Here is a 54531-nt window from a genome sequence, read left to right as displayed (position 1 = left end):
GTACAGCACCGTGTTCGACCCGATGGAGCGGGAGGTCATCGGCGACCTCACGGCCACTGTGTCGGAGGCGCTCATCGCGCGGGCCCAGTCCGCGCCGAAGGACGAGTTCGCGGAGATGCTTGGGGTGGCTACCGGCCACACCGAGGCTCCGGAGGACCCGCGTCTGGCCCGCTTGCTGCCGGATTTCGAGCGTGAGGGCGACGAGGAGTTCGACGGGGACAACGGGCTGTTACGCAGCCTGCACGAAAACGACATCATCAAGTCCAAGCTGATCAACCTCCAGGTGGTCAACGCAGCGCTCGGCCCCACCGGCGGGGTGGAGGTGACCATCGAGGAGGACGAGGCCCACCAGTTCATCGCAGCCCTCAACGACATGCGCCTGTACGCCTCCGCGGACGATTCTGGCAGCGAGGCCGCGCGCGAGGACCGCCAGCGCCTGATTGACTGGTTGGCGTTCTGCCAGGACTCTCTGCTCGAAGCGTTGATGGGCTAGCTGGTTCGCCCGCAGCCTGACGACGACCTTCGGTAGGTCACCGCGGACTCCACGACTCAGCACTGCAGACTCCACAACAAACCCTGAGCAAGGAACCCAGAGTATGCCCTGTTTCGGACCGTGCTCTGGGTCCCTTGCTCAGGGTTTGGCGCAAAGAGAGGCGCAGCACCGCTGCGCCGCAGCCCGGCCCGGATGCGGCGAACCCGCTAGACTCCAACCACGATGAGCAACCACAATCACACCCCGCAGGGCTGGGGCTACGGCGAGACTGGGCAGCCGGGTTACGGCAAGCCGTTCCAGCGACCGTTCTCGCACCCGGAGCGGCAGCAGCCGGCGTTTAGCGAGCCCGCGCGGCCGCACAACCCGTACGCGACCCCGCAGCAGCAGGGCCAGTACGGCCAGCCCCAATACAACCAAACCCCCGGAACCCAGCGCGTGCCGAAACGAAAGGCGCAGCGCCAAACGGGCTTGCGTTTTGCCGGCGGCTTCCTCGCAGTGATCTGGGTGGTGTTCCTGCTCGAGTTGATCTTTCCGTGGTTGCAGGCGTTTGGCATCCACCCGCTGGACGTGTCCTCGCTGCCGTTTATCTTCACCTCGCCGCTGTTGCACGCGAACCTGGAGCACATAATCTCCAACTCGATCCCCGGCGCAATTTTCGCGTTCCTGGTGGGCTACTCCGGCAAGCGCGTGTTTTGGGAGGTGACCGCGTTCGTGGTCATCATCGGCGGCCTGGGCACCTGGCTTTTGGGTGGCGTGGGCACGAACCACATCGGCGCGTCCGGGCTGGTCTACGGCTGGCTGGCCTACCTGATCATCCGCGGCTTTTTCAACCGCTCGCTCAGCCAGATCATTACCGGCGTGATCCTCGGATTCTTCTACTCCGGACTGATTTTCGGCCTGCTGCCGGGCACGGAGGGCGTGAGCTGGCAGGCCCACCTGTTCGGCGCACTCGGCGGCCTTGTGGCTGGCATGGTGATCACGTCCGACGACCCGCCGGAGCTGGTGGCGAAGAAGCAGGCCAAAGCGCTTGAGAAGCAGGCGCGCCGCCAGGGATAGGATGGCCGGCGTGGAAACTAACGCTGGCAACAACGCACCAATCGGGCTGTTCGACTCCGGCGTGGGCGGGCTGACCGTCGCGCGTGCGGTGATGGACCAGCTGCCAGGGGAGTCCCTGATCTACATCGGCGACACCGCCAACGGCCCCTACGGCCCGCAGCCGATCGCAAACGTGCGCGCCCACTCGCAGCGCATCGCCGACGAGCTGGTGGAACGCGGCTGCAAGATGCTGGTGATCGCCTGCAACACCGCCACCGCCGCGTTCTTGCACGACGCGCGCGAGCGCTACGACATCCCCGTCATCGAGGTGATCCAGCCGGCGGTGCGCCGCGCGATCGCCACCACGCGAAACAACAAAATCGGCGTGATCGGCACCCAGGGCACCATCAACTCGGGGGCGTACCAAGACCTCTTTTCCATCCACCCGGGCCTGGAGGTCACCGCGAACGCGTGCCCAAAGTTCGTGCCGTTTGTGGAGCAAGGCAAGACCTCGGGCAAGGAGGTGCTGGAGGTCGCCAGCGGCTACGTGGCGCCGCTGCGCGAGGCCGGGGTGGACACGCTCGTGCTCGGCTGCACCCATTACCCGCTGCTTTCCGGCGTGATCCAGTTGGCCATCGGCGACGATGTCACCCTCGTCTCCTCCGCCGAGGAAACCTCCAAAGACGTGCTTCGGGTGCTCACCGAAAACGAGATGCTGCACGATGCGGCAACCCCGCCGACCTACGTCTTCGAATCCACCGGCGACCCCGACACCTTCGACGCGCTGGCCCGCCGCTTCCTCGCCCCGCCGGTGCGCGCAGTGGGACGCGAATAGGAAAATTTAAGGTTTTCAATAGGACTTTCGGGCGTATTCGTGGCAGAGTGTTTCCATGCAGTTGACCATCCTCGGGTGTTCCGGAAGCCTTGCAGCACCCGGTAACCCAGCCTCCTCCTACGTCATCTCCGTGCCGGGTGAAACCGACGTTGTGATGGATTTCGGTGCCGGGGCGCTGGCCGCGATGCAGGAGCGTTTCGACCCTGCCGCAGCCCACGTGATCTTCAGCCACCTCCACGCCGACCACTGCGCCGACTTCCCGTCGCTCCTGGTCTGGCGCCGTTACCACCCCACGGCCCCCGCGTCCGAGCGGCACCGCCTCATCGGACCGTCGTATGCGCCTGAGCACTTCGGCCGCATGAGCGCGGACGGCCCGGGGGAGCTGGACGATATTTCCGACACGTTCGAGTTCACCGCTTGGCGCGCCGGGCGGCCGGAGCACTTGAGCGGGTTGGCCATCACCCCGTTCGACGTGGTTCACCCGGCGGCGGAATCGCACGCGCTGCGCATCGAGGACGCGGACGGAAAAGTGATCAGCTTCTCCGGGGATTCCGGTTTTACGCCTACGCTTATCGACGCCGCACGCGACGCCGACCTCTTCCTCTGCGAAGCCGCGTGGGGTGCCACCTCCGAGGGCAAGGCCGAGGGCATGCACCTGTCCGGGCAGGAGGCCGGCCGCATCGCCCGCGAGGCAGGAGTGCAAACCCTGGTGCTGGTGCACATCCAGCCGTGGACGGACCCGGAGGAGGTCGTCCAGGCGGCCCGCGCAGAGTTCGACGGCGAGGTCGTCCTCGGCACGGCCGGTGCCACCTTCGAGCTGTAGGGCGGGCGTTGCAGGTTGCGTTACTCTTGGGCGCATGACTGATTTTTCGCGCCTTGACGGCCGCGCCTTCGACCAACTGCGCCCCGTGCGCATCACCCGCGGCTTCACCTCCAACCCGGCGGGCAGCGTGCTCGTTGAGTTCGGCAACACCCGCGTCATGTGCACCGCCTCCGTGGAGGAGGGAGTGCCCCGCTTTAAGAAGGATTCCGGCGAAGGCTGGCTCACCGCCGAGTACGCCATGCTGCCGTCTGCCACGCACGAGCGCATGCCGCGCGAATCCATGAAGGGCAAGGTCAAGGGCCGCACCCACGAGATCTCCCGCCTGGTGGGCCGCTCGCTGCGCGCTGCTGTGGACTTGAGCCAACTCGGCGAGAACACCATTCAGCTCGACTGCGACGTGCTGCAGGCCGACGGCGGCACTCGCACAGCGTCGATTACCGGTGCGTACGTCGCGCTCGCTGATGCGATCGCCGTGCTGAAGGAGCGCGGCGTGGTCCCCGGTGAGCCGCTGCTCAAACCCATTGCCGCCGTCTCCGCCGGCATCATCGACGGGCATGTGTGCCTGGACCTGCCCTACGAGGAGGACTCCCGCGCGGAGGTGGACCTCAACGTGGTCATGCAGGAAGGCGGCAATTTCGTGGAGATCCAGGGCACCGGCGAGCACGGCCTGTTCGGCCGCGAGCAGCTCGGCGAGATGCTGGATGTGGCCGCCAAGGGCTGCGAGGAGCTCATCGCGACGCAGAAGGCGGCGCTGGGATGGTAAAGGTACTCGTCGCCTCCCGGAACCAAGGCAAGGTCCGCGAGCTCGAGCAGGTGCTGCGCGAGCTCAACATTGAAGGGGTGGAGCTTGTCTCGCTTCACGACGCTTCGCCATACCCCGACCCTGTCGAAGACGGCCTGACCTTCGAGCAGAACGCGTTGCTGAAAGCCCGTGCGGGTGCCAAGGCCACCGGTTTGCCCTGCGTGGCCGACGATTCTGGCCTGACCGTCAAGGCGCTCAACGGCATGCCCGGCATCTTGTCTGCCCGCTGGTCCGGCAACCACGGCGACGACCAAGCGAACAATGAGCTCCTGCTGGCACAGATGGCGGACATCAACGAGCGTGCCGCAGCGTTCGTCTCCTGCTGTGCGCTGGTTACCTCGGCGGGGGAGGAGCACACCGCCGAGGGCCGCTGGGAAGGCGAGCTGTTGCGCGAGCCGCGCGGCGAAAACGGCTTCGGCTACGATCCGCTGTTCCAACCTGCCGATGCGCCCGGCCGTTCTTCGGCCGAGCTCTCCGCTGACGAGAAAAACGAACGTTCCCACCGCGGCAAGGCGCTGCGCGCCCTGGTGCCGCACCTCGCCGCGCTGCGGTGACGCAATTGGATACAGTGGGCTTATGAAGAAAACGATTGCATTGGTAGGAACTGTTCTCGCCTCCGGCGCACTGCTGACGGGCTGCGGCCAGAAGGGCGACTTCGACGGCACCTGGTCCGGCGACATCACCGCCACCCAGGAGGGCAAGGGTGGCGGGCAGGCCACGGTCAACATTGACGGCAAGGACTGCGACTGGCAGATGACCGAAACCGATGGCGAGACCAACGAGGCGAACTGCCTGCGCGACGACAAGGAGTTCAAGCTGGAAGATCCGCTGACCCACCAGGATCTGAAGTACAACGCCGAGCGCAGCGGCGACACTCTCACCCTGACCCCAGACAACGGGCCGGCTGAGAAAGTCGGCGTGATGGTGTTGAACAAGACGGGCGAGAAGTAGCGCTGCAAAGCAAAAGGCCCGGCAGGACGGACCTGCCGGGCCTTTTCGTGTTCCTTAGGACAGCTGGAACGTCTCCTTGACTTCCTTGCGGCGCTTCGCCTCGACGATAAAGGACATAAACGGCACAACACCCGACAGTGCCGTCGAAATCCACGTGCCAGCGGACCAGCGCGCCTTAGACCCCAAGTTGAGCGAAGTCATGAGGAATGCGACGAACGCGAACCCGTGCACACGCGCAACCCAGGACAGGTAATCGACGTTCATGTCGAAGCCGTACTGCATGATCATGCGAAGACAGAGCAGCAAAAACAGCACGCCGGTGACCCACGCGGCGATGGAGAACCATTGCAGCGCTTGCTTTACGCGACGCTGGCGCTCGGGGTGGATCTTCGGCGCCTGATTGGGCTGGGCCTGCGGGGTGGGCTGCGTCATGCTAATTCACTTTTCCTTTTCAATACCTTCAGTGTTCGTGCTTCGGCGCTGTGCCACGAGCTCGTTGAACTCGTCCACGCCCATCTCCGGGCGGGAGGGCAAAAAGTCCGCGTCGATTTCCGTGGGCTCCTTGGGCTTGCCGTATTTGACCAGGTCCGCCTCGTAGAGGTCATCCATGGTCAGACCCGCGTTCTCCGCGTCGATCTTGTCGTTTTCCATGCGCATACCCGCGCGGTAGGCGTAGACGAAAAATGCGGCGAAGCACGGCCACTGCAGCGCGTAGCCCAGGTTTTGGAACGTGCCCGAGCCGGACTGGTAGCGGTGCCACTGCCACCGCGCGAGCAAAAGGCACGTCACCGCGGCGGCAACGAGCAGCACGATGTGCCACCAGCGCACGCGGACGCGTTCACGTTGAGGCACCGCCTCGGTGTGCTCAACTGCCTTGTTTTCCTCGCTCACAGCAGGTCAGTTTACCTGCCGGGCCGGAAAGACCAAACGAAAGTTGGATATCGCCCGGGCCTGCCCGCTGTACTCAGGTGCGTTTGTCGGTAGTGAGACCCCGCAGTGTACTATCCAACGAATGACGCGCCCGTGGCGGAATTGGCAGACGCGCTGGATTTAGGTTCCAGTGCCTTATGGCGTGAGAGTTCAAGTCTCTCCGGGCGCACCACTTCTTTTTTGGGGGTCAGGACGAAAAGTCCTAGATATCCCAGTCGCGCAGAATGCGGCTCACGTGGCCGGTGGCTTTGACGTTGTACTGCGCCTCGTCGACGGTGCCCTTGCCCGCGTCGTCCACACTGACCAGGAAGGTGGATCGGATCACGCCCTGGACCACCTTGCCGTAGTTCTTCTTTTCGCCGAAGGCGCCGTATGCGGTGAGGGTGTCCTTTGGTTCGTCGGAAAGCAGCTCAACGCCCAAGTCATGGTCCGATCGGAACTTGGCCAGCTTGTCCACTGGGTCCGGGCTGATGCCCAACACGGTCACGGAAGCATCGCGGAACTGCTCCATGTTGTCCGTGAAGTCGCATGCTTCTGTGGTGCAACCGGGGGTGTTGGCTTTGGGGTAGAAGTACACAATGACCCTCTTGCCAGCAAAGTCGGTGAGGGAGACGTCTTCACCGCGGTCGTTTTTCAGCGTGAAAGCGGGGGCGATATCGCCCTTTTCCAATCTAATCGGCTCAGTCATGGTTCCCCGTTTTACACTACTGTGGAGACGAAAAGACGTGAGTCTGAAAAAGTCAACGTAGACGTAGGAGTTTCCCAAGTGGCACGAGACATTCACGATATCGAGCGCGACCTCGAGCGCACCCGCGGCCAGCTTGCCAGCACCCTGGACGAGCTTGCAGACCGCACGAGCCCGAAGACTCTCGCGGGCAACGCAAAGAGCGAGGCAGCGAACTGGTTGAAGGACGAGACGGTGCAGAAAGTAATCGGTGGCATTGTTGTCGGTGTTGCCGCCCTGATCGGTATCAAGGCCTACAACGGCCGTAAGCGCAAGAGCGAGCTCAAGGAGCTGCAGAAGCTGCTGGCGAACCGTTAAGACAGCGCATCTGGAATACCCCAGATACTGCCGCACCGCCCGACTTCACGCTGCAAGTCGGGCGGTTTTCGTATCCGCGGGTCTTGGAAGCGAGAATGTCAGCTGGCGGGGACTTTTCTTCGAATCGCCCTCGCCAGTCGCGGATCCGGGGTACTCTCGAAATAAGACCGAAAGGGAGTACCAATGGTTCAGGATTAAGCCGAGCACGAACTTGAACAGATGCGAGGCAGCAAGAAGCCGCTGTGGGTCGCCCTGGCGGTCATCGCCGCGGTTGTGCTCGTGCTCACCGTCGCGGGGCCGTCGATACGCGCCGCAATGACATCGCACGAGGAAACCGCAACGTCCGCGGAAGGCGACTACAACGACACCGACGTGCACTTCCTCGGGATGATGGTGCCCCACCACCAGCAGGCGATAGACATGTCGGACGTGCTGCTCAATTCCGACGTCGACGACGCGCAGGTGCGCGACCTCGCCCAGCGCATCAAGGACGGGCAGGAGCGGGAAAACGGGCAGATGAACGCGTGGGCCAACGAGTGGGGGATCCAAGACGACATGGAGTTCCATTCGCGGCACATCGCCAACGGCATGTTCCAGCCGGAAGAGCTCGCGCGGTACGAAGCGCTCACTGGCGACGAGCTACGCACCGCCTTTTTGGAAATGATGCACTTCCACCACGTCCACGTGATCAAAATGACCCAAGGTGAGGTGGACCGTGGCGCCTACGCGCCGCTGCAGGAGATAGCGCAGGAGATGATCGACGTCCAAACCGCCGAAATGGGGGAGATGGAAGAGCTGTTGGGCTATACGCCGAACTAGACCAGCTCGGCGCCGGCGTCGACCATCTCCTGGAGGGCGTCGGCGCCGCGCTTGTCGTCTACCGGCGAGCACATGCTGCGCAACACCCGGACAGCGAAGCCTTCCTTGAGCGCGTCCAGGACGGTGGCGCGCACGCAGTGGTCCGTTGCGATGCCGCACACGTCCAAGTGCGTGATCTCCTGCCCGCGCAGCCAATCCGCCAACGACTGCTCTTCGCCGTTGACACCCTCGAAGCCGGAGTACGCCGCGGAGTAGTGGCCCTTCTTGAAAAACTGGTCGATCAGGCCCGTATCCACCGGGCCGCGGATCTGCGAGCCGTAGGAATCCGCCAGGCAATGCACGGGCCAAGAATCCACGAAGTCCGGCGCATCCGAGAAGTGCGCACCCGGATCGATGTGCCAATCCTGGGTGGCCACGATGCGCTCGTACTCTCGGGGGCGGCTGTCCGGGGTGGAGATGAGCTCTGCAATCTTCGACGCCACCTCGTCGCCGCGCGCAGTGGCCAACGCGCCGCCAGGGCAGAAGTCGTTTTGCACGTCCACGATGAGTAACGCAGTATTCATACTGCTCAGCATACTCTCAGGAGAACCGTACCGAGCGTTGTGTCGAAATTTATTGTGACTTTTTGCCGCGCAAATAAAGTGGCCCGGTCCGCGGTGTATTATCACCGTCGAACCGGGCCGTTTTGTGCGCCATCAGGGAATCGAACCCCGAACCCACTGATTAAGAGTCAGTTGCTCTGCCAATTGAGCTAATGGCGCTTATTTTGTTTTCTCCGTTGCTCTCGGCAACGAAAAGAAACTGTAGCACCGTCATTGCTGAGCGTGAAATCGGCAGGTCAGGTGGGGGAAACCGTCGCTAAGCAAAGTGCTTCAACACACGGGGTGAGAATAGTGGACTTTCAGTGGTGAGGGGATAAAGTATTGGGGATTCGTAAACAACATCTTGTGAGGGGTAAGCAGTGGGTCACCGTCGAGTGGTGCGCGGTCTTGCGCTGATAGTTGCTGCGGCATCGCTGTCTTCCTGCACCATCGGCGACGCCGGGCGCCTGACGCCGCAAGCGCAAACCACAGACGCGGAGACCTCCACCGAGAAGCCGAAGCCGAAGCCACCTCAGGTCAACGTGGCAAACGGGGAGACCGGTGTAGAGCCCACTGAGCCGATCCGCGTCACCGCGGCCGCTGGCTTGTCCACCGTGAAAATGACCAACGAGGACGGCAAAGAGGTCGAGGCCAAGTTCAACGACGACAAGTCCGAATGGGCCACCACCGAACCGCTCGGCTACGGGCGCAAATACACCGTGGAAGCGCGCGACGCCGAAGGGCAGAAGGTGGTCACCTCGTTTACCACCCTGACACCGGATGCGACGGTAAACGCCTACGTTGGGCCGCTCGACGGCGCGGTCGTCGGCGTGGCCCAGGCGGTGACCATCCGCTTCGACACTGCCATCAAGGACACCAAGGCGGTGGAGGATCTCATCGACGTGCAGACCTCCAACGGCACCGACGGCGCTTTCTTCTGGCTCGATCCCTACGAGGTGCGCTGGCGCCCCAAGGACTACTGGGAGCCCGGCACCGAGGTGAATGTGAAGATCGACATTTACGGCCAGAAGATGGGCAAGGGACTCTACGGCGCGCAGGACAGTGAGACCAGCTTCACGATCGGCGACAAGGTTGAAACCGTCATCGACAACGCCGACAAGATGCTGCGCGTGTACTCCAACGACGAGTTGGTCAAGGAGTTCCCCATTTCTATGGGCACCGACAACGTCCACGACACCCCGAACGGCACCTACGTCGTCGGCGACGAGCACGAAAAGCTGACCATGGATTCGCGCACGTACGGCCTTGCCTTGGATGCCGGCGGCTACGTCACGCCCGTGGATTACGCCACGCAGCTGTCGTACTCCGGTATCTACGTCCACTCCGCCCCGTGGGCGATCGGCGCGATGGGTAGCTACAACCAATCCCACGGCTGCATCAACGCGTCCTACGACAACGCCCAGTGGTTCCAGAATTTTGTCAAGCGCGGCGACCCAGTGGTGGTGAAAAACACCGCCGGGGGCACGCTTACGCCTTACGACGGCCTCGGGTACTGGAACCTCGATTGGGAGCAGCGCTCCGGCGGCTCGGAGGATCCGCTCTACCCGTAGGGTCGCTCGCCCGAGCGTGCCCCGCGCCGGCTAGCGCGTGGAGAAGGGGTAGTCGGTGTAGCCCTTCTCCCCGCCGGTGTAGAAGGTCGACTCGTCCGGTGCGGTCACCGGTAGCCCCTCTTTCCAGCGGCGCACCAAGTCCGGGTTCGAGATAGCCAGCCGGCCCACCACGGCGGCGTCTCCGTGCTCCACCAGGCGCTCGGCCGCTTCACGGTCGGTCGGCTCGGCGAACCCGGAGTTGAGGAAGACGCGGGTGCGACCGTTCTCGCGGGCGCGGCTGATCAGATCGATCATCAGCTCACCCGCGGGCTCTGCGTGCATTAACGAGACGTAGGCGAGCCCGAGGTCCGCCGTGGCGTCAAGCAGCCCGCCGTAGGTGGCCAGCACGTCTGCATCATCTGTTTCCTCGATGCCCTGAATGTTGTTCTGCGGCGACAGGCGGATAGCCACCCGGTCCGCCCCGATTTCATCCGACACTGCGCGCAGGATCTCCTCGACGAGCCGGAACCGCTTCTCCGGGGATCCGCCGTAGGCGTCTTCACGCAAGTTCGAGTTCGGGGAGAGGAACTGGTGCAACAGGTAGCCGTTGGCGCCGTGGATCTCTACGCCGTCCATGCCGGCGTCGATGGCGTTTCGGGCGGCCTGGCGGAACTCGTCGATAATGCCCGGCAGCTCATCCGTGTCCAGGGCACGCGGGACAGGGCAGTCTTTGCGCGACTCGAAGTCCCGGACCGCAGTGCCGGAAGTCACCGCGGACGGCGCGACCGGCTCCGTGCCCTCCTGCAGGCTGGCGTGGGACAGGCGCCCACCCATCATCACCTGCATGAAGAGGTGCCCGTCGGCCTCGTGGACGGCGTCGGCGACGCGGCGCCACCCGGCAATCTGCTCGGCGGTGTCGGTACCGGGCTGCCCCGGAAAAGTCCGTCGGGTCACTGCGGGGAAGACGCCTTCGGTGACGATCAGGCCCAGCGAGGCCCGCTGCGAGTAGTAGGTCTCGTGCAGTGAGATGGGCACTCCGTCGCGGCCCGCGCGTGAGCGCGTCAGCGGAGCCATGATGATGCGGTTTGGCAGGGTCATCCGACCCACATCGAGGGAATCGAAAAGCGAAGTCATGCGCTCCATAACGCGCACATGTCAACAACTATTCCACGCTCGCGGGAGCAGCGGAGGAACACCGAGACAGAAAAAATCACCCCGCAACCTGTTCGTGCAGGCTACGGGGTATCTTCGGGGTGGCTGACGGTGTCTGAAGTCACGACATATTTGACGGGGTGTGCCTGCGGAAGGCGTTGTGATCCTTGACAGGTCAGTCGCGTCATAGTTGACACTTAGGGTTACCTCAGTCGTGTCGGTGACGTTTGACTGGTGAGTCGGGACATGTTTGACACTATGAACAGTCCTAACCGCAACATCGCCATCGTCAGAGCCGTCAGAGGCCAAGGCGGCACACCCACCAACGTCGCCAAACGATTCGGCATCTCGCGCCAACGCGTCCACCAAATCCTCAACGCCTACGACGCCGGCGGCGCCGAGGCAATCGCACCGAAATCACGCGCCCCGCACACCCACCCGCACGCCGTCCCGGAAGCACTACGCAACGACATCATCAGCATCCGCAAACAACTCACCCGACACGGACTCGACGCCGGGCCCGAAACCATTGCCTACCACCTCGAACAGGCCGGCAAACGCGCCCCCTCAACCTCAACGATCCGCCGCATCCTCACCAACGAGGGCTTGATCACCCCGCAGCCGCAAAAGAAGCCGAAAAGCTCCTACATCCGCTTCGAAGCCGCGATGCCCAACGAATGCTGGCAAGCCGACATCACCCACCTCTTCCTCGCTGATAACACGCGGGTAGAAGTCCTCGACTTCCTCGACGACCACTCGCGATACCTGTTGTCAATCACCGCGGCCGCCGCATTTACAGGCCCCGCCGTCGCCGCCGAACTCACCCGCCTGATCGGCGCATACGGCCCGCCAGCATCCACGCTGACGGACAACGGACTGGTGTTCACCGCCCGCCTAGCCGGGCGCAAAGGCGGGCGAAACGCATTCGAAAAAGTGCTCGTCGCACACAAAATCCAACAGAAAAACGGCCGGCCAGGCCACCCCCAAACCCAAGGAAAAATTGAGCGATTCCACCAAACCATCAAAAAATGGATCACCGCCCGACCCCCAGCACAAACCATCGATGAGCTGCAACAACTCCTCAACGAGTTTCGCCAATACTACAACTGCACCCGACCCCACCGCGCCCTAGGCAGACGCACCCCGCAGCAGGCATACACCACCGGAGTCAAAGCCACACCCAACGACAACCCCAAAGAAGAATGGCGCACCCGAAACGACACAGTCGACAAAAACGGCAAAGTCTCCGTGCGCTACGCCGGCAAACTCTTCCACCTCGGCATCGGACGCGCCTACAAACACAAGAAAATCCTCATGGTCATCACCGACAACCACATCATCACATCACTGGTCGAAACCGGAGAAGTCATCACAGAGCACTACATCGACACCGCCTGCGACTACCAAAAGGCCTACTGGAAACACGGCGACCCACCACTGCACCCCAAATGAACAAAACCGGCACCCCAGAACAAAAACAACTGGGATGCCGGTCCGTCCAGCATGTCGCGACTCATGCGTCAAGCATGACGCGACTCATGACATCGGGGTGGCTGACGGGACTCGAACCCGCGACACCCAGGATCACAACCTGGTGCTCTACCAGCTGAACTACAGCCACCATCGCTGTTTTTGCAGCGGGATATACCTTAGCCCCTCACCGTGCTTTCACAAAAACGGCTGGTAGGCGTCGGTTGCGCCGTGGGCGGCGTCACCTGCCGCCTGCGCATCCGGGCCGGGGGAGGGGACGAACACGGCGCGGCGGTAGTAATCCAGCTCGCGGATGGACTCCACAATGTCGGCCAAAGCGCGGTGCGCCATCCCTTTTTGCGGCTGGTTGTAGTACGCCTGCGGGAACCAGCGGCGCGACAGCTCCTTGACCGTGGAGACGTCGATCATGCGGTAGTGCAGCGCTGCGTCGAGGCGCGGCATCTGCGCGCGGATGAACGTGCGGTCGGTGGCGATGGAGTTGCCGGCCAGCGGGGCGGGGTGTGCGGGGTCGCAGTGCTTTTCGACGAGCTCGAGCACCGCATCCTCCGCCTGCTCGATACTGACGGCGGACGCCTTGATGTCGTCCAACAGACCGTTTTCGGAGTGCATCTGGGTGACAAAGTCGTCCATCTCCGCGAGCTCAGCGTCGGTGGCGTGCACGACCAGGTCCACGCCCTCGTCGATGATGTTCAGCTCCGCGTCCGTGACCAGCGCTGCAACCTCAACGATGACGTGGCGGGCGGGATCGAGCCCCGTCATCTCCAGGTCGACCCAGACGATGCGGTTGTCTTTGGCGGCGATGTCCATCTATTCCTCTCCCATCTGGGCGTAGAACTTGCCCATAATCGGCGGCAACACGCCGCGCGGCGCGTAGTTGGAGACCACATCCATGGCCTTCGAAAGCGGACCCGGCACGATGCGGCGGCGGTTCTTGCGCATGGCGGCGATGGTGTCGGCGGCGCAGGACTCGTAGGTGGTCCACAAAAAGTCCGGCACGACCTTGTCCACGATGGACTGCTCTTCTTCCGGGATGTAGGCCTCGCGCACTGGCCCCGGGGCGAGCAGCGTGACGTGCACGCCGGAGTCCTTCAGCTCGTAGTGCAGTGCCTCGGTGAACATGTTCACGCCGGCTTTGGTGAACACGTAGGTGGCGTTGTTCGGGATCGGCAGGTTGCCGGCCGCGGAGCCGACGTTGCACAGGGCACCTTCACCGCGCGGGACCATCTGGTCCAGCACGGCCTTGGTAATGCGGAACACCGCGGTGGCGTTCAGGTTGAACTGGTTCGTCTCGTAGTCCCAGTCCTGGCGCATGAACGGGCCGAAGCTGGCGATGCCGGCGGAGTTGACGCAGATGTGGATCGTGCGCTGCGCAATGTGCTGAAGCAGCGCGTCGACGTCGCGCTGCTTGGACAGATCCCCGGCGAAGATTTCCACATCGATGCCGTGGGTGTGCGAGAGCTCGTCGCCAAGCTTTTGCAGCACCTCCTCACGGCGAGCGACGATGATCAAATTGTGGCCTTCGGCCGCGAGCTGGCGGGCGACAGCCTCGCCGATGCCTTGGCTTGCGCCGGTGATCAGCGCGAAACGGTCGGGTGCGGGGGAGGGAAAACTCATGGGCACGAATCTACCCGCCCGCAATCTCGCGCAGCGCCGCCGTGTGGTTTTCGAAGGCCCGCGCCCCGTCTGCCGTGAGCGTGACCCACACCGTGTCCTTCGCTCGGCTCGAGCCGTACTCGCGAAAGCGCGTGACGTAGCCGTGCTCCTCCAAGGTGGCCAGCTGCTTCGACAGCGCCGAATCCGACAGGTCCACCTTGTCTTTCAGGGAGCTGAAGCGCATTTCGTGCCGGGACGTTTGTTTCTCCACGGCTCCCGCGCTGTAGAGCGTCGCACAAATCTTCAGCCGCGCCAGAGGGTGAATGACAGGGTCGATGCCGCTCATCGGCGCTTCTCCTCGTAGTACATGACGGCCGTGATGACTACGGTGGAGATGGTGCCGGCGATGATCGCGCCGACTGCACTGCCCTCCGGGATGAACCAGGTCAGCGGCAGGAGGAGTGCGGGCGCCAGGGCTGCGAACCAGTTCACTTTTGGCTCCTCCTGGATGGGCTGCTTCATGCTCGGGCGCACGTCGCGGTTGTGCTGCCACGCAACGAGGCCGATGGAGACGAGGAAAGATGCCGCGAACAGCGCCCACACATACGTCCAGTCCATGATTGTCCCGGCGATGGTGATGCCGAAGCTGGCCCCGAGGATTACGTAAACCCACAATGGGGTCGGTTTGCGTTGTGTGGCGTGTTCGATGCCGTCCACCTGCTCGAGGGCGGCGCGGGCCTCTTCTTTCGAGATGTTTTCCATGTGGGAAAGTATGACACTTTCCGGTGTGGAAAGCAACGGATGCGCACGATCTGACATTTGGGACGGCCGTCCAGTTTCAAACCTGCTGGTAGGGGGGATATTGTTGTCGGCTTATGTCAGATCGTGCGCGCAGGGCGGCCTAGATCTCGTGCATCTCCTGGTGCTTGGTCTCCGGCGCGGACAGGATGGCCACCAACGAGATGACGGTGACGACGACGAGGTAGATGCCCACCGCCTGCGGCCCGTGATTTGCGTTCAGTGCGGTGGCGATGAACGGGGCGATCGCCGCACCCAGGATGGAAGAGACGTTGTAGGCGATTCCGGAGCCGGTGTAGCGCACGTTGGAGGGGAACAGCTCCGGCAAGATCGCGGACATCGGCCCAAAGATGAAGCCCATCAACACCATGCCGATGAACAGGAAGATGCCGAGCGAGACCATGGTGAACGTCTCGGGGTTGAGCAGCCACTTGAAGCTCAGTCCGTAGGCGATGATGGCCACGGAGGTCAGCCCCAGCGTCGACCGGCGGCCGTAGGTGTCGGCCAGGTGCGCGGAGACGGGGATGCCCAGCATGAATCCGAAGATGCACACCAGCTGCAGCTTCAAAAAGGTCGGGTATGCGATGCCCAGGCCCACGCCCTCTTCGGCGGAGCCGATGCCGTAGGAGAGGAACCACGTGGTCACGATGTAGAACAGTGTGTAGCAGCCGACCATGATGAACGTGCCCTGGATCAGCGGTTTCCAGGCGGTCTTGAACACCTCGGCCAGCGGGGAGGCGGCCTTCTGGGCGGTTTGCTCAACCTGCTGGAACACCGGGGTTTCTTCCACCTGCAGGCGCACCCACAGTCCGATGATCACCATGACGATGGACAGCAAGAACGGGATGCGCCAGCCCCAGCGCATGAACGCTCCCTCGAAGTCGCCGGAGGTGTGACCCAGCACCGTGACCAGGATGAGGAACAGCCCGTTGGTCAGCAAGAAGCCGAAGGGCGCGCCGAGCTGCGGCCACATGCCGGCCCACGCGCGGCGGCCCTTCGCCGCGGTTTCGGTGGACAGCAGGGCGGCACCAGACCACTCGCCGCCCAGGCCCAGGCCCTGGCAGAAGCGCATCAGGGCCAGCAGTGCCGGTGCCCAGATGCCGGCCTGGGCGTAGGTGGGCAGCAGGCCGATGACGAAGGTGGCGATGCCCATGGTCAGCAGGGCGCCCACCAGGGTGGCCTTGCGGCCGATTTTTGTCGCCGAAGTGGCCGAACAGCACTGAGCCGAGCGGGCGGGCGATAAACGCTAGGCCGAACGTGGCGAACGACGACAGCAGCGAAACCGTGCTGGACTCGGATTTGGGGAAGAAAAGGAACGGAAACACTGCCACCGCCGCGGTGGCGTAGGCGTAGAAGTCGTAGAACTCGATGGTCATGCCGATGGTGGACGCGACGCGGACGCGACGGCGTTCCTCGGGGGTGGTCTCCCGGGGCGTGGCCGCCGGTGAGGCAGTGGGGTGGTGTTTGACACTTGTGGTCATAGCCCGTCCTTTCATTCCGTCGTATGGGGACAGTGTCCCGCGTTATGGGCCGAGCGTATCGCATAGTGGGATACGAGTCTCATAAAACATTCACGGAAACGGCGCGGCGGCGTGCAACCGGCCGCCCCCGAAAGCACCCGCCAAACAAAAACCGGCCCTCCGCGAAATATCGGAGAGCCGGTGGTGAACAGGCAAAAATGAGCGCCCCCAGCAGTGTCTGGTTCGGTGACATCGTTCCGCATGTCTCATGAGATCGTTCCGGTTTGTCCTGCGGGGATGTCTCACCACATCGTTCCGGTGGGCAAGCAATGCGCCGGAAGTGCCCCACGACGGCAAAAAGCCATGTCGTGAGACATCGTTCCGCTCCTCGTACGCACCGGCTCTGAGCGGCGACGGAACGCTCGTCGATAAGCAAAGGCTCCTGCCTGTGCTTCCCTGAAGCCACAATGCAGCTCCACAACGGGCTCATGCCGCATCAACCCACCTTGGAGGTAATCCCAAAGCGTCTGGGGCACACGACGGTCCGCCAAATCCAGCAGGAATCAAGCACCCACAAACCCTCAAAACACCACCAGACACCCCACCCCGGGGCACGCCAGAAACAAAAAATCTCGAGACACCGTAGGAACGATGTCTCGAGACTTCACAGAGCGCCCCCAGCAGTGTCTGAAGTCACGACATATTTGACGGGGTGTGCCTGCGGAAGGCGTTGTGATCCTTGACAGGTCAGTCGCGTCATAGTTGACACTTAGGGTTACCTCAGTCGTGTCGGTGACGTTTGACTGGTGAGTCGGGACATGTTTGACACTATGAACAGTCCTAACCGCAACATCGCCATCGTCAGAGCCGTCAGAGGCCAAGGCGGCACACCCACCAACGTCGCCAAACGATTCGGCATCTCGCGCCAACGCGTCCACCAAATCCTCAACGCCTACGACGCCGGCGGCGCCGAGGCAATCGCACCGAAATCACGCGCCCCGCACACCCACCCGCACGCCGTCCCGGAAGCACTACGCAACGACATCATCAGCATCCGCAAACAACTCACCCGACACGGACTCGACGCCGGGCCCGAAACCATTGCCTACCACCTCGAACAGGCCGGCAAACGCGCCCCCTCAACCTCAACGATCCGCCGCATCCTCACCAACGAGGGCTTGATCACCCCGCAGCCGCAAAAGAAGCCGAAAAGCTCCTACATCCGCTTCGAAGCCGCGATGCCCAACGAATGCTGGCAAGCCGACATCACCCACCTCTTCCTCGCTGATAACACGCGGGTAGAAGTCCTCGACTTCCTCGACGACCACTCGCGATACCTGTTGTCAATCACCGCGGCCGCCGCATTTACAGGCCCCGCCGTCGCCGCCGAACTCACCCGCCTGATCGGCGCATACGGCCCGCCAGCATCCACGCTGACGGACAACGGACTGGTGTTCACCGCCCGCCTAGCCGGGCGCAAAGGCGGGCGAAACGCATTCGAAAAAGTGCTCGTCGCACACAAAATCCAACAGAAAAACGGCCGGCCAGGCCACCCCCAAACCCAAGGAAAAATTGAGCGATTCCACCAAACCATCAAAAAATGGATCACCGCCCGACCCCCAGCACAAACCATCGATGAGCTGCAACAACTCCTCAACGAGTTTCGCCAATACTACAACTGCACCCGACCCCACCGCGCCCTAGGCAGACGCACCCCGCAGCAGGCATACACCACCGGAGTCAAAGCCACACCCAACGACAACCCCAAAGAAGAATGGCGCACCCGAAACGACACAGTCGACAAAAACGGCAAAGTCTCCGTGCGCTACGCCGGCAAACTCTTCCACCTCGGCATCGGACGCGCCTACAAACACAAGAAAATCCTCATGGTCATCACCGACAACCACATCATCACATCACTGGTCGAAACCGGAGAAGTCATCACAGAGCACTACATCGACACCGCCTGCGACTACCAAAAGGCCTACTGGAAACACGGCGACCCACCACTGCACCCCAAATGAACAAAACCGGCACCCCAGAACAAAAACAACTGGGATGCCGGTCCGTCCAGCATGTCGCGACTCATGCGTCAAGCATGACGCGACTCATGACAAGAGCGCCCCCAGCAGGATTCGAACCCGCGACCAGCCGGGTAGAAACCGGATGCTCTAATCCACTGAGCTATGGAGGCAGTGTCAGCGATTGTAGTTATGGCCTCGCGCAGCGCGAAAGTAGGGTAAGCGGCATGACTGCACCTGCGCGCACACGCACCGTCACCTCTGCTTGGCCGTTGTATCTGGCCGCGCTCGCCGTCGCCGCGGTAGTTGCCGGCGCGGTGGGGTTGTCGTTTTCGGGCGGGTCGTTGGCGGAGCTGGGCATCCCTGACCCGGGCCCGGCCACGACGTTTGGGCTGCCGGCGTTGCGGGGTGTGGCGTGGCTGCTCATGGCGTTGGCCACCGGCTCGTTTCTGCTTTCCGCCTTTCTTGTTCCGCCGCGACAGAACGGAGAGGACCTCAACGGCGCGCACTTGACGGTGGACGGGCACATCGCCTCGCGCACCGGCGCCCATGCGAGTGCGGGCATCGCGCTGATCGGGTTGGTCATGATTCCGCTGGTGCTTTCCGACGTCTCCGGCCAGCCCCTCAAAACCGTCCTGTTCGAGGCGGCGGCGTGGTCGCAGGCGCTGGACCAAGTGGCGGACGCGCGCGTGTGGCTGATTGTCGCGCTGTTCGCCGCTGTCGTCGCCGCGTTCGGCTACGCGGTGTCGAGCTGGTGGTCGCAGGTGTGGCTGTTTTTGGGCTCGGTGGTGGTGATTATGCCGATCGCCCTGACCGGCCACTCCGCCACCGGCGGCGCGCATGACTTCGGCACCAACTCGCTGATTTGGCACCTCGTGGCCATGCTGCTTTGGGTTGGCGGGCTGATGGCGCTTGTCGCACATGCTTTACGACGAGGCCCCGCCCTCCCCGCCGCCACCCGCCGCTACTCCCGCATTGCGCTGTTTGCCATCCTGGCCATGGCGGTCTCCGGCGTGGTCAACGCGCTGGTGCGCGTGCGCCTGGAGGATCTCACGCAGTACAGCTACGGCTGGGTGCTGATCATCAAAACGGTCGGGATCATCGTGCTTGGCGCGATCGGCTTTATTCACCGCGAGCGCACCATCCCGCAGCTGGAACGACAGCCGAAGGCGTTTACCCGCCTGGCCGCGGGCGAGGTGCTCATCATGGCGGCGATTTCCGGCCTGGCGGTCACGCTCGGCCGCACGCCGCCCCCGCCGCCGCTGGATCCGAACCTGACCCGCATGCAGATCCAGATGGGCTACAACCTCACCGAGCCGCTGACCTGGACCAACTGGCTCACCACCTGGCGTCCCGAACTGCTCTTTAGTGCCATCGCGATCCTCCTGGCCGCTTATTACCTGCACCTTCTCCGCCGGGTGGACGGCTGGCCGGTCACGCGCACTCTGTGGTGGCTCGCGGGCTGCGCAACGCTCGTCGTCACGCTGAGCTCAGGCATGGGTATGCACATGCCTGCCTCCTATTCGGCGCACATGACGGTGCACATGATCCTGTCCATGGGCGTGCCGGTGTTTCTCGTGCTCGGCGCGCCGCTGACGTTGGTGCGCGAGGCGTACCCGGCCGGCGAGTTCAACCCGCGGTTGTGGGCGGAAAGCTTCCAGCGCTCGAAGTTCCTGCGCGCGGTGACGTTCTCGCCGGTGTCCACCATCCAGTTCTTGGTGTTCTTCTACGCCATGTACGTCATCGAGCCGTTCTACGAGCTCATGATTTCGGAGCACGCCGGCCACGTGATCATGAACGCCGTGTTCTTGGTCTCCGGCTACCTCTATTTCTGGGAGCTCATCGGCCCGGATGAGATCGAGGGCCGCCCGGGCGCAAAGGTGCGCCTGCTGTGGCTGTGGGTGTCCATGCCGTTCCACCTGTTCATGGGCGTCTACCTCATGCAGCTCGGCTCAGTGATGGGCGAGGAGTTCTACCGCTCTCTGGAGCTGCCGTGGGATCCGGACCTGCTGGCGGTGCAGAAGGACGGCGGCGGCATCGCGTGGGCGTCCGGTTCGTTCCCGCTGGTGATCGTGTTCGGCGAGCTGTTCATGCGGTGGTGGCGCGAGGATAAGGCCGAAACTGCCGCGTCTGACCGCCGCGCGGAGGAGACGGACGACGAGGAATGGCGCCGCTACAACGAGATGCTGGCGAAATTTAATTCGAACTAGCTGCGGATTGTGAATTTCTCAGGTTAAGTTATCCACAATTTCGCGGACCCCTTTTTTCGGTGTGGGCTTCGTGCGACTCTGCTTTGCGCAGGGGGCAATTGCTTAGCGACGTCAGCTTCGCCACCCCCGCACCACCACACCAACCGCACACTGTGCCGCCCGCACAGAGAAAGGGGACCAGCTCCCATGACCAACACCGACTTCACCCTCTGCGGCAACCTCACCGCGGAGCCGTTTTTCAAGCGCTTCAACTCCGGTGCCACGCTGCTGCGCTTGCGTGTCGCCTCCTCCGACGCCCGCAAGACAACCAACGACAAAGGCGAGGAGGTGTGGGTGGACTACAACCAGCTCTACGTCGACGTGGAGTGCTGGGGCCAGATGGCGGTCAACGCTGGCGCGTCGCTGCGCAAAGGCTTCCCCGTCGTCGTGGTGGGCAAGCTGGTCAGCGAGTTCTGGGAGGAAAAGGACGAGGACGGCAAGGAGGCGAACGTGCGCTCGCGGCTGAAGATGAACGCCAAGCACATCGCCTTCGACCTGGCGCGTTTCCAGGTCAACTCCGTGCGCGCGACCGTCTCCGGCAATGCGATTGAGGGCCACGAAAGGCCCTCCGCCATGGATGCCGAAGCGCTGGACAAGAAGATCAACGGCGAAAACGCCAACCCGAACCCCGGCCGCGACCAGCAGGGCCCGTCGCCGCACGGCAGCTGGGGCGCCGCGGACCCGTCGCAGGAGCGCCGCGTCAGCGCCGAGGACATGCACCGCGCCGATGCAGCCGCCGCAACGGACGAGGCCCCGGAGGAGGATAAGGAGTTAACCGGCGCTCCGTTCTAAACAGCCGCCCGCCGCGGAGGTGCCCTGCCGCTTTGAGCGTGTGCTCGGAGTCGGTTGGGCACCGAGCGCGTGATGTACCCTAAGTGCGGTATTTACCTCCGTACTGACCAAAAAGGGGAATCGTAGTGGCTGAGTTCATCTACACGATGAAAAATGTCCGCCGAGCCATCGGCGAGAAGGTCATCCTGGACAACGTCACCATGGCGTTTTACCCGGGCGCGAAGATCGGCGTCGTGGGCCCGAACGGTGCCGGTAAGTCGTCGCTGTTGAAGATCATGGCCGGCATCGACCAGCCGAACAACGGCGAGGCGTTCCTCCAGCCGGGCGCGACCGTGGGCATCCTTTTGCAGGAGCCGCCGCTGAACGAGGAGAAGACCGTGCGCGGCAACGTCGAGGAAGGCCTCGGCGAGCTGTTTGAGAAGAAGCAGCGCTTCGAGCAGATCGCCGAGGAAATGGCGACCAACTACTCCGACGAGCTGATGGAGGAGATGGGCAAGCTCCAAGAAGAGCTCGACGCTGCCGACGCGTGGGAGATCGACTCCAAGATCGAGCAGGCCATGGAGGCGCTGCGCTGCCCGCCGTCGGATGCGCCGGTGACCAACCTGTCCGGTGGCGAGCGCCGTCGAGTAGCACTGGCGAAACTGCTGCTGTCCGAGCCGGACCTGCTGCTGCTGGACGAGCCGACCAACCACCTCGACGCCGAGAGCGTGCTCTGGCTGGAGAAGCACCTGCAGACCTACCCGGGCGCCGTGCTGGCGATTACTCACGACCGCTACTTCCTAGACAACGTCGCCGAGTGGATCTGCGAGGTCGACCGCGGCAAGCTTTACCCCTACGAGGGCAACTACTCCACCTACCTGGAAAAGAAGGCCGAGCGCCTCGAGGTTGCCGGCAAGAAGGACCAGAAGCTGCAGAAGCGCCTGAAGAAGGAGCTGGACTGGGTCCGCTCCTCCCCGAAGGCCCGCCAGGCCAAGAACAAGGCCCGTCTGGAGCGCTACGAGGAAATGGCGGCAGAGGCCGAGCAGTACCGCAAGCTCGACTTCGAAGAGATCCAGATCCCGACCCCGCCGCGTTTGGGCAACAAGGTCGTGGAGGTCGAGGACCTGGACAAGGGCTTCGACGGCCGCGTGCTCATCAACGACCTGTCGTTCACCCTGCCGCGCAACGGCATTGTCGGCGTGATCGGCCCCAACGGTGTGGGTAAGTCCACGCTGTTCAAGACCATCGTGGGCCTGGAGGAGCCGGACGACGGCACCGTGGAGGTCGGCGAGACCGTGAAGATCTCATACGTGGACCAGAACCGCGAGAACATCGACCCGGAGCAGACCGTGTGGGAGGTCGTCTCCGACGGCCTAGACTACATCCACGTCGGCCAAAACGAGATGCCGTCGCGCGCGTACCTGTCCGCGTTCGGCTTCAAGGGCCCGGACCAGCAAAAGCCGTCGAAGGTGCTCTCCGGCGGCGAGCGCAACCGTCTGAACCTGGCGTTGACGCTGAAGCAGGGCGGCAACCTGATCCTGCTGGACGAGCCCACCAACGACCTGGACGTGGAGACCCTCGGCTCGTTGGAAAACGCGCTGCAGGCCTTCCCGGGCTGCGCCGTGGTTATTTCGCACGACCGCTGGTTCCTGGACCGCACCTGCACCCACATCCTGGCCTGGGAGGGCAACGTGGAAGAGGGCAAGTGGTTCTGGTTCGAGGGCAACTTCGGCGACTACGAGGCCAACAAGGTCGAGCGCCTGGGCGAGGAGGCGGCGAAGCCGTCTCGCGTCACCCACCGCAAGCTCACCCGCTAGGAGCACAACATGGCTGACACCAGCAACGTCCACGTCCACACCATCCCGGTGCGTTGGGGAGACTTCGACCGCTACGGGCACGTGACCAACTCCGCCTACATCGAGTTGGCGCAGGAGGCGCGCCTGGCGTTCGCCCAGGAGTTCTTCTTCTCCCAGGGCCACGAGTTCGTGGTGTTCGTGCGCCGGCTCGAGGTGGATTACGTCCGCCCGATCCTGCCCAACACCACCCACGTGACGGTGGAAACCCAGGTGGCCAAGGTGGGCAACACCTCGTTTACCACCCGCCAGGAAATTAAGGATGCCCAGGGTAACGTCTGCTGCGTGGTGGAGTGCGTGCAGGTCACGGTGGATACCGCCACTACCTCGCCGCGCGAGATCACGCAGAAGGAGATCGGCATCCTCTCCAAGACTGCCGGGGCCTAAGTGGTTGCCGTTGACATCGAGCGGGGCGCGCGCGGGCTGATCGCTTTGCTCACGCGCGCGCTCGCGCTGGACGCGCAGGCAATCGCGCGGTTCCAAGAGGTGGGGCAGGGCCAGCTCGACATCTTCGTCACGACGCCCTTCGACGCCATTGCTTCTCGACGCACCTTCGGCACCACCACCCACCCCGGCGCCGCCGTCTCCGCCCAGGCGCTCCTGGACGCGCTGCGCGACGGCCGCACCGAGGTGGGCCCCGCCCGCGACGCCGCCTGGCCCGGCGCGCTGCCGCCCGCGGGCGGGTTCATCGCCCGCGAAGAGGTGCCCATCGGCGTGGCGCGCCGCCTGGCGGACGAGGGGCGCAACCTGGCCCGGCAGTTCTCCGGCCCGGCCGGCCCACCGCGGTCCCTGCTGGACGGGGTGGTACTCACCGCCGACGCGGACAGTGCGCAGCCGGTGGAGATCCCCATGCGGATGATCTTCGCCTGCACCGCACTCGGCCTCATCCCGGGCTTCGAAGCCCCGGCTGAAATCCCCCGCCACCTGCGCGTGGCCACCTCGGGTAGCTGGGTGCGCCTGGACGCGCCGTTCGGCTCCGTCTACCGCAGCACCCGCCCCAACCTGCTGTTTTAGCTGTACTGCCCGGGGACGTTGATCAATCGGACGACCAGCGGGGGCGTCCTGTTCGGGCTGCGGTACGGCCTCTACGAGCGATCGGCCAGCCCCGGTCGACAACAAGTTTGGCGACTTTTTGGCGGTGACACCGAGTCAGAGCAGCGTTGGCATGATGCCTCATTTTCGCGGGCGCATCCCCGTACGGATCAATTGGAGCACAACGGCCGCGCATGCGACGGATGCGGCGGTCAGGCCGAGTCCTTGTGGGCTGACCGAGTGCGCCACGAGCAGCGAACCGAGCGTCGCGCCGAGAGCAGAGCCGAGGTAGTTGGCCGATGCGTTCGCTGCAACCGCGGTGGCTCCGTCAGTCGGGTTGGCGCTGAGCAGGACATGCTGCTGCGGTGCCAGTGAGGCCCACCCGCACAGGCCCCACACGAACAAGCTCCCCAAGAGCACGACCGGGGCGCGACCGAGAGCCACACCGGCCAGGGCACACGCCAAACCGGTGAGAAGCATGAGGCTCAGCCGCAGGGGGTTGCCCTTGTCAACCAGGCGCCCGATGCCCAGGGCGCCGATAGCCCCGCCCAGTCCCCAAACCCAGATCGCGATCGTCTGGTGGTCGGCCAGGCTGGAGTGGCCAAGAATGACGGTGAGGTAGGTGTAGAGGCCAAGCGAGGCGATACCGGTGAGCAGCGTTACCAGGACGGTTACCAGGTTGTCGGGTCGCGTCACCGCCCGCAGTCGTTGCAGCGCCCCGGACGCAGGAATCGGGGGCAGCTCGCCGCCACGAAGCAGGACCCCTCCCAAGGATGCAGCGCTGGTGGCGACGACCAGGGCGATGGCAGCGCGCCATCCCCAGCGCCCGGCGACGGCCAGGCCCAGCGGGACACCGAACACGGTGCCTACAGCGAGACCGGAGAGCACCAGCGACAGCGCCCGTCCCCGCTGTTCGCCACCCACGAGACCGGCTGCAACGGCTGATGACAACGGCGAGTACACCCCTGCTGCAGCGCCCGCGACAGCCCTTGCCACCAGGAAGACCGCCACGCTCGGCGCGAGCATCGTTGCCAAGTTTGCCAAGGTGAACACCGCCAGCGCATTGACCAGGCTACGTCGCGAGGTGCGTCCCGCCCGCCCCGCCAGCACGGGCCCGGTGATTGCGTACGAGCCTGTGAACGCTGCCACCCCCAGCCCCACGGTTGCCTCGGTCGATCCTAAGGAGGTCGCAATCGCGGGAAGGAGGCCGGCGATCACGTAAGCATCGAGTCCGAGCGCGACGCTGCCCATCACGAAGGGCCACAGGCGGGCGATCACGACGGCTGCTCCGGCGTGGCGGCGTTGGCGACGATCGCGGCCAGAAGCCCTGGGAACAGCGTGTCGAGGTCGTCGTCCCGCAAGCGGATCAGGCAGGCGCGGCCCTCGCTGCGCGTCCAGGTCACCCCGGCCTCACGCAGCATGCGTGTGTGGTAGGTCAGCGTCGAACGCGGCAGGTCTTCAGCCAGGTCCAGACTGTCGTGCTCTCGGCCGTCAGACAAGCGGCGGACCATCTCCAACCGCGTCGGGTCACTCAAAGCGGCCAAGACCCGAGCCAAGGACAAATCCTCGACATCGGGATGGTGATAACTACGGGGTGACATGGCAACCTCCAAAGATCGTGCGGTGATGACTGCACGATAACTGTGCAGTCATCACTGCACAAACTGAGGGGGGTGACCCGTCACTCAATCAACGTGACCGGTTGGTGCATTTTGCCGGGTGCTAGTAGGCCCGCGGGCCCTGGTTGATCATCATGTAGGCCACGCGCTGCATGTGGTTCCACATTTGGGAGCGGTAGGGCGGCGCCAGTTCGGCGTCGGAAAACTGCTCCATGGAGTTACCCATGAGCTCTAGCCACCGGTCTGCCTCCGCCTCGCCGATGGGGAAGGGGAAGTGGCGCCGGCGCAGCATCGGGTTGCCGCGCTGCTCTTGGTAGGTGCGCGGCCCGCCCCAGTACTGGGTGAGGAACCACCGCAGGCGGTTTTGCGCGCCCTCCCAGTCGTCGTCCGGGTACATCGGGCCGATGAGGTCGTCTTGTTTGACTTGGGCGTAAAAGCCTTCGACGAGGCGGTGGAAGAACGCGTCGCCACCGACGGCGTCGTAAAGCGTCTGCTCCTGCTTAGGACCGATCTGCATTGCTCTCCTTCTGCTGTACCAGCACAGAATCCATCGGGGTGAGCACCACGTCCGCCTTGCGCAGCGCGGAGAGGATGCGGTGGTTCAAGTGCCGTGCCACGGCCCACTGGTGGCCCGGCATCGTTTTAACTGTGAGGCGGAACGACACGTAGTTCGGGTTGAACTCGCTGGGCCCGAGCATTTCCGGGGCGGCCATGACCACGTCGTGGATCTCCGGGTCCTTGCACGCTTCGGCCGCAGCGTGTTCGATCATGCGCGAGACCTCGTCCGGATCCGCCAACAGCGACACCGGAATCTGCAGGCGCGCCACGGAGAAGTGGTCCGAGTAGTTGCCCACCAGGTCGATGTCGCCGTTGCGGACGTACCACAGGGTGCCGTCCATGTCGCGCAGCGTGGTGATGCGCAGCGTCATCTGCTCCACCTCGCCGACGACATCGCCGACCTGGATGGTGTCGCCGACGCCGAACTGGTTTTCAATGAGGACGAACATGCCGGTGAAGAAGTCCTTCACCAACGACTGCGCGCCGAAGCTGATGGCCACGCCAACCACGCCGGCGGAGGCGATCAGCGGCGCGACGTTCACGCCGAGCTGATCCAGGATGGCCAGCGCGGCCCACACCCAGATCACAATCGCCGCCACGGAACGTCCCACGTTGCCCAGCGTTTTCATCCGTTGCTGGCGCCGCGCCTCCTGCGAGCGTGCCTGGAACGAATCCTCGGTGTCCCCGCGACTGAGCAGCGGTTTGGACTCGATGCCGTGGCGGGTCGCGCGGGAGATGACGCGCTTGAACAGCCAGCTGAGCACCAACGCGATGACCACAATGAGCAGGATCTTCAGCGGGCGTTGGACAAGCAGGTCTTGCGTGTCGGGGTTGTTCCACCAGGTGCTGACGTCGTCGACGGCTTGGTCGACCTTCTCGGTTGTCTCAGATTGCGCATTCATTGGAGAACAATCCTAGTGCATAAAAATGCGCTTGTAATGAACCGCTTGGTCTAGTCTCTGTGGGCATGACTGGATTTGCCACCGATGCGATTCATGCCGGATATGAGCCCGACAGCCTGTACGGGCCGATCAACACGCCGATTTACGCCTCCACCACGTTCGCTCAGGACGGGCTGGCCGAGCTGCGCGGCGGCTACGAGTACACCCGCGTGGGCAACCCCACCGTCACGGCGCTGGAAAACGCGGTCGCAGCGTTGGAGGGTGCCGAGTACGCCGTGGCCTACTCCTCGGGCATGGCGGCTATCGACGTCATCCTGCGCATCCTGCTCAAACCCGGTGACCACATCGTGGTGTCCAATGACGCCTACGGCGGCACCTACCGCCTGATCCAGCAGGTGTTCTCGCTCTGGGGTGTGGAAAACACCGTGGTAGACATGACCAACCCGCAAGAGGTTGCCGCCGCGGTCAAGGGCAACACCAAGGCCATCTGGGTGGAAACGCCCACCAACCCGATGCTGGACATCGCGGACATCGAGGCGATCGCCGCTGTGAAGCAGCAGGCCACACTGGTGGTGGACAACACCTTCGCCTCCCCGTACCTGCAAAAACCATTCGACCTGGGCGCGGACGTGGTCGTGCACTCCACCACGAAGTACATCGGCGGCCACTCCGACGTCGTCGGCGGCATCGTCTGCGGCGACGACGCGCGCGTGCCCGGCTTCCACGAGCAGCTGCGCTTCTTCTTCGGCTGGGTCGGCGCGAACCCGTCGCCGTTCGACACCTACCTCACCGGCCGCGGGCTGAAAACGCTGGCGGTGCGCATGGACAAACACTGCGACAACGCCGAGGCCGTCGCCCGCTACCTGGAGGCCCAGCCGCAGGTCGCGCGCGTGTGTTACCCGGGGCTGGAGTCGCACCCGGGGCACGAGACCGCCACGAAGCAGATGTCGCGTTTCGGCGGCATGGTCTCCGTGCTCTTTCAGACCACGGAGCAGGCGAAGAAGTTCTGCCTGTCCACGAAACTGTTCTGCCTGGCCGAATCTCTCGGCGGGGTGGAGAGCCTGCTCGAGCACCCCGCCACCATGACGCACGTCTCCGTCGCCGGGTCCGCCCTCGAGGTGCCCGGAGAGCTGGTGCGCATCTCCGTGGGCATCGAGGAGGAGGCCGACCTCATCGCCGACCTCGAGCAGGCGCTCGCGCAGCTTTAGTCGGCCGCGGCGTCGACCTCGCGGTTGCGCACAGCGCGGCTGATGCGGTCCTGGCCTTCGGCGACGACGCGCTTGAGGCCGGAGGGGGCGCCGCCAAGCAAAAGCTCGTTCGCCTTATCGACGGCACCTGCGGTGACATCCCAACGCGGGTACATGCCCTCGAGGGTGCGCTGGGCCATCTCGTTGGTCAGGCGGTCCCACAGCGCGGGCGCGGCGCGGAAGTACTCGTCGGTCAGCCCCTCGAGACCCTCGTAGGTGAAGGTCAGCCCGTCCATGAGGTAGCGGGCCTCGAGGTTGGTCAGGTCCTCGTTGACCAGCTTGTCCCAGGCCCAGCGCTTGTCCGTCACGGCGCGGGCGCGCAGGCGGGAGATGGTGCCCTCGGAGGTGTCGTCGCGCTCCTCGTCCGCCGCGGACAGCGGCAGGGCACCGGCGGCGATGAGGTTGGTCAGCGCGAGCCAGCGCACCTCCTGGTTGTCGGAGGTCTCAAGCAGCTCCTTGAAGTAGGCGACCGTCTCCTCCGTCGGCGTCAAGCGCGCCAGCGCACGGTCGAAGATGGCCTTCGGCTCCGCGCCGCGGAAGGCCGCGTTGAGCAGATCCATGCCCTCGCCCTGCCACGCCGGGTCGACGTACTGGCGCACCGCCTGCGTGGCCTGGGCGAGCAGGCGCTCCTGCACGCTCGGGTGCGTCTCGCGGCCTGCCTCGCGCGCCACGAGGCGGACAAACTCGCGGGCGGCGAGCTCGCCGTCGCGCACGGACTCCCACAGCGACGACCAGATCAGCGTGCGCGCCAGCGAATCCTCGATCTGGCCGATGTGCTCGAGCACGAAATCACGGTGCTTAGGCGTCAGGCGCATCTTGGCGTAGGTGAGGTCGTCGTCGTTGACGATGGCCAGGTCGTGATCGATGCCGGCGAGCTCGGGGATCTCGGTGCGCTCGCCGTCGATGTCGGTCTCGACCTGGCGGATTCTGCGGACGACGGCGGAGCCGGCCGGCCCGTCGAGTTTGTACAGACCGACGCGCACGCGGTGGGGGCGCGGGTCGTCCTGCAGCACCGCAAAGCCCTCGCCGATCTCCGGGCGCAGGGTGGACGGGCCGGTGGTGCGCAGCCACTTTTCCGCCCACTCGGAAAGGTCGCGGCCCGAGGCCTGCTCGAGCGCGCCCAGCAGGTCCGCGAAGGTGGCGTTGGAGTAGGCGTGGTTGTCGAAGTGGGTGCGCACGCCCGCGAAGAACTCCTCGTAGCCCACGTACGCCTGCAGCTGCTTGAGCACGCTGGCACCTTTTGCGTAAGTGATGCCGTCGAAGTTCTGCTCCGCGGCCTCGATGTCCGGCGCGTCCGCCGCGATCGGGTGCGTCGACGGCAGCTGGTCCTGCTGGTACGCCCACGCCTTCTCCACGGACGCAAACGTCGTCCACGCGTCGGCGTACTCGCCGATCGCCGTCTGCGCGGTGGCCGCCGACCAGGTGGCAAACGACTCATTGAGCCACAAATCGTCCCACCACTGCATGGTGACCAAGTCGCCGAACCACATGTGCGCCATCTCGTGCAGGATGGTGTCGTTGCGCCGCTCCAGGCGGTACGGGGTGGGCTCGGAAGTGAAGATGTACTCGTCGCGGTAGGTCACGCAGCCGACGTGCTCCATCGCGCCCATGTTGTACTCCGGGCAGAACACCTGGTCGTACTTGTCGCCGAACGGGTACTTGCGGCCGAAGTTGGCGTGGTAGAAGTCGAAGCCCTCCTTGGTCTGGCGGAAGATGCGCTCCGAATCCATGTGCGGGATCAGGCTGGCGCGCGCGTAGAGGCCGAGCTCGATCGTCCTGCCGTCGCCGGCGTCGTAGGTGTCGGCGACCTTCTCAAACTCGCCGGCGCAGATGGCGATGAGGTAGGTCGACAGCGGGTAGTCGATCACGGTGGTCCAGGTGGAGGTGCCGTCGCCGTTGTCCTCGCGGGTGACGGCCTCGTTGAGGATCACGGTGTAGCGCTGCGGCGCCTTCACCCGCACCGTGTAGGTCGCCTTCAGATCCGGCTGGTCGAACCCGGCGAAGACCTTCATCGCCATCGCGGGCTCGAACTGGGTGTACAGGTAATCCTTGTCGTCCACCGGGTCGGTGAACTTGTGCAGGCCCTCGCCGGTGCGGTTGTACGCGTCGTGGGAGGTGACAACCAGGGTGTGTGCGCCGTCGTCAAGCTTCAGCTCGCGGCCGGTCTCTTTCCCGTCGAGCGTGGCCTCGAACCCTGCCGCCACCAGGTCGAAGTGCGTGGTCCCCGCCTTCGAATCGAACTCCACCTTGCTCACGGTGGTGAACTCGTCGGCGCCGGTGATGTCCACCGTGATGTCGTAACGGACGTTGGAAATCAGTGACGCGCGTTGCTGCGCGTCGTCGCGTGTGAGATTTGTCTTCATTTTGTGCAGCCTACACGCGCTATCGTGGGCGCCATGACTGAACAAGTGAAATTTTGGTTCGACGTGTCCTGCCCCTTTGCGTGGCAGACCTCCCGCTGGATGAAGGAAGTGGAAAAGGTCCGCGACATCGCCGTCGAGTGGGTGCCCATGTCTTTGGCAGTGCTTAACGACGGCCGCGACATCCCGGCCGACTACGCCGCGGCGATGGAAGCCAACTGGGGTCCGGCGCGCGTCTTTGCCAAGGTCAAGGAAGAAGCACCCGACAAGGTCGGCGAGCTCTACACCGCCATGGGCGCCCTCATCCACCCCGGCGGCGAGGGCGGCAAGAAGGGCTACGGCGCCTACGACGAAATCATCGCGAAAGCACTCGTCGAAGTCGGGCTGCCGGAGCACTTCGCGGAGGTCGCCAACACCACCGACGCCGACGACTTGCTGCGCGGATTCCACGCCACCGCCATGGAGGCAGTCGGCGACGACGTGGGCACCCCGGTGGTCAAACTCGGCGACAACGCGTTTTTCGGCCCCGTGATCACCCGCGTGCCGGAAGGCGAAGAGGCCGGCAAGCTGTTCGACCACGCCGTCGGCCTCGCCGAGTTCCCGTACTTCTTCGAGCTCAAGCGCACGCGCACGGAAATGCCGCAGGTACGCTAAACAGCATGCGTATTTACCTTGGAGCAGACCACGCCGGATTCGAGCGGAAAAACCAGATCAAGGCCCACCTCGAGGCTCAGGGCCACGAGGTGACCGACTGCGGCGCGCACGAGTACGACGCTTCGGACGACTACCCGGCGTTCTGCATCGCCGCCGCGGAGGCCGTGGTGGCAGACCCGGGCTCGCTGGGCATCGTGCTCGGCGGCTCCGGCAACGGCGAGCAGATCGCCGCGAACAAGGTCAAGGGTGCTCGCTGCGCCCTGGCGTGGTCGGAAGAGACCGCGAAGCTCGCCCGCGAGCACAACAACGCTCAGCTCATCGGCATCGGCGGGCGCATGCACACCGAAGACGAGGCGCTGAAAATCGTGGACGCGTTCGTGAACCAGCCGTGGAGCGAAGAGGAGCGTCACCAGCGCCGCATCGACATCCTGGCGGAGTACGAGCGCACCGGCGTCGCCCCGCAGCTGCCGTAAAAAACGGCCTCCGGGCGCTACCAGCCTGCGAAGTAGCGCTCCAGCTGCAGCGGGCCTGTCACCGGCGTCATCCCGATGTCTGCGGGGTGGGCGGTGGCAGGCTCGAGCCCGAGTGCCGCCGCGCGGGCGGTGCGCACCACCGTGCCGTCGGGGCAGAGCACGTATTCCACAGCCAACAGCGCATCCAGGTCTTGCGGCGCCCAGCCCGCACCGACCGCGATGTTCACCCGCGCGTCGACCTCGTCGGTGCCCACGCGCGGGTCGTGCGCGAACAGTGCCGGCACCTGCGCCACCCGCACGTACGCGCCGACTTTCAGCCATTCCGCGATGACGAAGTCGCGCACGCCCTCGCCGTCGAGCTCGGGAACCTCCACCTGCATGTCGAAGGTGTCGAAGACGATCCCGTCCGGCCGCGCCAGCGGGTGGGTCACGCGCCGGGCCAGCGCGAGGGTTTCGGCGTTTTTGACGGCGGTGGCCTTTTCGGGGTCGTCGTAGCGCGCACCGAAGTCCTCCTCCGGGTGGTGCGCGACGGCCGCCGGCTCGTGGACGAGCGTCGCGCCGGCGTTCCAGGCGCGGAAGCCGAACTCCCAGTCCTCGCCGCCGTAGCCGACGAAGGTTGCGTCGAACCCGCCGACGGTGTCGAAAAACTCGCGCGAGCAGGTCAGCACCGCGGAGATGACGTAGCGCCAGGAGGCGTGGTCGGCGTTGCGGAGGTTATCGGTGGCGGCCCAGGCGTCGGCAAGCCACTGCGGCTCCGCGTCGCCCGCGCCGGTGCGCCGCGCCCCCACGACCACCGCGCGCGCGTCGCCGACGATGTGCGGCACGACCGCCGAGAGGTAGCCGGGTTCGGGCACGGTGTCGGCGTCCAAGAAGGCGAGTATTTCGCCGCGCGCTGCTTCTGCGCCGAGGTTGCGGGCAGCGGCGGCGCGGAAGCCTTCGTCGGCTTGTCGCACCACGCGCACTCCGTCGAGTTCGGGTGGGGTGTCGGACCCGTCGTCGGCGACGACGATCTCGACTGCGCCCGCGTAGTCTTGCGCGCGCACCGCCTCCACAACTCGCGCGAGCGCGTCGGCGGCGTTGTAGTGGGGGACGACCACGGTTACATCAGGCCAGCGAAACGCCATGTGTCCTCCCATTGTTCGGCTACCTCGGCCCACCCGTAGCGCGGCGGGTCCAGCTGCGCGGGCTCATGCTTTGCGACGGCGTCCCGCCAGCCACCTTCCCCCACCAGCGTGACGCGCCCGGGCAGCCAGGCGTCGATCTCGCGGGCGTAGTCGGAGTCGGTCACCAACACGCTGCGGCCTGCGCCCAGCCAGGTCATCAGCGAGCCGGAGGCGGAAAAGTGCCGGTGCGGGCACACCGGCACGGCGATGCGGCCCATTTCGGCGGCGAGCGCGTCGCTGGAAAGCCAGCCGGTGAGTTCGACGCGGCGCGCCGAACGGACGAGATCGGCCGCCCACTGCTCGTGGCCTGCAGACACCGCGCCCAAAAAGCGCAAGCGGCGATCGGGCAGGGCCTCGATGAGGTCCTCGTGGCCTTTGCCGGGGTAGAGGAAGCCGAGCACGCCGACGGTGCCGTCTTCGGGGGCGAAGGGCGAGTCGATCACCGGGATGGGCAGGCGGATCACCGCGGTGTCGGCGGCGTCGAAGAACCGGGCTTCGTGCTGCGAGTTCACCACGGCGGCGTCGGCGGCCGCGGCGAGGGTGCGGTAGACCGCCGCGCGCCGGTCGAAGCGCGCGGCGCCTTCCTCCGGCTGCGGAATGTCGTGCAGGCTCACTGAAAACGGCCGTCCGCCGAGGCGCGTCAGCAAGGTGTCGGCGGTGTCGCCGAAGAGGTGGTCGGTGAACGTGACGTGGATGGGCCCGTCCGGCAGGGGATGCTCGCCGAAGGTGCGCTCCCGGATCACGTCTGCGCCGGTGGCGCGGGCGAGCCCGAGTGCGTATTCGGTCACCCCGTGGCCGTCGGGGCCGACGATGAGATGTTTCATGCCAGCAACCCTAGGTTCGCGATCCGCTGCGCGTGGCGCTGCAGCCCGTGCGCCACCAGCGCGGGGCGTCGGCGGTAGAACTCCAGCTGCGCGCGGCGGACCTCGTCGGCGTCGATGACGCCTGCCGCCCGGTCGCGCCATACCGTGCGCCCCGCCACGTCGACACCCAGCGCCTGTGCGGCGGCCGCCTCCACGGGGGCGTCGAGCCCGCCGAGCATCTCGTAGTCCGGCGGCACCGGCTCCCCGGAACACCCCAGAGCCTCAAGCACGCGTGACACCATGAACGCCAGCGTCCGGTTGTCCGGGTGGTTCACGGTGTGCCACACAGGAGTCGTTTCCAGGTAGTCAGACACCGTCACGGCCCCGTGGGCGGTTTCGCGCACGCGCATCTGCTCGACGGACATGGCGGCCGCCCGCCGCAGCGCAGCGGCATCGGGGGCAGGGGCCGGCCCGTGGCCTGCGGCGGCGACGAGCGTGCGCAGGTCGTGGTACGGCACCACCGGCGGGTTCAGCGAGGGCTCGTCCGGGTCGCGGATGATGGCCTGGTAGGGCATCAGCCCGTCGAAACGCAGCACCGGCACCACCACGTGGAGGGCGGTGCGCGGCAGCAGCTCGCGCAGCTGGCGGGTGCCCACGGGCAGACCGCGGTAGCCGTCGCGAATGGGCTGGGTGACGAGCACGTCGGCGCGGCGGATCAGCGGCGCAAACCAGTCCAGATCCGCCGCTTCAAGCTCGTGGACAGGCGCGATGCGCTCGCCCGTGAAGTGCCCGGTGGACATGAGCAGCTTGCGGGTGGACTCCGCCTGGCAGTTGCCGACAACGACGAGCAAACTCATAGGCGTCACATTATGCGAAAACGTTTATATTAGGGGAGTGAAGATTCTCTCCATTCCCGCGCAGCACCCGTACACGCAGGCCATTCGCCCCGCGGGCGTGGAGTTTCTCCCGGACCCGGACATCGACGGCAACTGGTGGCCGCACCCGGCGCTGGAGGCGCAATGGTGGCGCCACCGACGCGACGTGGACGCGGTGCACATCCATTTCGGGTTCGAGCACCGCACGCCCGCGCAGATCGCGCAGCTGTGCGCCGCGTTGCCGGTGCCGCTCGTGCTCACGGTCCACGACCTGGACAACCCGCACTTGACCGACCAAGGCCCGCACCATGAGCGGCTGCAGTTGCTTATCGACGCAAGCTCCGCCCTGATCACCCTGACGGACCAGGCAGCCGATGTCCTCGCCCGCGACTACGGGGCGACGGATGTGCAGGTCATCCCGCACCCGCGGATCGTCGGCGGGCCGGTCGAGCCCGCCCCGGGGCCGCGGGCCGCGGTGTTTGTGAAGTCGCTTCGCTCGAACGTGGTGGCCGACGAGCAGTTCTACGCTGACATCGCCGGCGAGGTGCCGCTGGATGTGTACATGCATGGGGGAGCGAAGTTGGCGCAGGTCAGCAATGCGCGCATGATCGTGCACGAACCGATGAGCGACGCCGAGCTCTACGCGGCCGTCGGCCGGGCCGGGGCCTGCGTGCTGCCGTACACCAAAGGCACGCATTCGGGGTGGCTGGAGATGTGCCGCGACCTCGGGGTTCCCGTCGCGGTGCCGGATTGCGGCTGCTACGCCGGGCAGGCCGACACAGCGGCGGCGGTGGAGGTCTACCCGACAGGCAACGGCCGCGCGGCCGGGCAGGCGGCGGCCCGGCTGCTTGCCCGGTCGCCGATCCCTTACGCCGGCGACCGGGACCAGCAGCTTCAGCAGGTGCGCCGGGCGCACGAGGAGATCTACACCAAGGTGGTGGGCGCGTGACCGTTGCTGCGCAACCGGCGGCGCGTTACCCGCGCACCGACAAACTCCGCATCGCCCTGGTCGGGCCGGCGCGCTACCCGGTGCGCGAACCCTATGCCGGTGGCCTGGAGGCGTTTTGCCACACCATGGTGGCCGCGCTGCGCAACCTCGGCCACGACGTGGATTTCTTCGCCGCACAAGGTTCCGACGGCAACGACAAGGCGTTCGAACTGCCTGGCGTGGACTGGGGCGACGACAAGGACAACGCCACCGACACCACCTACCCGGAAGGCGGTCGCGAGCGCGAAAACGCCGCGTTTGTGCAGCTGCGCCAGCTGCTCGTCGCCCGCGGCTACGACGTGGTGCACAACAACAGCCTCAACCCCTACATTTTCCCCTCGGCGCTGTCTCCGGAGCCGCTGCCGATGCTGACCACGCTGCACACCCCGATGGTGGAAGAGATCCAGGCCGCGATCACCGCCGCCGGGCTGCGCGCCGGGCGGTTCGCCGCCGTGAGCCGCACCACCGCGCGGGACTGGTGCCTGCCCACGGAGCCGGTGATCATCCCCAACGGCGTCGACGTGAACCTGTGGTGCCCCGGGCCCGGCGGCGACACAGCGGTCTGGTTCGGCCGCCTCGTGCCGGAAAAGGGCGCTCACCTCGCCATCGACGCCTGCCGCGCCGCTGACATCCCGCTCGTGCTGGCCGGCCGCAACGGCGATCACCGCTACGTCCGCGACGAGATCACGCCGCGCCTGGGCGCCGGCGCGGAGTGGGTCGGTGAACTCTCCCACGCGGAGCTGCGCAAACTCGTGGCCAACTGCGCTGTCGCCCTGGCCACGCCGCGCTGGGAGGAGCCGTTCGGGCTCGTCGCGTTTGAGGCGATGGCGTGCGGCACCCCCGTCGCCGGCTTCGACCGTGGCGGCATGGGCGAGCTGCTGCGCTCGGCGCCGGTGGGTCTGGCACCGGCGGATGACGTCGCAAAGCTAGCTGCACAGATAGAAAAAGCGCGCGAGCTGGACCGCGCGCAGGTGCGCGAGTGGGTGGTGCGCAACCATTCGCTGGCGCAGACCGCGAAGCGTTACACAGACATCTTCCGCCAAGTGGCGGCGTTTGGAAGGGTAGGGAAATGATCGGAATTTACGCCCACCACCACGGCTCCGGGCACATGCACCGCTGCCGCGCCATCCAGCGCGAACTGCGCGCGATGGGACATGAGTGCCAGATCTTGTCCACGAACGGCGGCGACGTCACGCTTGTCGACGACGCTTCCGACTCCCCGCGCCCACTGCGCTCCGGCCGCGCCATGACCGCCGGCGGCACGCTGCACTACGCGCCGTACGGCGCGCCGCAGATTGCCGAGCGCTTCGCCCAGATCGCCCAGTGGGTCGCCGACAACGAACCGGAGGCGTTCTACGTGGATGTCTCCAACGAGGTCGCCGCGTTCGTGCGGCTGATGGGCATCCCGGTGGTGGTGCACGCGATGCCGGGATACCGCGGCGACGCGCCGCACCAGCTGGCGTACGCCCAGGCTGACGCGATTGTGGCGGCGTGGCCGGACTGGGTGCCGGTGCCGCCGCACCTGCAGCCGCACGCGGACCGGCTGCACGCCGTCGGCGGGATTTCGCGGCTGACTCCGCGCGCCGGCGTTCAGCGCGACCCGAACCATGTGGTGGTGATGGCCGGGCTGGGCGGCTCGACGTGGTCGCCGGCGGACTGGGAGGCGGTTCAGCAGGCCTGCCCGCAGTACCGCTTCACGTTCCTCGGCGGCGACAACCACGTTGACGATCCGACGGAGCTGTTGCAGTCCGCAGGCATCGCGGTGACTGCCGGCGGGCAGAATTCGGTGGCGGATCTGGCGGTGACCGACACCCCGGCGGTGATCTTGCCGCAGCCGCGCCCCTTCACGGAGCAGAAGTTGGGGGCCCAGGCGCTCGCTGGCTTAGCGACGGTACGAAACGCCTTCCCCGCACCCGACGAATGGCCCGAACTGCTGCGCCGCCGCGACACCGATTGGAAGCGCTGGCAGACCGACGGTGCCGCGCGCCGGGCCGCGCAGGTGATTGCGGGGGTGGCCGCCGATCCCGGCCAGCGACCCACCTGCGTGGTCACGCTGGCGGATGCGAACCGCAAAGACCACCTGACCCACCAGGTCAACCTCATGCCGATGGGAGTCGACCACGTCACCGTCGCCCTCGCCGACGCCGAGGCGCTGGCCAAGGCCGTGCCGAAAAGCTACGTGGTGCAAGGCCCGCGCAACCTGGCCGCAGCCCGCAACCTCGGCGCCAAGGTAGCCATCGAGCGCGGCGCCGAGGTGCTTGTGTTCCTGGACGCGGACTGCCTGGCCTCCGACGCGCTCGTGCCGCGCTACGCCGCCGCGCTGCAGCATCGCCCGGAGGCGGTCGTCGCAGGTCCGGTGACCTACATGGCGCAAGGCGAGATGCGAGTCACCGAGCCCGACCCGCACCCCGCGCGCCCCAATCCCGCACCCGGCGAGTTGGTCGACGCCGACAATTACAACCTGTTTTGGTCCCTCTCCTTCGCCCTCACCGCCGACACGTGGGGACGCATCGAGCGCGGGTTCGGCGGCTTCGACCCCGGCTACGAAGGTTACGGCGGCGAAGACACCGACTTCGCCCGCGAGCTGCAACGCCACCGCATCCCGCTGGTCTGGGTGGGCGGGGCCCACGCGTACCACCAGTGGCACCCGGTGTCCTCGCCGCCGTGGGAGCACCTCGCAGACATCGTCGCCAACGCCAACCGCTTCCACGACAAGTGGGGCACCTTCCCGATGGAGGGGTGGTTGGAGGCGTTTGCGGCCGAAGGTGCCGTCGTCAAGCAGGACGCCCCCGAGCGCTATATCCTGCAAAAGCATGAACTTCAGCATCCACCAGGGAAGTGATTCCTGCCCGGTCATCATGCACGTGCCGCACGCCTCGCGCGAGATCCCCGCGGAGGTGGCGGCGGACTTCATCGCCACCGACGCGCAGATTGCGCAGGAACTCGACCGTGTGACGGACGACTACACCGACGAGCTGGCTAAAGCCGCCGCGGAGCAGTCCGGCTGCGCGCCGTGGATGATCGTGAACAACCTGTCGCGCCTAGTGGCGGACCCGGGCCGGTTTTCCAACGAGCGCGAGTCCATGGATGTCACCGGGCGCGGCGCCATCTTTCTCAAGCTTGGCGACGGCAACCTGCTGCGCCCGCTGGACATGAATGTCGCCGACTTGAAGGCCGAGTACTACTTCCCGTACGCCGACGCGGTGTCGAAGCTGGTCTCCGGGCGCATCCAAGACTGCGGCTGCGCCGTGATCGTGGACGTGCACTCTTACAACAACCAGCCCGCCGAGTACCGCATCCACCCCGGCAAGCTGCTGCCGGACGTGTGCATCGGCACCCATTCCGTGCACACGCCTGCGGTGCTCGCAGACGAAGCCGCGCGCGCCTTTCGCTCCGCCGGCTTCAGCGTCGAGCGCAACACCCCGTTCGCCGGAGCGTACGTGCCGGTGGATTACGCGGGCAACACCTCGGTACTGGCCGTGATGTTCGAGGTGCGCAAGGACCTGCTCGAGTCGGACGAAACCCGCCCGCGCGTGGAGGCCGCGCTTGCCGAGGTGATCCGCAAAGCCGTCGACATTTCTCGCACCGACATGGGCCGGCCGCTGTAATGGTCTCGCGCCCATTGGCCCGTGCGCGGTTGCTCGCGCAAGGGCTCGTCGCCCAGCGCTGGTCCACGCCCGCCGAGGCGGTCGGTGCCTTCGGGCTCATGCAGGGCCAGGAAACCACCGTGTTTTCCTCGGTGGCGCTGCGCACCGGCGGGGACATCGATGCGGTGCGCGTCAGCCTGGACGCCGGCGAGCTCGTGCGCTCATACCCCATGCGCGGCACGGTGTTTCTCGGCCTGGCCAGCGAGATGCGGTGGATGACGGAACTTTTGGCCAAGCCTGGACCGGATCAGCTCGCAGCCCGCGCCGCCAAGGAAGGCGTCACGCCCGCCCATGTGGAGGAGATTGGGAGGACGGTGGTGACCGAAGGGCCCGTCGATAGCCGTGGGTACCAGCGGATTGTGGCCAGTGTGGTCCCCTCGCCGACGAGCGCCGCGGTGTACCGGTCGCGCCAGTACCTGCTCACCTCGGGGGTGCTCGCGTACGTCGGCGCCGCGCAGCGCCTGGGGCCCGCACCGGCAGCCCCCGGGTTGGAGGAGGCGTTCAACGGAGACCGCCAAGCGGCCGTGGACGAGGTGGTGCGCCGCTACGTCAACACCCGCGGGCCCGTGACCGAGGCTGACGTGCGCTGGTGGTCGAAGCTGCCCGCGCGCGAGGTCCGCACCGCCCTGTCGCAGCTGCCGGAAGCGGACGGGTACTTTTTGCCTATCGACGACCTCCCGGCCACCCCCGCCTCATCATTTCGCCGGCCCCTCCTGCTTCCCGCATTCGACGAGTACATCTTGGGCTACAAGGATCGCCTCTTCGCCATGACGGGGACGACGCACGAGCATGTGGCACCCGGCAACATGGGAGTGTTCCGCAAAACCGTTGTCATCGACGGCGTCGTCAGAGCGACGTGGCAGGGCGCCGGGGGACGCCTGAATGTTGCAGATATCGCGGGCGTGCCGAAGTACGCGCAGCCCGGCATCGAGCGCGCGTTTCGGGCCTACCCGTTCGCGTAAGTGTGTGTGGGTTAGTCGAAGAGGAGTTCCATGGCGCCGGGGGTGGTCATGGGTACGTGTGTGCCGTTGGGGGCGATCCACCGGATGCGCCCGTTCGGGTTGTTGATGTAGCCGAAGGCGCCGTGGTGGTTGTCGGCGTTGACGCCGTTGTGGAAGGGGCAGAGTTCGGCGAGGTTGTCCATGTTGGTCATCCCGCCGTAGCGCCATGCTCTGATGTGGTGGGTTTGGGTGGTCTCGGCGGAGTGTTTGCAGTCGGGAAACGCACACGCCGGGCAGCACAGCTTCGACATCGTCTTCTGCTTCGCGTTGGCGAAGCGCTGCCCCTGGTACAGGTTGACCGGGCCGTGCTGCGGGTGAAACGCGGCGACTTCGAGGACGTCGCCGAATTTGTGGGCGAGGTAGTCCGCCCCGGTCATGGTGGTGCCGTCGGTGCAGGTGAGTGTGACCTCGTCGCCGGTGCCGGCGTGGATGCGTGCCCAGTTGGCGATCGGCACCAACACGATCGGGCGGAAGGTTGTCTGCGGGATGGTGTCGCCGTCGCGCAAAAGCTGCATCAGCGCGTCGGCGAGTTGGGCGGCGGCGGGGGTGGTGTTGTCGATCATGGCGCGAAGCGTGTGTTCGACATCGGCGAGGTCGCGTTCGTTGTAGGTGAAGATCATGGTGCGCATGCCTGCCCGTGATCGGGTGAACCGGCATGCGGCGGCTGGGGGTTTGACCGGTTGGTTGATCAGGCGTGCGATGCGTTTGCTCAGTGTGCGAAAGGCCCCGCGGTGGCGCACCAGATCAAGGCGGATGCGCCAGCGCTCTGCCATATCGTCGACGGCGCGCAGCTTCTTCTCAATCAGGATGAGCTGGTCAATCGGCATGCCCTCGGCGAGGGTGAGAGCTTCGGCTTGTTTGCGGGTGTAGCGCGTCGGGCCGTAAAACGCTTCGTGCACCCGGGCCAGGTCACGCACCCGACCCGGCGACAGCCCGGCGGCCATTGCGACGTCGCGGTCGAAGTCGGCAAGCACCGCCACACCGGCGGAGACAAAGGACATAAAGTTCATGGCCCGGAAGGTAGGGGGTGCTGTAGACGTCGCCAAGCACCCCGCGAAGATTCTGTGGATAACTCCGTTGCAGCGTCAACAAACACACCCGGTTATCCACAGATTAGCGCTTGGACACCTTGCCCGTCGCGTTCGCGAGCGGCGCGACCACGGAGGTGCGCGCGGCGAACCAGCCGGCAGCGGTGACAGCCAGCGCGACGAGGAACAGCACCGTTCCGGTCCAGCTGGTGGCGTCCTCGCGGGCGGCGAACATGGCGTTCAGGTTGCTGCGCACACCCGTGGTGAACACGAGGAACACGTGGATCGCGATGAACGCGAGGAAGTAAATCATGGTGGGGAAGTGCACGGCGCGCGCCCAGGCGACCGGGACCTTCTTCCACGCCTTCGGCCACATGCTGCTCATCCGGAAACCGGACGCGATGGCCAGCGGCGAGGCTACGAAGACGGTGATGAAGTACGACAGCTCCTGCAGCGCGTTGTAGTAGACCCAGCCGTTTTCCTCGGGCCAGTCCAGGGAGAGGTACTGCAGCCCCGCGGAGACCGCCTGCGGGATCACGTCCCAGCTTGTGGGCACGATGCGCATCCATTGGCCCGTGGCAAACAGCAGCACGAAAAACACCGCGCCGAGCAGCACCCACGCGACGTCCAGGCACTGGTGCAGCCACTGCGTCACCGAGATTTTCTTGCCGCCGTTTTTGGGTTGCCAGTAGGCGGCGGGGCGCTTCTCGCGGCGCACGTCGATGCCCGTTTTCACGATCATGGCCATGAGGAACATGTTGAAAAAGTGCGCCCAGTTCAGCCATGCGGGCAGGCCGACGGGGGCGTTGTCGGGCAGCGGCTGGATGCCGTCGTAGCGCGCGATGAAGTCGGCGCCGGAGGCGGTGCCGGTGTACCAGCGCGCGCCAACGATGGCGGCGGCCAGCAGCACGAGGGCGCCGAATGCCCACGGGAGCCATCGCTTGCCGACGCCCTCCGGTCGCCCCGGCGCCCCCTTCGCCTCCTTCGCCGCAGGCGCAGCGGCTGGCTTGGGGGCTGGCTTGGCAGCCGGTGCCGGCTCGGGCGCAGTTTTGGCTATGGCGTCGTCGACAACGGTGGCGGCGGCAGCGGGTGCCGGGGTTGGTTCAGCGGCCGGTTCGGTGACCGGTTCGGCTTTCGGCTCGACGGCGGCCGGGGGAGCTGCCACGCGCACGGTGCCGGCCGGTGGCCAGGGCTCGCCGCCGGGGGTGCGGGGCAGGCCCTGGCGCAGCGGAACCTCGACTGTGTGGGCGGGGTGCGCTGGATCCGCCGGGGCGTTCTCGACCGCCGCCTCCTCAGAGTGCACTGCGTCTGCGCCACCCGTAGCGGAAACTGCGGCCAGCGGGGCCGCGACGTGCACGGTGCTGGCGGGCGGCCAGGGCTCGCCGCCGGGGGTGCGGGGCAGGCCCCGGCGCAGCGGCACCTCGACGGTCCCGGCTGCGGCAGGCGCGTCAAGCGTGTCAGGCTCCGCAGGCGAGTCGGCGGGAGCGGCAGCGGCGGCAGGGGCGTCGGCGACCTCAACGGTGCCGGCCGGCGGCCAGGGTTCGCCGCCCGGGGTGCGGGGCAAGCCTCGTCGGAGCTGAACCTGCATTACTTCCGCGCCTCGATCTCGGAGATGATCTCCGGCACGACGTCGAACAGGTCGCCGATGATGCCGAAGTCCGCGATGTCGAAGATGGGGGCGTCCTCATCGGAGTTGATGGCCACGATGGTGTCCGCGGTCTGCATGCCCACCAGGTGCTGGACCGCGCCGGAGATGCCCACGCCGATGTAGAGCTTCGGGCTCACCATCACGCCGGTCTGGCCGATCTGCGCCTCGTAGGGCACCTGGCCCTCGTCGACAGCGGAGCGGGTGGCGCCGACGGCGGCCCCGAGCGCGTCCGCGAGCCCGCCGACGAGCTGCTCGAACATGTCCTCGTCGCCAAGCGAGACGCCGCCGGCAACGACCTTGTCGGCGGTGAGCAGGTCGGGGCGGGAAGAGGTGCGCTCGACCGGCGTGACAGACACAACCTCGGCGGCGCGTGCGCCGGAAGAATCGACGTCGAGCTCGCGAACCTGCGGCGCGGCAGCGGCCGCGCGTGTTTCCACGGCGCCGGGGCGCAGTGTGATCACCGGCGCGGAGTGCGTCGCCGCGGCGGTGGCGGTGTAGACACCGCCGAAGTTCTGGTGCTCCGTGACAATGCCCTGGTCGTCTTGGGTGACGGTGACGGCGTCGCTAAGCAGCGCCTTGCCCTTGCGGGCTGCGAACCTGCCGGCAGCCTCGCGCCCGCGCACGGTGTGGGCGAACAACACGGCTGCGGGGTATAGCTCGTCGAAGGCGGCGGCCGCGGCGTCGACGAGCGGCGCGTCGGAGACCAGTACGACGGCGGCGCCGTGCTCGCCAAGTTCCTCGGCGTGCGTGCGGTCAGCCGCTAGGACAACCGGGGTGCCGAGCGTGGACGCGGCGCCGATCAGCTCTGCCGCACCGGGGGCGACGGAGCCGTCGAAGGAGCGGTCGGGGACAACGAGGATGTCGGTCATGAGTGCTCCTTAAATGAGGTTTTTGGTTTCGAGGAAGTCGACCAGGCGGGCGGCCGAGGTGGAGTTCGCGTCGATGATCTCGCCGCGCTGGCGCTCGGGGCGGCGCTCAATGCCCACCATGATCGCGCGCGGGTGCGTGAAATCTGCCGGGTCCACACCGAGCTCTGCGAGCGCGACGGTGTTCAGCTCCTTCTTCTTCGCGGCCATAAGGCCCTTGAAGTTGGGGTAGCGCGGGTCCGCGAACTCGTCGGCGACGGACACTACGGCGGGCAGGGTGGCTGCCAGCTCCACGGTGGCGGCGTCGGACGCTTGGGTGGCGCGCACGGAATCGCCGTCGACAGTCAGCTCGGTGAGGTTGGTCAGGCTGGGCCAGCCAAGCAGCTCCGCGATGAATGGTGCGACCACGCCCGCGCTGCCGTCGGAAGACTCGCTGCCGGCAATAACCAGGTCGTAGCCCTGCTTTTCGACGAGCTTCGCCAACACCTGCGCCGTGAGCGTCACATCCGCGCCGGCCAGTGCGTCATCGGAGACGAGGTAGGCCTCGGAGGCACCCATGGCGATGCCGCGGCGCACCGAGTCCGCCGAAGACTCCGGCCCGACGCTCAAGATTTCCACCTCGACGTTCTCGCCAGCCTCCGCGATGCGCAGCGCCGCCTCGACAGCGCGTTCGCTGACCTCGTCGGCGACGACGTCGCCGGAGCGGTCCGTCAACCCCGTCTCCAGGTTCATCTCGCGGTCACTGTACGTGTCCGGCACTTCTTTCAGCAGCACAGCAATGCGCACGGCCACTCCTTGTCCTTCGGTGTTCTTAAGGTTTTTCAGGGGTTCGCAATCGCAGTGCAGTCTAACGCACGGCTAAAAGTCGAATCCCCCGAAGTCGAAGCCGCCGTCGCCGCCGAAGAAGCCGCCGTCGCCGCCAGCATCGCCTCCGCCCATGTCGCCCATGTCTGCGCCGCCCATGTCGCCCGTGTCTCCCATGTCGCCTGCGCCGTCGCCCAAGCCGCCAGCCTCAAACGCATCCGCGGACGCCACACCGGCCATGCCAGCGAACATTGTGGAGTAAAACATCATCGAGCTCGCCGCCCACACGCCGGTCATCATCGCCGGGGCCCACCAAGCGGTGGAGTACCAGCCAGCCGGCACCGGACGGCCGGCCACAGCACCGCCGGGGTAGTAGTGCGGGGTCTGCTCCGTGGCGTAAGGCGAGGCCGTGACCTGGGAGCCGTCCTGCTGCGTCACCGTACGCTGCTCGGTGACACGTCCCGCCTGGCGCTGGCCTTCCAGCTCCGGCAGCTGCGGACCGGCGGGAAGGCCCATGATCTCGCGAGCGGCGTTGACATAGTGCAGCCCCTCCAGCGCGGACTCGCGGGCCAGCATGGCCTGCTTGACGGAACGAGCGTCGCTAAGCCCAGCGGATGCTGCGTTGAAACGCTCGGACGCGTCGGCCATCGCCTGCTTCGACGCGGCGTCGTTGCCGGAAATGTTGAGCACCTGGGAACCGAGACGATCCGTCCAACGCCTCGCATCCGCGTACGCGTCGTCGAAGGACAGCTGCTGTTGCTGCGCCACCTGACGGCGCGACGGTTGCACCTGGCGCTGCCCGCCCATCATCGGCAAAAACAGAACGGGAGAGAAGATGAGCAGCAGAAAAAGTAGTCCGAACACAGTGGCTCCTTTGCGCGTCTAGTCACGTGTTTGGTTCAACCGTACCGGCTGCGCTAACATTCCCAACAGCGCATTTGGCGTATGGGAATGTCGTATAGTGGCTAATACCTCAGCCTTCCAAGCTGAAGACGCGGGTTCGATTCCCGTCATTCCCTCCACACAACTCACCGGTTCCGGTTGCGGGGCCGGTGTTTTTGTGCCCTTAATGCGGGCAGTCCTACGCACACCGCTACAATGACTGTCCTGAACTACACGCGGTTTCCGAATGTGGTTCATACCGTGCGGTTATTTGCCGCAACGGGGCGTGGCGCAGCTTGGTAGCGCACCTGCTTTGGGAGCAGGGGGTCGCAGGTTCAAATCCTGTCGCCCCGACCAAGGCGGGCCCGTTTCACGCGGGCCCGCCACATATAAACATCTGACAAACGTTGTTTCGATCTAGTACAGGAGAAATCCGTGAAGACTTCCGTCGACAAGCTCAGCGACACTCGCGTGAAGCTCAACGTCAGCGTGCCGTTCGACGAGCTGGGCAAGGAAATTGACCAGGCCTACAAGGCCATCGCCCAGCAGGTCAACATCCCGGGCTTCCGTCGCGGCAAGGCGCCGCGCCAGCTTATCGACGCGCGCTTCGGCCGCGGCCCGATCCTCGAGCAGGTTGTCAACGACATGCTGCCGACCCGCTACGAGCAGGCCATCTCCGAAAACGAGCTGAACCCGCTGGGCCAGCCGGAGATCGAGGTCACCAAGATCGAGGACAACGACGTAGTCGAGTTCACCGCCGAGCTGGACGTGCGCCCGGAGATCGAGGTGCCGGACTTCTCCAAGATCTCCGTGAAGGTGCCGGAGCTCAAGCTTGACGACGAAGCGATCGACGCCGAGCTGGACAAGCTGCGCGAGCGCTTCGGCGAGCTGAAGGACACCAAGCGCAAGCTGAAGACCGACGACTACGCCATCATCGACCTCGAGGCCACCATCGACGGCGAGAAGATCGACGAGGCTTCCGCAGAGGGCCTGACCTACCGCGTCGGCGCCGACGACCTGCTCAAGGGCCTGGACACCGCACTTCGCGGCCTGAAGACGGGCGAGGACGAGGAGTTCACCTCCAAGATCCAGTACGGCGACCACAAGGACGAGGAAGCCACCGTGAAGGTCACCGTCCAGCAGACCAAGGAGCGCAAGCTGCCGGAGCTCGACGACGAGTTCGCGCAGATGGCGTCCGAGTTCGACACCGTCGAGGAGCTGCGCAACTCCACCCGCGATCAGGTGGAGGAGAACGCGAAGGCGCAGCAGGCCGCCGACATCCGCGACGAGGTGCTCAAGGCCGCCCTTGCACAGGCCGAGTTCGCTCTGCCGGAGTCCGTCGTCGACGAGCAGGTGCACAACCAGCTGCACCAGCTGCTGGGCCAGATGGCGCACGACGAGAACGCGTTCGCCCAGCTGCTCGAGGCGCAGGGCACCACCCGCGAGGAGTTTGACAAGCAGTCCCGCGAGCAGGCTGAAGAGTCCGTGCGCACCCAGCTGTTCCTCGACGCCGTGGCCGAGCAAGAGCAGCCGGAGGTCTCCCAGGAGGAGCTGACCGACCACATCCTGTTCACCGCGCAGTCCTACGGCATGGATCCGAACCAATTTGTGGCCCAGCTGCAGCAGTCCGGCCAGATTGCCAACCTGTTCTCCGACGTGCGTCGCGGCAAGGCACTGGCCATCGCGATCTCCCGTACCCAGGTCGAGGACGAGGCCGGCAACAAGGTCGACCCGAACGAATACTTCGGCGAGATCGAAGAAGACGAGGCTGACGCAGAGGAGAAGTAAACCTTCTGCGGCGTAGCTGCGGCCGGGGCGTGTGTTCGCCCCGGCCGCTTTCGTGTTTCGGCGGAATAGTTCACGTTACCGGGTGCGTCTCGTGAATTTCTCCGCACATGTTCGACCAATAGTTCACTTCTCCCAGGTCACACGAGACCCCGTTGCGGGATTGTTCATCCGCCGGTGAACTATCTTGCACACCGCCCCGTGAACCCAGACTCCCGCGGAGAGTGACCCGTACGCCGGTAGCGAACAGGCTCGGAGTTGGCCCACCTCGCGAGTAGGGTGGTGGCGTTACCGGATGAACTAGCAAAGGAGCGTCTGTTATGACTTCCCCGACCCAAGGCATGAACCTGGGAGACTCCGTTTACGAGCGCCTCCTGCGAGAGCGCATTATTTTCCTGGGCCAGCAGGTGGACGACGAGATTGCCAACAAGCTCTGCGCCCAGATCCTGCTGTTGTCGGCGGAGGACCCGACGCGCGACATTAACCTCTACATCAACTCGCCGGGCGGCTCCGTTACTGCCGGTATGGCGATTTACGACACGATGAAGTACTCCCCGTGCGACGTTGCCACCTACGGCATGGGCCTGGCCGCGTCGATGGGCCAGTTCCTGCTGTCCGGCGGCACGAAGGGCAAGCGTTACGCCCTGCCGCACGCGCGCATTATGATGCACCAGCCGTCGGCTGGCGTCGGCGGCACCGCGGCCGACATCGCCATCCAGGCGGAGCAGTTCGCCTCCACGAAGCGCGAGATGGCGGAGCTCATCGCCGAGCACACCGGCCAGAGCTTCGAGCAGATCACCAAGGACTCGGACCGCGACCGCTGGTTCAACGCGATGGAGGCCAAGGAGTACGGCATCGTGGACCACGTCATCGAGAACGCCGCCCAGGCTGGCGAGCACGCCATCGGGGACTAACCAGGCACACGAGGATTAAGGAGATACCCACTATGACTTTCCAGATGCCCAACTCCCGCTACGTGCTGCCGCAGTTTTTGGAGGAAACCAGCTTCGGCACGAAGCAGATCGACCCGTACGGCAAGCTGTTCGAGGAGCGCATTGTCTTCCTGGGCACCCAGGTGGACGACACTTCCGCGAACGACATCATGGCGCAGCTGCTGGTGCTGGAGTCCCAGGACCCGGACCGCGACATCACCATGTACATCAACTCCCCGGGCGGTTCCTTTACCGCGCTGATGGCTATCTACGACACGATGCAGTACGTCCGCCCGGACGTGCAGACGGTGTGCCTGGGCCAGGCTGCTTCTGCGGCCGCTGTGATCCTGGCCGCGGGCGCGCCAGGCAAGCGCGCGGCGCTGCCGAACTCGCGCGTGCTGATCCACCAGCCGGCTACCCAGGGCACACAGGGCCAGGTCTCCGATCTGGAGATCCAGGCGGCGGAGATCGAACGTATGCGCCGCCTCATGGAGGAGACGCTGGCGCACCACACTGGCCGCACCGCGGACCAGGTGCGTATCGACACTGACCGTGACAAGATCCTCACCGCCTCCGAGGCTGTGGATTACGGGATCATCGACCAGGTCTTCGACTACCGCAAGCTCAACGCGTAAGCGGCATAACAACAACGCGCCCGGGGTAGCTCCCGGGCGCGTTTTCGCTTTGCGACGAAACCTTCGGACCTACTCGGCTCCCTCAGCAGCCGGCGCCCCCGGGGTATCGCAGAAGGCCACTGCGTTGCGGATGGCCTCTGGGGCGGTTTCGAAGTCTTCGCGTGCCCAGCACGCCCCGTTGTCGTTGGTGTCGGCGGGGTCGACGGAGACCCAGCCCTGGCCCTTGGCCGCCCAGTAGTAGTCCTGACCGTCGGAGGCGACGGTGCGGGCCCACTCGCGGTCGCAGAAGGTGCTGTACTCCTGGTTGCCGTTGGATTCGCCCTGGGTGGGCCAGGCGCAGGTCGCGCCCGGGCGGTCGTCCACGATGGTCTCGCGCACCGGTGCCGGTGCGGGCTCGCGCGCCTCGTTATTGGAATCGTTCGAGCTGTCTGAGCTGCTGGAGCGCTTCTTGCTCGAGCTGGTGGACGTGCGCGTCGACGTCGACTTCTTCGTCGTGGTCGAAGATGCGGACGACTTTGTGGTGGAGGACTTCGAGGTCGTCTCCTCCTCTTCGTCGTCTGCCTTCTTAGTGGTCGTCGGGGTTGGGGTGGCGGTGGTGCTGGTCTGCGGGAAGTCCAGCACCGGCTCCGGCAGGCGCGCCTCGTCCGCGCTTGAGTCCGAGCAACCGGTGAGCAGCGCCGCGCTCAGGGCGGCTGCGGCGACGGCAGAAAGTGTGCGGCTGCGATTCACTGGGTCGGGTCCTTTCGGTGCGCGCGGGTGGGCACGAATATTCAACGTGTACAGGCTAGCGGATTAGCTTTCAAGGAATTGCGTCAGTGCTGCATTGAATGCGTCCGGGTTTTCAATCGCCACTTGGTGGGCCGCCGGGGCGACCACGATGCTGCGGACGGGCCCGGAGACTCCGGCTGCGATTGCAGCCAGCTTCTCCGGCGGGCACGTCGGGTCGGAGGCACCCGCGATGGTCAGCACCGGGCAGGTGATCTTTCTCAGCTGTGATCCGAAATCCCAGGTGGCGAGGGCGGTGCCGTTGTGGGCGTAGCCCTCGTCGTCCACGGAGTCGATCATGTCGGCCACGCGTTGCACCGCGTCGGGATGGGCGGTGCGGAACCCCTCGGTGAACCAGTTGCCCAACAGGGTGGGGGTGAGGCCGGAGGTGCCGTCGTGAAGCGCTGTGGCGATCTTTTGCTCCCACGCCTGCTTGCCGCCGAGGTAGGTGGCGGTGGCGGCGAAGACGGCTTTGTCCACGCGGGGGCTGTTGGCGGCGAGCCACTGCGCGATCGCGCCGCCGAGGGAGACCCCGACGACGCTGAAGTGATCCACGCCGAGCTCGTCGAGCGCTGCGAGCACATCGCCACCCAAAGTCGCCACGTCCTCGGGACGCTGCGCGGGAACGCCGGAGCCACCGTGGCCGCGGTGGTCGACGGTGATCACGCGGTAGCGCGACAGCGCGGGGACGACCTCGGACCACGCCTCGGAGGTGGTGGCAATGGAGCTCAGCAGCACCACCGCCTCGCCGTCGGGAGTGCCAAATTCCTGCGTGCGAAGAAACGTCATGGGCCCATTGTGGCGCGTCTTCGACGCGTGCGTGGGGAGCCGTCGGGGCAGCGCGCTAGGGTTTGACGCACCCATTACACTCGGTGGGGATTGACCGAAGACGGGAGTAGATAGGCGCATATGGCAACAACGCACGACAGCGCGAACCTGCTCAAGTGCTCTTTCTGCGGGAAGAGCCAGCAACAGGTGCGCAAGCTCATCGCCGGCGGCGGCGTCTACATCTGCGACGAATGCATTGAGCTGTGCAACGAGATCATCGAGGAAGAACTTGCCGGGGCGCAGGCGAAGGGCGACACGACCGACCCGGACCGCCTGCCGCGCCCGAGCGAGATCACGGCGTTTTTGAACGAGTACGTCATTGGCCAGGACACCGCGAAGAAGACGCTTGCCGTGGCGGTGTACAACCACTACAAGCGCATCAAGGCGGAGTCCTCAAACGTGACTAGCCGCAAGCGCGACGAGGATGTCGAAATTGCCAAGTCCAACATCCTGTTGCTGGGCCCAACCGGCTCCGGCAAGACCTACCTGGCGCAGACGTTGGCGCGCATGCTCAACGTGCCGTTCGCCATTGCGGACGCGACCAGCCTGACCGAGGCCGGCTACGTGGGCGAGGACGTGGAAAACATCCTGCTGAAGCTGCTGCAGGCGGCGGATTTCGACGTCAACCGTGCGCAGCACGGCATCATTTACGTCGACGAGGTGGACAAGATCTCGCGCAAGTCCGAGAACCCCTCGATTACCCGCGACGTCTCCGGCGAAGGCGTGCAGCAGGCCCTGCTGAAGATCTTGGAGGGCACCACCGCCTCCGTGCCGCCGCAGGGCGGGCGCAAGCACCCGAACCAGGAGTTCATCCAGGTCGACACCACGAACATCTTGTTCATCGTGGCCGGCGCGTTCGCGGGCTTGGACAAGGTGGTCGCGGAGCGCGTGGGCAAAAAGGGCATCGGCTTCGGCGCGGAGATCGATTCGAAGGACCAGCGCGACGAGGCGGACCTGCTGGCGCAGGTGCAGCCGGGCGATTTGGTCAAGTTCGGCCTGATTCCGGAGTTCATCGGACGATTGCCGATTATCGCGCACGTCAACGACTTGGACCGCGAGTCCATGAAGCGCGTGCTCACGGAGCCGAAGAACTCGCTGGTCAAGCAGTACCAGCGCCTGTTTTCCATGGATGGCGCGGAGCTGACCGTCACCGACGGGGCGCTGGGCGTGATCGCGGACAAGGCCGCCGAGCGCAAGACCGGTGCCCGCGGCCTGCGCGCGATCATGGAGGAGCTGCTCGTTCCCATCATGTACGACCTGCCGGACCGCGAGAATGTCGCCGAGGTCATCGTCGACGAGGCTGTGGCCCGCGGCGAGGGCGAGCCGAAGTTCGTCGCGGCGGAAGAAAAGCAGTCTGCGTAGCTGCGCCTTATCGGCGCTGTTAAACAATCCGCCCGTCGTCGGCGTAGATGTCGTAGTACTCGTCCGGGTATTCCTCCGGCTGGGCGTCCTCGGCGGGCGCCGGGGTGGCCTCCAGGTAGGACTCGTAGCCGGAGTAGGAGATGTTGGAGGTCAAAAACGCCAGTACGGTGTCGATGACCATGCGGCGCATGCCGTCGACGTTGCGGCGGCTTTCCATGTCTATCCGGGAAATGTGCTGGGCGGTGCCGGCGTTGCCGACGCGGTAGAAGCACAGCGAGGAAATCAGGGTGAGCAGGTCCACGGCGGTGATGCCGGGGCGGAACGCGCCGGCGTCCTGGCCGGCCAAAAGGAGCCGCTCGGCGTGCAGGGTGACATCGCGCGTGCCGGCGAGCTGGGCGGCGTCTTCGGGTTCGACGGCAGGCTCCAGGTTCTCGCGCAACACCAGCCGGGTGGCGTCCGGGTGGTCTAAAAAGGCGTGGTAGAGCGCGTCCACGAAGCGGCGCATGCCTTCCACGGGCACGGCGTGGGAGCGGTTGAGGATCTCCTCCGGCGGGGTCAGCGACTGCAGCGCCGCGCGCAGGGCGGCGATGTAGAGGCCACGCTTGTCTCCGAAGTGGTAGTGGATCATCCGCTTGGTCATGCCGGTCTTTTTGGCCAGCGTTTCCACCTTGACCCCGGAGTATCCCTTGCGGGCGAACGCGGCCAAAGCGGTGCGGACGACGGTATCGGGGGAGGTCGCGTCGGCAACGTCGGTCACGTCCTACCCCTTTCGCTCGAAATACCCCTCAATCGTGCACCAGATCTCCGCTTCTGGGCGCACCACGCTGAAATTTTGCCCCGCACGGGGGTAGGTTGTCTGTGAGCCAACGCACAACTGGAACCGCGAAGGAGCGAAACCTATGGCCAAAATTGTGGTGACCGGCGCCGCCGGCAACATCGCCTACTCCCTGCTGTGGCGCATCGCCGCCGGCGAGGTCTTCGGCGAAGAGACGGTGGATCTGACCCTGCTGGAAATCCCCGATGCCGTGCGCGCCGCCGAGGGCACCGCCATGGAGCTGTCGGACTCCGCGCTGCCGCTGGTGGGCAACATCGAGGTCACCGACGATGCCGCCAAAGCCTTCGATGGGGCAGAGGCCGCCTTCCTGGTGGGCGCGAAGCCGCGCGGCAAGGGCGAGTCCCGCTCGGACATGCTCGTTGCCAACGGCCAGATCTTCAGGCGCCAGGGCGAGGCTATCAACAATGGCGCCGCCGACGGCATCCGCGTGCTGGTGGTGGGCAACCCGGCCAACACCAACGCCTACATTGCCGCCAAGGCAGCCCCGGACGTGCCGGCCGACCGCTTCAACGCGTTGATGCGCCTGGACCACAACCGGGCGCAGTCGATGCTTGCGGACCGCCTTGGGGTGGCGTCGAGAAGCATTGAGCGCCTGGTGGTGTGGGGCAACCACTCGGATGCCCAGTTCCCCGACATCGCGAATGCGACGGCGGACGGCGCGCCGGTGGAGGTGGACCGCGACTGGTACACCAAAACGTTCATCCCGCGCGTGGCCAAGCGCGGCGCGGAGATCATCGAGGTGCGCGGCAAGTCGTCTGCGGCGTCTGCCGCCTCGGCGTCGGTGGACCACATGCGCGACTGGGTCCAGGGCACGTCCGGGCGGTGGGCGACGGTAGCGTTGCCGTCGTCAGGCGAGTACGGCGTGGACGAGGGCCTCATCTTCGGCTTCCCGGCCACCAGCGACGGCACCTGGCACGTCGTCGAGGGGCTGTCGCTTGACGACGACCAAAGGGCGCGACTCGACAGCAACATCGCGGCCCTGCGCGCAGAAGCCGCCATCGCCGACAAGCTGTTCTAGCGCGCTGGTTAAGATAGGGCGCGTGACTGAGAACGATCTGAACCGCGCGAACGAACTGCCCAAGTCGTGGGAGCCTGGCGACCACGAACGCGACCTGTACGAAGGTTGGGTGGACGCCGGTTATTTCACGGCGGATCCCCACTCGGACAAGCCCGCGTACTCGATTATGCTGCCGCCGCCGAACGTGACCGGCCAGCTGCACATGGGCCACGCGCTCGACCACACGCTGATGGATTCCCTGGTGCGCCGCAAGCGCATGCAGGGCTACGAGGTGCTGTGGCTGCCGGGCATGGACCACGCCGGCATTGCCACCCAGACCAAGGTGGAGGCGAAGCTCAAGGCGGAAGAGGGCAAGGACCGCTACGACTACGGGCGCGAGGAGTTCATCGACCGCGTCTGGGAGTGGAAGGAGCAGTACGGCGGCACGATCACCACGCAGATGCGTGCGATCGGCGACTCGGTGGACTGGTCGCGTGAGCGCTTCACGCTTGACGACGGGCTGTCGCGCGCCGTGCAGACCATCTTCAAGCAGCTGTACGACCAGGGCCTGATTTACCGCGATTACCGCCTGG

The 54531-nt window shown here is 65.6% G+C and carries 56 protein-coding genes, 6 tRNA genes and 1 pseudogene (2 of these 63 running past the window's edge); 34 read left to right on the top strand and 29 right to left on the bottom strand.

What is annotated here, in order from left to right; all coding sequences use genetic code 11:
- The 7 genes from CFOUR_RS08985 to lptM form a co-directional block, all read left to right on the top strand.
- A protein-coding gene (locus tag CFOUR_RS08985; protein ID WP_085956755.1) for a DUF2017 domain-containing protein crosses the window boundary here: on the top strand, positions 1-493 show its 3' portion. The gene continues 47 nt to the left of window position 1, outside the view; the window shows 493 of its 540 coding nt (coding positions 48-540); its start codon lies off the left edge, out of view; its stop codon occupies positions 491-493.
- 435 nt (positions 494-928) lie between these two features.
- On the top strand, positions 929-1549 hold the full coding sequence (locus tag CFOUR_RS08980) for a rhomboid family intramembrane serine protease (protein WP_230471872.1): 621 nt from the start codon (positions 929-931) through the stop codon (positions 1547-1549).
- A 10-nt stretch (positions 1550-1559) separates the two neighbouring features.
- On the top strand, positions 1560-2363 hold the full coding sequence (gene murI / locus CFOUR_RS08975; protein WP_230471736.1) for a glutamate racemase: 804 nt from the start codon (positions 1560-1562) through the stop codon (positions 2361-2363).
- A 55-nt stretch (positions 2364-2418) separates the two neighbouring features.
- A complete protein-coding gene (locus CFOUR_RS08970) occupies positions 2419-3186 on the top strand; it encodes an MBL fold metallo-hydrolase (RefSeq protein WP_085956752.1) in 768 nt (255 codons plus the stop codon).
- Between the two features lie 34 nt (positions 3187-3220).
- The gene (gene rph, locus CFOUR_RS08965) at positions 3221-3949 is read left to right on the top strand and encodes a ribonuclease PH (protein WP_085956751.1); all 729 of its coding nucleotides are present in this window, start codon (positions 3221-3223) and stop codon (positions 3947-3949) included.
- Positions 3943-4542, top strand: a complete 600-nt coding sequence (gene rdgB, locus CFOUR_RS08960; RefSeq protein ID WP_085956750.1) for an RdgB/HAM1 family non-canonical purine NTP pyrophosphatase — start codon at positions 3943-3945, stop codon at positions 4540-4542. Before rph ends, rdgB begins: the two co-directional genes overlap by 7 nt.
- A 22-nt stretch (positions 4543-4564) precedes the next feature.
- The gene (gene lptM / locus CFOUR_RS08955; RefSeq protein ID WP_085956749.1) at positions 4565-4939 is read left to right on the top strand and encodes an LPS translocon maturation chaperone LptM; all 375 of its coding nucleotides are present in this window, start codon (positions 4565-4567) and stop codon (positions 4937-4939) included.
- Between the two features lie 54 nt (positions 4940-4993).
- On the opposite strand, the gene CFOUR_RS08950 is transcribed toward lptM, so the two are convergent.
- Together CFOUR_RS08950 and CFOUR_RS08945 are read right to left on the bottom strand one after the other, a co-directional pair.
- Complete coding sequence (locus CFOUR_RS08950; protein WP_085956748.1) at positions 4994-5371, bottom strand: DUF3817 domain-containing protein; 378 nt, start codon at positions 5369-5371, stop codon at positions 4994-4996.
- 6 nt (positions 5372-5377) lie between these two features.
- The gene (locus CFOUR_RS08945) at positions 5378-5830 is read right to left on the bottom strand and encodes a hypothetical protein (RefSeq protein WP_085956747.1); all 453 of its coding nucleotides are present in this window, start codon (positions 5828-5830) and stop codon (positions 5378-5380) included.
- 126 nt (positions 5831-5956) lie between these two features.
- On the opposite strand from CFOUR_RS08945, the gene CFOUR_RS08940 reads away from it, so the two are divergent.
- Positions 5957-6041 (top strand) — tRNA-Leu (locus CFOUR_RS08940).
- A 30-nt stretch (positions 6042-6071) separates the two neighbouring features.
- Here CFOUR_RS08940 and bcp read toward each other — a convergent pair.
- Positions 6072-6557, bottom strand: coding sequence for a thioredoxin-dependent thiol peroxidase (bcp, locus tag CFOUR_RS08935; protein ID WP_085956746.1), 486 nt, complete (start codon positions 6555-6557; stop codon positions 6072-6074).
- A 78-nt stretch (positions 6558-6635) separates the two neighbouring features.
- Between bcp and CFOUR_RS08930 the strand changes: the two genes are divergently transcribed.
- Positions 6636-6911, top strand: a complete 276-nt coding sequence (locus CFOUR_RS08930; RefSeq protein ID WP_085956745.1) for a DUF3618 domain-containing protein — start codon at positions 6636-6638, stop codon at positions 6909-6911.
- 219 nt (positions 6912-7130) lie between these two features.
- Positions 7131-7730: a DUF305 domain-containing protein gene (locus CFOUR_RS08925; protein WP_085956744.1), complete on the top strand. Its 600-nt coding sequence runs from the start codon at positions 7131-7133 to the stop codon at positions 7728-7730.
- On the opposite strand, the gene CFOUR_RS08920 is transcribed toward CFOUR_RS08925, so the two are convergent.
- A complete protein-coding gene (locus CFOUR_RS08920) occupies positions 7727-8293 on the bottom strand; it encodes an isochorismatase family protein (RefSeq protein WP_085956743.1) in 567 nt (188 codons plus the stop codon). The genes CFOUR_RS08925 and CFOUR_RS08920 overlap by 4 nt on opposite strands.
- 125 nt (positions 8294-8418) lie before the next feature.
- Positions 8419-8491: transfer RNA gene (locus tag CFOUR_RS08915), tRNA-Lys, on the bottom strand.
- A gap of 200 nt (positions 8492-8691) precedes the next feature.
- On the opposite strand from CFOUR_RS08915, the gene CFOUR_RS08910 reads away from it, so the two are divergent.
- Entirely contained in the window at positions 8692-9882 is a 1191-nt protein-coding gene (locus CFOUR_RS08910) for a L,D-transpeptidase (protein ID WP_230471735.1), read from the top strand.
- 30 nt (positions 9883-9912) lie between these two features.
- On the opposite strand, the gene CFOUR_RS08905 is transcribed toward CFOUR_RS08910, so the two are convergent.
- A complete protein-coding gene (locus CFOUR_RS08905; protein WP_085958331.1) occupies positions 9913-10995 on the bottom strand; it encodes an alkene reductase in 1083 nt (360 codons plus the stop codon).
- A 276-nt stretch (positions 10996-11271) separates the two neighbouring features.
- Here CFOUR_RS08905 and CFOUR_RS08900 point away from each other — a divergent pair, with 276 nt between their 5' ends.
- The gene (locus CFOUR_RS08900) at positions 11272-12465 is read left to right on the top strand and encodes an IS481 family transposase (protein ID WP_085958330.1); all 1194 of its coding nucleotides are present in this window, start codon (positions 11272-11274) and stop codon (positions 12463-12465) included.
- Between the two features lie 96 nt (positions 12466-12561).
- Here CFOUR_RS08900 and CFOUR_RS08895 read toward each other — a convergent pair.
- From CFOUR_RS08895 to CFOUR_RS08870, 6 genes and pseudogenes are all read right to left on the bottom strand, one after another.
- Positions 12562-12634, bottom strand: a tRNA-His gene (locus CFOUR_RS08895).
- Positions 12635-12681: 47 nt separating this feature from the next.
- Complete coding sequence (gene orn / locus CFOUR_RS08890; RefSeq protein WP_085956742.1) at positions 12682-13311, bottom strand: oligoribonuclease; 630 nt, start codon at positions 13309-13311, stop codon at positions 12682-12684.
- Positions 13312-14118 (bottom strand): mycolate reductase, encoded by an 807-nt coding sequence (gene cmrA, locus CFOUR_RS08885; protein ID WP_085956741.1) that lies wholly within the window; start codon positions 14116-14118, stop codon positions 13312-13314.
- A 10-nt stretch (positions 14119-14128) separates the two neighbouring features.
- On the bottom strand, positions 14129-14443 hold the full coding sequence (locus tag CFOUR_RS08880; RefSeq protein ID WP_085956740.1) for a transcriptional regulator: 315 nt from the start codon (positions 14441-14443) through the stop codon (positions 14129-14131).
- A complete protein-coding gene (locus tag CFOUR_RS08875; protein ID WP_085956739.1) occupies positions 14440-14859 on the bottom strand; it encodes a hypothetical protein in 420 nt (139 codons plus the stop codon). Before CFOUR_RS08875 ends, CFOUR_RS08880 begins: the two co-directional genes overlap by 4 nt.
- 139 nt (positions 14860-14998) lie before the next feature.
- Positions 14999-16271, bottom strand: a pseudogene (locus CFOUR_RS08870) (MFS transporter).
- Between the two features lie 914 nt (positions 16272-17185).
- Here CFOUR_RS08870 and CFOUR_RS08865 point away from each other — a divergent pair.
- Positions 17186-18379, top strand: a complete 1194-nt coding sequence (locus CFOUR_RS08865; protein WP_085958330.1) for an IS481 family transposase — start codon at positions 17186-17188, stop codon at positions 18377-18379.
- A gap of 96 nt (positions 18380-18475) precedes the next feature.
- On the opposite strand, the gene CFOUR_RS08860 is transcribed toward CFOUR_RS08865, so the two are convergent.
- Positions 18476-18549 (bottom strand) — tRNA-Arg (locus CFOUR_RS08860).
- 54 nt (positions 18550-18603) lie between these two features.
- Between CFOUR_RS08860 and CFOUR_RS08855 the strand changes: the two genes are divergently transcribed.
- From CFOUR_RS08855 to CFOUR_RS08835, 5 genes are all read left to right on the top strand, one after another.
- Positions 18604-20586 (top strand): bifunctional copper resistance protein CopD/cytochrome c oxidase assembly protein, encoded by a 1983-nt coding sequence (locus CFOUR_RS08855; RefSeq protein WP_085956738.1) that lies wholly within the window; start codon positions 18604-18606, stop codon positions 20584-20586.
- A gap of 186 nt (positions 20587-20772) precedes the next feature.
- On the top strand, positions 20773-21417 hold the full coding sequence (locus tag CFOUR_RS08850; RefSeq protein WP_085956737.1) for a single-stranded DNA-binding protein: 645 nt from the start codon (positions 20773-20775) through the stop codon (positions 21415-21417).
- A gap of 125 nt (positions 21418-21542) precedes the next feature.
- Complete coding sequence (gene ettA / locus CFOUR_RS08845; RefSeq protein ID WP_085956736.1) at positions 21543-23213, top strand: energy-dependent translational throttle protein EttA; 1671 nt, start codon at positions 21543-21545, stop codon at positions 23211-23213.
- A 9-nt stretch (positions 23214-23222) separates the two neighbouring features.
- Entirely contained in the window at positions 23223-23636 is a 414-nt protein-coding gene (locus CFOUR_RS08840) for an acyl-CoA thioesterase (protein ID WP_085956735.1), read from the top strand.
- Complete coding sequence (locus CFOUR_RS08835; protein ID WP_290179209.1) at positions 23637-24263, top strand: DUF8185 domain-containing protein; 627 nt, start codon at positions 23637-23639, stop codon at positions 24261-24263.
- A gap of 159 nt (positions 24264-24422) precedes the next feature.
- Here CFOUR_RS08835 and CFOUR_RS08830 read toward each other — a convergent pair whose 3' ends face one another.
- The 4 genes from CFOUR_RS08830 to CFOUR_RS08815 all read right to left on the bottom strand — a co-directional run bounded on the left by CFOUR_RS08830 (position 24423) and on the right by CFOUR_RS08815 (position 27360).
- On the bottom strand, positions 24423-25559 hold the full coding sequence (locus CFOUR_RS08830) for an MFS transporter (protein ID WP_085956734.1): 1137 nt from the start codon (positions 25557-25559) through the stop codon (positions 24423-24425).
- Complete coding sequence (locus CFOUR_RS08825) at positions 25556-25780, bottom strand: ArsR/SmtB family transcription factor (RefSeq protein WP_230471734.1); 225 nt, start codon at positions 25778-25780, stop codon at positions 25556-25558. Before CFOUR_RS08825 ends, CFOUR_RS08830 begins: the two co-directional genes overlap by 4 nt.
- Before the next feature lie 223 nt (positions 25781-26003).
- On the bottom strand, positions 26004-26417 hold the full coding sequence (locus CFOUR_RS08820; protein WP_085956732.1) for a globin: 414 nt from the start codon (positions 26415-26417) through the stop codon (positions 26004-26006).
- Complete coding sequence (locus CFOUR_RS08815; RefSeq protein ID WP_290179205.1) at positions 26401-27360, bottom strand: mechanosensitive ion channel family protein; 960 nt, start codon at positions 27358-27360, stop codon at positions 26401-26403. The genes CFOUR_RS08820 and CFOUR_RS08815 overlap by 17 nt, the downstream gene beginning before the upstream one ends.
- Positions 27361-27425: 65 nt before the next feature.
- On the opposite strand from CFOUR_RS08815, the gene CFOUR_RS08810 reads away from it, so the two are divergent.
- A complete protein-coding gene (locus CFOUR_RS08810; protein WP_085958329.1) occupies positions 27426-28568 on the top strand; it encodes a cystathionine gamma-synthase in 1143 nt (380 codons plus the stop codon).
- Here the strand turns inward: CFOUR_RS08810 and pepN are convergent.
- Positions 28565-30970, bottom strand: a complete 2406-nt coding sequence (pepN, locus tag CFOUR_RS08805; protein WP_085956730.1) for an aminopeptidase N — start codon at positions 30968-30970, stop codon at positions 28565-28567. The genes CFOUR_RS08810 and pepN overlap by 4 nt on opposite strands.
- A gap of 33 nt (positions 30971-31003) precedes the next feature.
- Between pepN and CFOUR_RS08800 the strand changes: the two genes are divergently transcribed.
- Positions 31004-31621: a mycothiol-dependent nitroreductase Rv2466c family protein gene (locus CFOUR_RS08800; protein WP_085956729.1), complete on the top strand. Its 618-nt coding sequence runs from the start codon at positions 31004-31006 to the stop codon at positions 31619-31621.
- A gap of 5 nt (positions 31622-31626) precedes the next feature.
- Positions 31627-32094, top strand: coding sequence for a ribose-5-phosphate isomerase (locus CFOUR_RS08795; RefSeq protein WP_085956728.1), 468 nt, complete (start codon positions 31627-31629; stop codon positions 32092-32094).
- A 17-nt stretch (positions 32095-32111) separates the two neighbouring features.
- On the opposite strand, the gene CFOUR_RS08790 is transcribed toward CFOUR_RS08795, so the two are convergent.
- Genes CFOUR_RS08790 through CFOUR_RS08780 form a run of 3 tightly spaced genes read right to left on the bottom strand, consistent with a single transcriptional unit; the run spans position 32112 to position 34917 of the window.
- Positions 32112-33218 carry a glycosyltransferase family 2 protein gene (locus tag CFOUR_RS08790; RefSeq protein ID WP_290179201.1) on the bottom strand — a complete coding sequence of 369 codons (1107 nt, stop codon included), beginning with the start codon at positions 33216-33218 and terminating at the stop codon, positions 32112-32114.
- Entirely contained in the window at positions 33194-34081 is an 888-nt protein-coding gene (locus CFOUR_RS08785) for a glycosyltransferase family protein (RefSeq protein WP_290179199.1), read from the bottom strand. Before CFOUR_RS08785 ends, CFOUR_RS08790 begins: the two co-directional genes overlap by 25 nt.
- Entirely contained in the window at positions 34078-34917 is an 840-nt protein-coding gene (locus CFOUR_RS08780; RefSeq protein ID WP_290179197.1) for a WcbI family polysaccharide biosynthesis putative acetyltransferase, read from the bottom strand. Before CFOUR_RS08780 ends, CFOUR_RS08785 begins: the two co-directional genes overlap by 4 nt.
- A gap of 37 nt (positions 34918-34954) precedes the next feature.
- Between CFOUR_RS08780 and CFOUR_RS08775 the strand changes: the two genes are divergently transcribed.
- From CFOUR_RS08775 to CFOUR_RS08755, 5 genes are read left to right on the top strand one after another with little or no spacing between them, the layout of a single operon-like run.
- Positions 34955-35884: a glycosyltransferase gene (locus CFOUR_RS08775; protein WP_230471733.1), complete on the top strand. Its 930-nt coding sequence runs from the start codon at positions 34955-34957 to the stop codon at positions 35882-35884.
- Entirely contained in the window at positions 35881-36996 is a 1116-nt protein-coding gene (locus tag CFOUR_RS08770; RefSeq protein WP_290179195.1) for a glycosyltransferase family 4 protein, read from the top strand. The genes CFOUR_RS08775 and CFOUR_RS08770 overlap by 4 nt, the downstream gene beginning before the upstream one ends.
- Complete coding sequence (locus tag CFOUR_RS08765; protein WP_290179193.1) at positions 36993-38765, top strand: glycosyltransferase; 1773 nt, start codon at positions 36993-36995, stop codon at positions 38763-38765. The genes CFOUR_RS08770 and CFOUR_RS08765 overlap by 4 nt, the downstream gene beginning before the upstream one ends.
- Positions 38737-39531 (top strand): N-formylglutamate amidohydrolase, encoded by a 795-nt coding sequence (locus CFOUR_RS08760; RefSeq protein ID WP_085956725.1) that lies wholly within the window; start codon positions 38737-38739, stop codon positions 39529-39531. Before CFOUR_RS08765 ends, CFOUR_RS08760 begins: the two co-directional genes overlap by 29 nt.
- Positions 39531-40532, top strand: a complete 1002-nt coding sequence (locus tag CFOUR_RS08755; protein ID WP_290179190.1) for a DNA glycosylase AlkZ-like family protein — start codon at positions 39531-39533, stop codon at positions 40530-40532. The genes CFOUR_RS08760 and CFOUR_RS08755 overlap by 1 nt, the downstream gene beginning before the upstream one ends.
- Before the next feature lie 11 nt (positions 40533-40543).
- On the opposite strand, the gene CFOUR_RS08750 is transcribed toward CFOUR_RS08755, so the two are convergent.
- The 5 genes from CFOUR_RS08750 to CFOUR_RS08730 form a co-directional block, all read right to left on the bottom strand.
- A complete protein-coding gene (locus tag CFOUR_RS08750; protein WP_290179188.1) occupies positions 40544-41581 on the bottom strand; it encodes an HNH endonuclease signature motif containing protein in 1038 nt (345 codons plus the stop codon).
- A 103-nt stretch (positions 41582-41684) separates the two neighbouring features.
- Positions 41685-43187: a cytochrome b/b6 domain-containing protein gene (locus CFOUR_RS08745; RefSeq protein ID WP_290179186.1), complete on the bottom strand. Its 1503-nt coding sequence runs from the start codon at positions 43185-43187 to the stop codon at positions 41685-41687.
- On the bottom strand, positions 43187-44116 hold the full coding sequence (locus tag CFOUR_RS08740) for an electron transfer flavoprotein subunit alpha/FixB family protein (protein WP_290179184.1): 930 nt from the start codon (positions 44114-44116) through the stop codon (positions 43187-43189). Before CFOUR_RS08740 ends, CFOUR_RS08745 begins: the two co-directional genes overlap by 1 nt.
- A gap of 9 nt (positions 44117-44125) precedes the next feature.
- The gene (locus tag CFOUR_RS08735; RefSeq protein ID WP_085956722.1) at positions 44126-44899 is read right to left on the bottom strand and encodes an electron transfer flavoprotein subunit beta/FixA family protein; all 774 of its coding nucleotides are present in this window, start codon (positions 44897-44899) and stop codon (positions 44126-44128) included.
- Positions 44900-44971: 72 nt separating this feature from the next.
- Entirely contained in the window at positions 44972-45724 is a 753-nt protein-coding gene (locus CFOUR_RS08730; RefSeq protein WP_085958327.1) for a hypothetical protein, read from the bottom strand.
- A 140-nt stretch (positions 45725-45864) separates the two neighbouring features.
- Here CFOUR_RS08730 and CFOUR_RS08725 point away from each other — a divergent pair.
- The 5 genes from CFOUR_RS08725 to CFOUR_RS08705 all read left to right on the top strand — a co-directional run bounded on the left by CFOUR_RS08725 (position 45865) and on the right by CFOUR_RS08705 (position 49151).
- A tRNA-Gly gene (locus tag CFOUR_RS08725) sits at positions 45865-45939 on the top strand.
- Positions 45940-46079: 140 nt separating this feature from the next.
- A tRNA-Pro gene (locus CFOUR_RS08720) sits at positions 46080-46156 on the top strand.
- A gap of 78 nt (positions 46157-46234) precedes the next feature.
- Complete coding sequence (tig, locus tag CFOUR_RS08715) at positions 46235-47587, top strand: trigger factor (RefSeq protein ID WP_085956721.1); 1353 nt, start codon at positions 46235-46237, stop codon at positions 47585-47587.
- A 317-nt stretch (positions 47588-47904) separates the two neighbouring features.
- Positions 47905-48498, top strand: coding sequence for an ATP-dependent Clp protease proteolytic subunit (locus CFOUR_RS08710; RefSeq protein WP_085956720.1), 594 nt, complete (start codon positions 47905-47907; stop codon positions 48496-48498).
- Positions 48499-48530: 32 nt separating this feature from the next.
- Entirely contained in the window at positions 48531-49151 is a 621-nt protein-coding gene (locus CFOUR_RS08705) for an ATP-dependent Clp protease proteolytic subunit (RefSeq protein WP_085956719.1), read from the top strand.
- A gap of 69 nt (positions 49152-49220) precedes the next feature.
- On the opposite strand, the gene CFOUR_RS08700 is transcribed toward CFOUR_RS08705, so the two are convergent.
- A complete protein-coding gene (locus CFOUR_RS08700) occupies positions 49221-49880 on the bottom strand; it encodes a hypothetical protein (protein WP_085956718.1) in 660 nt (219 codons plus the stop codon).
- Positions 49881-49943: 63 nt separating this feature from the next.
- On the bottom strand, positions 49944-50705 hold the full coding sequence (locus CFOUR_RS08695) for an alpha/beta fold hydrolase (protein ID WP_085956717.1): 762 nt from the start codon (positions 50703-50705) through the stop codon (positions 49944-49946).
- A gap of 120 nt (positions 50706-50825) precedes the next feature.
- Between CFOUR_RS08695 and clpX the strand changes: the two genes are divergently transcribed.
- Positions 50826-52106 (top strand): ATP-dependent Clp protease ATP-binding subunit ClpX, encoded by a 1281-nt coding sequence (clpX, locus tag CFOUR_RS08690; protein WP_085956716.1) that lies wholly within the window; start codon positions 50826-50828, stop codon positions 52104-52106.
- Between the two features lie 19 nt (positions 52107-52125).
- Here the strand turns inward: clpX and CFOUR_RS08685 are convergent, their stop codons facing one another.
- Complete coding sequence (locus CFOUR_RS08685) at positions 52126-52863, bottom strand: TetR/AcrR family transcriptional regulator (RefSeq protein WP_085956715.1); 738 nt, start codon at positions 52861-52863, stop codon at positions 52126-52128.
- 142 nt (positions 52864-53005) lie between these two features.
- Here CFOUR_RS08685 and CFOUR_RS08680 point away from each other — a divergent pair, with 142 nt between their 5' ends.
- Both CFOUR_RS08680 and CFOUR_RS08675 read left to right on the top strand, forming a co-directional pair.
- The gene (locus CFOUR_RS08680; protein ID WP_085956714.1) at positions 53006-53959 is read left to right on the top strand and encodes a malate dehydrogenase; all 954 of its coding nucleotides are present in this window, start codon (positions 53006-53008) and stop codon (positions 53957-53959) included.
- Positions 53960-53972: 13 nt separating this feature from the next.
- Positions 53973-54531: the start of a valine--tRNA ligase gene (locus CFOUR_RS08675; RefSeq protein ID WP_230471871.1), read on the top strand. Its footprint extends 2189 nt past the window's final position; 559 of the gene's 2748 nt are visible here — the first part of the coding sequence; it begins with the start codon at positions 53973-53975; its stop codon lies off the right edge, out of view.

Origin of the sequence: Corynebacterium fournieri (assembly GCF_030408775.1) — a bacterium.
GTDB classification, from domain to species: domain Bacteria; phylum Actinomycetota; class Actinomycetes; order Mycobacteriales; family Mycobacteriaceae; genus Corynebacterium; species Corynebacterium fournieri.
Note: the sequence above shows the minus strand (reverse complement) of the source record. Positions and strands in the feature narration are given on the sequence as shown.

Bases quoted from the DNA above. Each gene is read 5' to 3' on its own strand.
- CFOUR_RS08970 (WP_085956752.1), top strand. From the start codon at position 2,419: ATGCAGTTGACCATCCTCGGGTGTTCCGGAAGCCTTGCAGCACCCGGT.
- rph (WP_085956751.1), top strand. From the start codon at position 3,221: ATGACTGATTTTTCGCGCCTTGACGGCCGCGCCTTCGACCAACTGCGC.
- rdgB (WP_085956750.1), top strand. From the start codon at position 3,943: ATGGTAAAGGTACTCGTCGCCTCCCGGAACCAAGGCAAGGTCCGCGAG.
- lptM (WP_085956749.1), top strand. From the start codon at position 4,565: ATGAAGAAAACGATTGCATTGGTAGGAACTGTTCTCGCCTCCGGCGCA.
- CFOUR_RS08950 (WP_085956748.1), bottom strand. From the start codon at position 5,371: ATGACGCAGCCCACCCCGCAGGCCCAGCCCAATCAGGCGCCGAAGATC.
- bcp (WP_085956746.1), bottom strand. From the start codon at position 6,557: ATGACTGAGCCGATTAGATTGGAAAAGGGCGATATCGCCCCCGCTTTC.
- CFOUR_RS08925 (WP_085956744.1), top strand. From the start codon at position 7,131: ATGCGAGGCAGCAAGAAGCCGCTGTGGGTCGCCCTGGCGGTCATCGCC.
- CFOUR_RS08920 (WP_085956743.1), bottom strand. From the start codon at position 8,293: ATGAATACTGCGTTACTCATCGTGGACGTGCAAAACGACTTCTGCCCT.
- CFOUR_RS08905 (WP_085958331.1), bottom strand. From the start codon at position 10,995: ATGACTTCGCTTTTCGATTCCCTCGATGTGGGTCGGATGACCCTGCCA.
- CFOUR_RS08900 (WP_085958330.1), top strand. From the start codon at position 11,272: ATGAACAGTCCTAACCGCAACATCGCCATCGTCAGAGCCGTCAGAGGC.
- orn (WP_085956742.1), bottom strand. From the start codon at position 13,311: ATGGACATCGCCGCCAAAGACAACCGCATCGTCTGGGTCGACCTGGAG.
- cmrA (WP_085956741.1), bottom strand. From the start codon at position 14,118: ATGAGTTTTCCCTCCCCCGCACCCGACCGTTTCGCGCTGATCACCGGC.
- CFOUR_RS08880 (WP_085956740.1), bottom strand. From the start codon at position 14,443: ATGAGCGGCATCGACCCTGTCATTCACCCTCTGGCGCGGCTGAAGATT.
- CFOUR_RS08875 (WP_085956739.1), bottom strand. From the start codon at position 14,859: ATGGAAAACATCTCGAAAGAAGAGGCCCGCGCCGCCCTCGAGCAGGTG.
- CFOUR_RS08865 (WP_085958330.1), top strand. From the start codon at position 17,186: ATGAACAGTCCTAACCGCAACATCGCCATCGTCAGAGCCGTCAGAGGC.
- CFOUR_RS08855 (WP_085956738.1), top strand. From the start codon at position 18,604: ATGACTGCACCTGCGCGCACACGCACCGTCACCTCTGCTTGGCCGTTG.
- CFOUR_RS08850 (WP_085956737.1), top strand. From the start codon at position 20,773: ATGACCAACACCGACTTCACCCTCTGCGGCAACCTCACCGCGGAGCCG.
- CFOUR_RS08840 (WP_085956735.1), top strand. From the start codon at position 23,223: ATGGCTGACACCAGCAACGTCCACGTCCACACCATCCCGGTGCGTTGG.
- CFOUR_RS08820 (WP_085956732.1), bottom strand. From the start codon at position 26,417: ATGCAGATCGGTCCTAAGCAGGAGCAGACGCTTTACGACGCCGTCGGT.
- CFOUR_RS08815 (WP_290179205.1), bottom strand. From the start codon at position 27,360: ATGAATGCGCAATCTGAGACAACCGAGAAGGTCGACCAAGCCGTCGAC.
- CFOUR_RS08810 (WP_085958329.1), top strand. From the start codon at position 27,426: ATGACTGGATTTGCCACCGATGCGATTCATGCCGGATATGAGCCCGAC.
- pepN (WP_085956730.1), bottom strand. From the start codon at position 30,970: ATGAAGACAAATCTCACACGCGACGACGCGCAGCAACGCGCGTCACTG.
- CFOUR_RS08800 (WP_085956729.1), top strand. From the start codon at position 31,004: ATGACTGAACAAGTGAAATTTTGGTTCGACGTGTCCTGCCCCTTTGCG.
- CFOUR_RS08795 (WP_085956728.1), top strand. From the start codon at position 31,627: ATGCGTATTTACCTTGGAGCAGACCACGCCGGATTCGAGCGGAAAAAC.
- CFOUR_RS08790 (WP_290179201.1), bottom strand. From the start codon at position 33,218: ATGGCGTTTCGCTGGCCTGATGTAACCGTGGTCGTCCCCCACTACAAC.
- CFOUR_RS08785 (WP_290179199.1), bottom strand. From the start codon at position 34,081: ATGAAACATCTCATCGTCGGCCCCGACGGCCACGGGGTGACCGAATAC.
- CFOUR_RS08780 (WP_290179197.1), bottom strand. From the start codon at position 34,917: ATGAGTTTGCTCGTCGTTGTCGGCAACTGCCAGGCGGAGTCCACCCGC.
- CFOUR_RS08765 (WP_290179193.1), top strand. From the start codon at position 36,993: ATGATCGGAATTTACGCCCACCACCACGGCTCCGGGCACATGCACCGC.
- CFOUR_RS08760 (WP_085956725.1), top strand. From the start codon at position 38,737: ATGAACTTCAGCATCCACCAGGGAAGTGATTCCTGCCCGGTCATCATG.
- CFOUR_RS08755 (WP_290179190.1), top strand. From the start codon at position 39,531: ATGGTCTCGCGCCCATTGGCCCGTGCGCGGTTGCTCGCGCAAGGGCTC.
- CFOUR_RS08750 (WP_290179188.1), bottom strand. From the start codon at position 41,581: ATGAACTTTATGTCCTTTGTCTCCGCCGGTGTGGCGGTGCTTGCCGAC.
- CFOUR_RS08745 (WP_290179186.1), bottom strand. From the start codon at position 43,187: ATGCAGGTTCAGCTCCGACGAGGCTTGCCCCGCACCCCGGGCGGCGAA.
- CFOUR_RS08740 (WP_290179184.1), bottom strand. From the start codon at position 44,116: ATGACCGACATCCTCGTTGTCCCCGACCGCTCCTTCGACGGCTCCGTC.
- CFOUR_RS08730 (WP_085958327.1), bottom strand. From the start codon at position 45,724: ATGGGCGGGCAGCGCCAGGTGCAACCGTCGCGCCGTCAGGTGGCGCAG.
- CFOUR_RS08710 (WP_085956720.1), top strand. From the start codon at position 47,905: ATGACTTCCCCGACCCAAGGCATGAACCTGGGAGACTCCGTTTACGAG.
- CFOUR_RS08705 (WP_085956719.1), top strand. From the start codon at position 48,531: ATGACTTTCCAGATGCCCAACTCCCGCTACGTGCTGCCGCAGTTTTTG.
- CFOUR_RS08695 (WP_085956717.1), bottom strand. From the start codon at position 50,705: ATGACGTTTCTTCGCACGCAGGAATTTGGCACTCCCGACGGCGAGGCG.
- clpX (WP_085956716.1), top strand. From the start codon at position 50,826: ATGGCAACAACGCACGACAGCGCGAACCTGCTCAAGTGCTCTTTCTGC.
- CFOUR_RS08680 (WP_085956714.1), top strand. From the start codon at position 53,006: ATGGCCAAAATTGTGGTGACCGGCGCCGCCGGCAACATCGCCTACTCC.